The sequence below is a fragment of the Collimonas sp. OK242 genome, from assembly GCF_900107095.1.
Taxonomy (GTDB): Bacteria; Pseudomonadota; Gammaproteobacteria; order Burkholderiales; family Burkholderiaceae_D; genus Collimonas.
This window is the reverse complement of the sequence record NZ_FNOR01000004.1, coordinates 229,570-286,760: the sequence shown is the minus strand read 5'-3', so window position 1 is coordinate 286,760 and position 57,191 is coordinate 229,570. Positions and strand designations below refer to the sequence as shown.

The following is a 57,191-nucleotide window of genomic DNA, read 5'->3' as shown; positions in this document are numbered from 1 at the left end:
TTGAAAGCGGCGGAGGCCTTGGTCAAGGATGGTTTCGACGTCATGGTGTACTGCAGCGACGATCCGATCCAGGCGCGCATACTGGAAGAGATCGGCTGCGTGGCGGTGATGCCGCTGGCGTCGCTGATCGGTTCCGGCATGGGCATTTTGAATCCATGGAATCTGTCGCTGATCATCGAACAGGCCAAAGTGCCGGTGCTGGTCGATGCCGGCGTCGGTACCGCGTCCGATGCGGCGATTGCGATGGAGCTGGGCTGCGACGGTGTATTGATGAATACCGCGATTGCCGGCGCACAGGATCCGATCCGCATGGCCCGGGCGATGCGGCTGGCGATCGAAGCCGGACGCGAAGCCTTTCTCGCCGGCCGGATTCCGAAGCGCTTTGCGGCTTCGCCATCGTCTCCCATGGCGGGACGAGTCAAGTGAGCAGTTCGGTAAACATCGACACGGCCGGTGCAGCAGCGCCGGCCTGCGTGCTGGTGTTTTCCGGTTCGGACCCGAGCGGCGGCGCCGGCATGCAAGCCGACATCACCGCGATTGCAGCGCTCGGTGCGCATCCGCTGTCGGTAGTGACAGTGCTGACGGTACAGGACAACGAGCGGGTGTTCGGCGTCTTCCCGGTCGCTGCGGATCTGGTGCGGCAGCAGGCGCAGGTGCTGGTCGACCGTATCGATATTTCCGCGCTCAAGCTGGGCATCGTCGGCAATCGCGCCAATGCTGAAGCGATTGCCGCAATCATCCGCGACCTGCGTTCACGGCAACCGGATTTGCCGGTGGTGTTTGATCCGGTGCTGGCGACTGGCCATGGCGACAGTCTGGCTAGTGAAGATCCGATAGTGGCGCTCGAACCCCTGTTTCAACTTGCCACGGTGATTACGCCGAACCGGGTCGAAGCTGATCGCCTGTGCGGCGCCCAGGCAAGTCCGGAGCGACAAGCGGCGATGCTGCTTGAGCGTGGTTGCCGACATGTGCTGCTGAAGGGCGGCCATGGTCCGGAACGGCATGAAGTGCTGAATCGCTGGATCAGCAGGACGCAGCAGCGCAACTGGAGCTGGCCGCGCTTGCCGGGCGAGTTTCATGGCAGCGGCTGCACGCTGGCGGCGGCACTTGCAGCGCTGCTGGCGCAAGGCCGGGATATCGAACAGGCGATCGATGCCGCGCAAATATATTGCCAGCAGACTTTGGCCGCATCCTATGCGATTGCTGCCGGCCAGCGCATGCCGAGCCGGACTCTGCCATTTCTAAAATTACGAGGATAAAGCGATGAAGGGCCTATACATCGTCACACCCGATTGGGATGACACCGAGCAGCTGCTGCGCGTAACCGAGCAAGCCTTGCAAGGCGGGGCGGCGCTGCTGCAGTATCGCCACAAAACCGCCGACGCAGCCTTGCGGCAGCAACAGGCAGCAGCGTTGCTGAGCCTGTGCCGTCGTTACCAGCGGCCGTTCATCATCAACGATTATGTCGACCTGTGCCTGGCGCTGGATGCGGATGGCATTCATGTCGGCGGCACCGATGCCAGCGTGGCGGAGGTGCGGGCTATGCTTGGCGCAGACAAGATCGTCGGCGCTTCCTGCTATGGCGACCTGGAACTGGCGCATGCCGCGTATCGTGCCGGCGCCAGCTATGTGGCGTTCGGCGGATTCTATCCATCGCGGGTCAAGAAATATCCGGTAACCACGTCGCCCGATATCGTCACGCGGGCCAAGGCGGAAATCGCTGTGCCGAACGTGGTCATCGGCGGCATGACGCAAGAGAATGCGGCGCCTTTGATTGCCGCCGGCGCTGATATGGTGGCCGCCATCAGCAGTGTTTACCTGGCTGACGATCCGACCGCCGCAGCGCGCAGCTTCGTTGCCTTGTTTGAAAACAGATAGTCGCTCAGGATCGCGGTCACAAGCTGGTCGTAACCGCGACCAATCGTTTTTTGGAGCCAGTCAGGTTTCCAGCAAACTACGCAGCATCCAGGCATTTTTTTCATGCAGCTGCATGCGCTGCGTCAGCAAGTCTGCAGTCGGTTCATCCGCTGCAGCATCTACCACCGGGAAAATCGAACGCGCGGTGCGGGTCACCGATTCCTGTCCCTGCACCAGTTGCTGGATCATGGCAGTCGCGGTCGGTACGCCTTCTTCCTCCGAAATCGAAGTCAGCTTGGCAAAGGCCTTGTAGGTAGCCGGCGCGGGATAGCCGAGCGCGCGTATCCGTTCCGCAATCAAATCCACCGCCAGCCAGAGTTCGTTGTACTGGGTTTCGAACATCAGGTGCAATGTATTGAACATCGGCCCGGTCACGTTCCAGTGGAAATTATGGGTTTTCAGATACAGGGTGTAGGTATCGGCCAGCAGCTTGCTGAGTCCGTCGGCGATCTTCTTGCGGTCCTTGTCGCTGATGCCGATATCGATGACTGCCACGTTTTTCTTTACCATTGCGTTACTCCTTCTTCTAACAGTGATGGTTGAAGACTTGCAGTTCAATTCTATGTCAATTTGCCAGAGGCAAAGGAATGCATGTGTTTGAGCATCGCAGCAATATGCGTTTGTGGCACAGTTCCTGGCGCACTACACCAGCTGCGAGCGGCGATACATGCTGACTGTCAACGCCACCGCCGCCAGCGACGCGAGTGCGGCAAACAGGAATACCTCGGCATAGCCGAACTCGCTCACGATCAATCCCGCCAGCGGACCGGTGACGCCCAGGGCCAGATCGAGGAACACCGAGTAGGCGCCCAAGGCGCTGCCGCGGTTATTGGCCGGCACCAGGTTCACCGCTTCCACCCCGAGCGCAGGGAAGATCAAGGCAAAACCGAAGCCGGTGAGCGCCGCGCCAACCAGCGCCAGCGACGGCGAACCGGCTTGCCACAGCAATAGCAGGCCGAGCGCTTCCACCGAAAAACAGATGATCGCGACCCGGAAGCCGCCAAAGCGCGAGATGGTGTGGGCAAACAGCAGGCGCGCGCCGACAAAAGAGGTGCCGAACATGGTCAGTGCAAATGCCGCATTCGGCCACTGGTGGCTGGCATAAAACAAGGTGATGAAAGTGGCGATGGAACCGAAACCGACCGAGCCCAATGCAAGGCCCATGCCGTGTGGAAATACTTTGCGCAATACGTGTTGAAACGGCAAGTGCTCGCCGCGCACCACGGCTGTCGCGGCTTTCAGGCGCGCCAGGAAGAAGCCGCCTAGCGACAATACCGTTACTGTAATGCCCACTGCCGCCAGGCCCCAGTGATGAGCGATCACGACACCCAGCGGCGCGCCTATCGCCAGCGCGCCATAGGTGGCGATGCCGTTCCAGGAAATCATGCGCGCCGTGTGCCGGGCGCCAACCCGGCCTATGCCCCAGGTAATCGCACCGGTGCCCACCATGCTCTCGCCGCAGCCAAGCACCAGGCGGCCGGTCAGCAGGAGAGCCAGGCTAAGCGCCGGTATGTGCGTAAACATTGCGGCGGCCAGCAGGAAGGCGCCGCTGATGCTGCAAGCGATCAAACCGCGTAATACGGCGGTTTTGGGGCCGACCGAATCGGCCATGCGGCCAGCCAGCGGGCGGCTCAGCAAAGTCGCCAGGTATTGCATGCTGATCGCCAGGCCGGCCAGCACCGAGCTGTAGCCGAGGTCGGTGTGGACATAGCCGGGCAGTACTGCCAGCGGAATGCCGATGGCCAGATAGCAAATGAAAGTAAAAAATGCAGTGGAGACAATATGGAAAGTAACTGCAGTTTCGGCGCTTGCGGTGATCTCGACGGCCTCGGATGGCGGCTGGACGGCGCGGTCGAGACGAACTTCTTCTGACATGATGGACGACTTGGTAGGTGGGGGTTGATTGTTGCGAAGGTGTGGACAATGATGCAATGCGGTATTTTACGCTTCTAGCCCGGAGATTGCTGGCGTCGGCCATTCCGGCCATAAGCTTGTACTGAGTTCAGCCGGGTTAAACCAAGATCAATCATGATCTGGTCGTCAGGCAAGTGCACCCGCAGCTTATAATGTGGGGATGCAAAATCTTCTTCATAACCTCAATCCAGAACAACTCGCGGCGGTTACCTTGCCTGCGCAATCGGCGCTTATCCTGGCCGGCGCCGGCTCCGGCAAGACGCGCGTGCTGACTACCCGCATCGCCTGGCTGATCCAGACCGGCCAGGTATCGCCGGCCGGCGTGCTGGCGGTGACGTTTACCAATAAAGCCTCGAAAGAAATGATGACGCGCTTGTCGGCGATGTTGCCGATCAACACGCGCGGTATGTGGATCGGCACTTTCCACGGCTTGTGCAATCGACTGCTGCGCGCCCACTATCGCGATGCCGGATTGCCGCAGACTTTCCAGATCCTGGATTCGCAGGACCAGTTATCGGCGATCAAGCGCCTGCTGAAAGCGATGAATGTCGATGATGAAAAATATCCGCCGCGCAATCTGATGTACTTCATCAACGGCGCCAAGGACCAAGGTTTGCGCGCCAACGAAGTCGAAGCTAACGACGATTACAACCGCAAGTTCGTCGAACTGTACGATTTGTACGACCAGCAATGCCAGCGCGAGGGCGTGGTCGATTTTGCCGAGCTGTTGTTGCGCACCTATGAACTGCTGAGCCGCAACCAACCCTTGCGTGAACACTATCAGTCGCGGTTCCAGCACATCCTGGTGGACGAGTTCCAGGATACCAACGATCTGCAATACAAATGGCTCAAGCTGATGGCCGGCCAGCGTGGCGCGGTGTTTGCTGTCGGCGATGACGACCAGAGCATCTACGCCTTCCGCGGCGCGAATGTCGGCAACATGGCCGCGTTCGAGCGCGAATTCCGGGTCGAAAACGTGATCAAGCTGGAGCAGAATTATCGTTCGCACGGCCATATCCTGGATAGCGCCAATACCCTCATTGCCAACAATACCAAACGTCTCGGCAAGAATTTGCGCACCGATGCCGGTCATGGCGAACAGGTCAGAATCTACGAAGCTACCAGCGATTTGCAGGAAGCGCAGTGGATTATCGAAGAAACCAAGAGCCTGATCAATGAAGGCGCCACACGCAGCGAAATCGCCGTGCTGTACCGCTCCAATGCGCAGTCGCGGGTGATTGAACATGCGTTGGTGGCGTCCGGCATTCCTTATCGCGTCTACGGCGGCCAGCGTTATTTCGAACGTGCGGAAGTCAAGCATGCGGTCGCCTATTTGCAGCTGATGGATAATCCGCACAACGATTCGGCGTTCTTGCGCGTGGTGAATTTCCCCGCACGCGGGATAGGCGCGCGCTCCCTGGAACAACTGCAGGATGCCGCCAAACAATACGGCATTTCCCTCTACGCAGCGGTGCCGTACGTGGCCGGCAAGGCCGGCGCCACCTTGGGCTCCTTCCTGAAACTGGTCGAAGGCGGGCGCTTTGAAACCCAGCATCTGCCGCTGCCGGAAATGGTGCAGATCGTGCTCGACATGAGCGGCTTGATGCAGCACTACCGTAACGAAAGGGAAGGCGCAGACCGTATCGAGAATCTGGAGCAGCTAGTCAATGCTGCCGCCTTGTTTGTCTCGGAGGAAGGATTTGGCGCCGATGCGCCGGCTTTGCTCGGACCCAAGGCGCAAGCGGTGGCAGGCGCCGCGATCACGACGGCCGACGGCATTGAAATTTTCGATGCCGATGCGCCGCTGGCGGCGGTGATGTCGCCGTTGTCGGCCTTCCTCTCGCATGCTTCGCTGGAGGCTGGAAACAATCAGGCCCAGGCCGGCGAGGACGCCTTGCAACTGATGACAGTGCACTCAGCCAAAGGCCTGGAGTTCGACGCGGTGTTCATCACCGGTCTGGAAGAGGGCTTGTTCCCGCACGAGAATTCGCAGAAAGAAGATGCCGGCGTAGAAGAAGAGCGGCGCCTGATGTACGTCGCCATCACGCGCGCCAAGAAGCGTCTTTACATGAGTTTTTCGCAAACCCGGATGCTGCATGGCCAGACCCGTTACAACATGCGTTCACGCTTTTTTGACGAGTTGCCGGAAGACGCCTTGAAATGGCTGTCGCCGAAAGTGCAGCAGCATAGCTGGTTCGCGCATTCGAAATCGGCTTGGGACGAGGCGCCGGAGAAGGCGGCCAACAGCATCGCCAAGAATTTCGGCAAGCGCGATATCGGCTGGCGCATAGGCGAAAATGTGGAGCACCTGAAATTCGGTGAAGGCGTGATCGTCAATATCGAAGGCAGCGGCGGCAACGCCCGTGCCCATATCAATTTCGGCAAGCACGGCATGAAGTTGCTGGATCTGAGCGTGGCGAAGCTGGAAAAGATCGCGTAGGAAGGTGGGCAGCTATGCCCACCCTGCGCCTACTCTTGCGCAGGAGCTTCCTGCGACGGCGGTGAATCGGCCTCCGGCTTGCCGAAGATGTGGGTGTACGTCGGGTAGAAAGAGCAATACATCACCACTGTCAGCGCAATCGATAGCGGCAACAGGATCATGAGCGTGACAGCCTGATTGCCGACCAGCACCGCAATCAATACGCTGATGATCGCCGGCAGCACAACGCCGATGGCGGCCCACGCCAAGCCATAGACGGTAAAGGCTTTCATCTCGCGCGATACCGCGAAGAAGCTGTAGAAAATGGCTTTCGATACCCCCATTTTTTGCCACATGATGAGCGGCGCCGCATACCAGAATGCCATTGCCGCCGGGACGTAGACCGCGGCAGAAAACAGCATCGCCAGCGACATGTTGGACTGTTGAATCTCTTTGGCGTCGAGCGCGGTCTGGCCGGTTATCGCGGCCCAGAACACGCCGCCGTCAATCAGGGTCGAGGCGGCAAGTGCAATGACCGCCGCCACCAGGTAGAGGGCGCCCAATGTCAGCAGGTTCTTCAAGGCCGGCGAGCGAAAGCCGATCAGCAACAGATTGGGATAGACGCGTTTGCCTTGTTCAATATTCACGCAAGCCTGCATGAAGGACATGGCAAATACCGGGACCAGAACCAGCGGTAGCACCTGCCCTAATAGCGGGACGATATTCAGCGCCAGCATCAAGAACATATAAGCCAGGAATAGCGTGGAGATTTCGGCCGGTTGTTTGCGGAACAGCGCAAACCCTTCCTTTATCCATATCCATCCGGTTTTTGCAGGCAATTTTTCCATTATTTCAATCAAGAATTTCGCTTAATAATTTAGCTTAATACAGGGCCGGGGCCGGGTGGGCCACACGTTGTCGCAAAATCCGTTCGAAGTGGCCTGGATCGTGCGGGGTCAACATTTCTGCAGCGCGCGGTAAATAAAAGTCATAGAGGCGCGATAACCAGAAGCGCAGGGCGCCGGCGCGCAACATGGCCTGCCAGGCGTCTCGCTCCGCGGCGCTGAACGGGCGCACTGCATGGTAGGCATCCAGCATCGCTCTTACCCTGGCAATGTCAAGCTGGCCGTCAGCCAGGTCGATGCACCAGTCATTCACCGTCACTGCCAGGTCGAACAGCCAGGTATCGCAACCCGCAAAGTAGAAATCAAAAAATCCTGTCAGCCGGTCGCCGTCGAACATCACGTTGTTGCGGAACAGGTCGGCGTGCACCGGGCCGTTCGGCAGTTGGCGATAAGTCTCGGAGGCGGCGAATGTCTCCTGGAACGCCATCTCGCTGCGCAATAGCTGTTGCCGGTCTTCTGGCAGATACGGCAATACCACCGGAGTGGTTTCGCGCCACCAGGGCAGGCCGCGCAAATTGGGTTGGCGAATTGGAAAGTCTTGTGCCGCCAGATGCATTTTTGCCAGCATCGCGCCCACTTCAGCGCAATGTACCGCTGCCGGCGCCAGTTGGCAATCGCCCTCCAGCTTGGTGACGATGGCAGCCGGCTTGCCGTGCAGGGGATTGAGGATCTGGCCCTGCAGGTTGGCGATAGGCTCGGGCACCAGTACGCCGCGCTGCGCCAGATGGCGCATCAATTCCAGGTAAAACGGCAATTGTTCGAAACTCAGCTTCTCAAACACCGTCAGCACATATTCTCCGCGCTCGGTATTGATGAAAAAATTACTGTTTTCGATGCCGGAGGAGATCCCCCGGATCGCCAGTGCCTTGCCTAAGGAAAAGGGAGGGATCCACTGTGTGAGATCGTCTAGCGTGACGGGGGTAAATACTGCCATGGGAAAAATCGGGGAAAGGACAAGGGCGATGCCATGTCGGAATAATGTCGGGATAAATACGCGGCGTACACGCGGTGGTTACCGCGCGCGCCGCGTGGCTACGGTTGTTTTTGCTTGCTTAGTTCTTGGGTGTCGCCGCGGCCGGGGGCGGCAAGCCTGCGTCGGCGTCAGCCTGTGCCGCTTCGCCTTCCTTACGCTGCTTGTGGCCCATGTCGAACTCCTTGATCTGCCATTGCGCCCCGCGTACAGGCCCGTCGCCTGGCTGCAAAGTGCCCGCGGTCGACTGCGGCTTCACGTAGTAGGTGCTGCCGCCGCTATTGACCTTGATTTCGGTGACACGGCCTTGTTCAGTTTTTTGCGTGATATCGCCTGGCGTTTCACCCGGCTTGCGAACGGTAACGGCCGGCGCTTCGCCCTCTTCCAGTTTTTGCAGCTCAGGTGGCGGCGGCGCGACGGTCTTGGGCGGTTGGGGCGCTTGTTGTGCGCTAACGAGCATAGGTGTTGCCAATGAGGCAATGCATACAGTCAACAACTGCCAGACTTTAGATTTATTCATGAGAATTTGGCTACCTTGAGTAAAGCAAGATGGAAGTCTTCATTGTAACAAACCGCCGGCCCCGATAGGCGATAAGGAGGCCGGCAATCTGTCTGGCGCTGCTGTTTTTGCGGTTTTGCCGCCAGCTACAGCAACACGCTCGCATGACGGTCCGATTCCGCCATGACGGTTTCGCCCGCCTCGTAGAATTCCACCACGGCGGCGAGAATCTCGGCCGGGTCATCCAGCACCTGGATCAGGTCCATGTCCTTGGCCGCGATCATGCCGTCACCGACCAGCTGGGTGCGGAACCAGTCCAGCAAACCGCGCCAGAAGCTGCTGCCGACCAGGATGATAGGGATGTGGCGGCATTTGCCAGTCTGGATCAGTGTCAATACCTCGCTCAGCTCATCGAGCGTCCCAAAACCGCCCGGCAACACGATGTAGGCATCGGCGTAACGGACGAAGGCGACCTTGCGGGCAAAGAAATGACGGAAACTGAGCGAGATGTCCTGCCATTTATTTCCGCTTTGTTCATGCGGCAATTCGATATTCAAGCCGACCGAAGGTGATTTACCTTCGAACGCGCCTTTGTTTGCCGCTTCCATCAAGCCCGGACCGCCGCCTGAAATCACGGCAAAACCTTCATCGGAAAAGCGTCGTGCGATATCCATGCACAAGGGGTAATAAGGATTGTCTGCCTTGATCCGCGCCGAGCCGAAGATCGATACCGCGGGATGCAACTCGGAAAGCCGTTCGGTCGACTCGATAAATTCTGCCATAATCGTGAACATATGCCACGATTCGCGCGCCTTCTTGGAAGTTGCGCGTTCGATGTCCGTCACTTGCCGCAAACGCGGCACATTTTTTCCGTTCAATTCCATATGCAAAAAACCCTGCTGTTAGTTGATGGTTCCAGTTATCTCTATCGCGCCTTTCATGCATTGCCCGATATGCGCAATGCTGCCAATGAGCCGACCGGCGCGCTGTATGGAATCATAAATATGTTACGCCGCTTGCGTACCGATTACCCTTCAGCTTACCTCGCCTGCGTGTTCGATGCAAAAGGTAAAACATTTCGCGACGACATGTACGCCGACTATAAGGCCACCCGGGCATCGATGCCGGAAGACCTGGTTAAACAGATTACGCCGATTCACGCCGCCGTGCGCGCCATGGGCTGGCCGATCCTGATGGTCGACGGAGTGGAAGCCGACGATGTGATCGGCACGCTCACGGTGCAAGCGGTGAGCCATGGCATGCAAGCGGTGGTCTCGACCGGCGATAAGGATTTGGCGCAGCTGGTCAACGAGCATGTGACGCTGATCAACACCATGAGCAACGAGACTTTGGATCGGGCCGGCGTGATCGCAAAATTCGGCGTGCCGCCGGAGCGCATCGTCGATTACCTGACATTGATCGGCGACACCGTCGACAACATCCCCGGCGTCGCCAAAGTCGGGCCGAAGACTGCGGTTAAATGGCTGGCACAATATGACACTGTCGATCAGGTGATTGCGAATGCCGCCAACATCGGCGGCGCGGTCGGCGAGAATCTGCGCAAAGTGCTGGACTGGCTGCCCAAGGCCAAGGAACTGGTGACGGTAAAAACCGATTGCGATCTGAGCGCGCACATGGTGTCGATTCCGGAATCCCTGAAGGCGCCGGAGCAAGACAAGGAGACGCTGATCGAGTTGTACACGCGCTATAACTTCAAGACCTGGCTGCGCGATCTGAGCGGCGCCGGCAACCCTGCCGGCGCAGTGGACGGCGCAGGAAAAGCCGCGCCGGCCGAGATCGCCGCCGACCACAAGGCCGGCGCCGGCGAGCCGGCTCAGAGCAGCCTGTTCGCTGCGGCAGAACGGCATTATGAAACTGTGCTGACCGCAGCTCAGCTGGACGTATGGCTGCAACGTATCGACAATGCGACCTTGACCGCGGTCGATACCGAGACTACCTCGCTTGAGCCGATGACTGCCCAGCTGGTCGGGATCTCGCTGTGCTGCGAGGTCGGCGTTGCCGCCTATATTCCAGTCGCCCATCGTTACCAGGATGTGCCGGCGCAATTGTCGCGTGAATTCGTATTGGAAAGAATGCGGTCTTGGCTGGAAGACGACAGCAAGCCCAAGGTCGGCCAGAACCTGAAATACGACAGCCATATTTTCGCCAACCAGGGCGTCGGCCTGCGTGGCATCGTGCACGACACTTTGCTCGAATCCTATGTGTTTGAATCGCATCGCAGCCACGACATGGACAGCCTGGCCTTGCGCCACCTGAATCACCAGACCATCACGTTCCAGGAAGTGTGCGGCAAAGGGGCTGCGCAGATCGGTTTCGACGAGGTCGAGATCGGCCGCGCTACCGAATACGCAGCCGAGGACGCCGACATCACCCTGCAGTTGCATCTGACCATGTGGCCGCATATCGCCGACGACGCCAAGCTCAGGTTCATCTACGAAAAAATCGAAGTCCCGACTTCGGTCGTGCTGCAAAAAATCGAACGCAACGGCGTACTGATCGATGCCAGCCGTTTGGCGGCCCAGTCGAATGAATTGGGCAAGCGCATGCTGGAGATCGAACAGCAAGCCTATGAACTGGCCGGCCAGCCTTTCAACCTGAGTTCACCCAAACAGCTGGGCGAAATCCTGTTCGATAAACTCAAGCTGCCGGTGGTCAAGAAAACGCCATCCGGATCGCCGTCGACCGATGAAGAAGTGCTGCAGAAACTGGCGGAAGATTATCCGCTGCCGAAGGTGCTGCTCGATTACCGCAGTCTGTCCAAGCTGAAATCGACCTACACCGACAAACTGCCGAAGATGGTCAATCAGGAAACCGGCCGGGTGCATACCAATTATGCACAGGCGGTCGCCGTGACCGGACGGCTGGCGTCTAACGATCCGAACTTGCAAAACATCCCGATTCGCACTGCCGAGGGCCGGCGTATCCGTGAAGCGTTTGTAGCGCCCGAAGGCAGCGTGATTGTTTCGGCCGACTATTCGCAAATCGAATTGCGCATCATGGCCCACATCTCTGGCGATGAAAACATGCTGCGCGCATTTGCCGAAGGCGTGGATATCCATCGCGCCACTGCAGCCGAAATTTTCGGCACGACGGCGGCGGAAGTCACCAGCGAGCAGCGCCGTTATGCGAAGGTGATCAATTTCGGCCTGATTTACGGCATGAGCGCGTTCGGCCTGGCCGGCAACCTCGGCATCGAGCGCGCCGCCGCGCAAATGTATATTGAAAAATATTTCATGCGCTTCGCCGGCGTCAAGCAATTCATGGACATGACGCGGGTGCAAGCCAAGGCGCAGGGCTACGTCGAGACCGTGTTCGGGCGCCGTTTGTGGCTGCCGGAAATCAATTCGCCCAACGGCCAGCGCCGCCAGGGTGCGGAGCGGGCGGCGATCAATGCGCCGATGCAGGGCACCGCCGCCGACTTGATCAAATTATCGATGATTGCGGTGCAAAACTGGATTGAAACAGAACAGCTAACATCCAAGATGGTGATGCAGGTGCACGATGAACTGGTGCTGGAAGTGCCGCAAGGAGAATTGGCGCTGGTGCGGGAAAAACTGCCGCAGCTGATGGCTGGCGTGGCTGAACTAAAAGTGCCGCTGATTGCCGAAGTCGGAGTGGGCAAGAATTGGGACGAGGCGCATTGAGCGTAACGACGGCGGCTGCTTTGTTACGGTCAATGCAAATGGATAGTTGAAGATCAACCTTGGAGGAGAACTTTGATGTCGAATTTTAAACAGGATTTCGATAGCCTGGCGGGAAAAACCAGCTTGTCAGATGATGTTGACCGCCGCACCTTTTTGAAGGCGGCCCTGGGCACCGGGTTTGCCGCCGCAGTGATGCCGGTCACGGCGCAAACCGTGATCAAGACCGATACTGCGGGACTCACTGCCGGTTCGCTTGAAATCCAGGCGAACGGCTTGAGCGTGCCAGCCTACCGTTCCCAGCCTGAGGGCAAAACCAATTTGCCGGTAGTGCTGGTAGTTTCAGAAATTTTCGGCGTGCACGAACACATCGCCGATATCACACGGCGCTTCGCCAAGCTCGGCTACCTGGCGATTGCGCCGGACCTTTTCGTTCGCGAAGGCAATCCGGCCGCTTTCGCATCGATTCCCGAGCTGTACAAAAACGTGATTTCGAAAGTGCCGGATGACCAGGTGCTGGGCGATCTCGATGCCTGCGTCGTCTGGGCCAAGGAAAACGGCGGCAACGTCGACAAACTGGCGATCACCGGCTTTTGCTGGGGCGGGCGCATTACCTGGCTGTATGCCAGCCATAATCCCAAGGTGAAGGCCGCCGCCGCCTGGTATGGCAGCCTGGTAGGGGAGAAGAGCGAGCTGATGCCGAAGCAGGCGGTCGAGATTGCGCCGAGCTTGAAAGTGCCGGTGCTGGGTTTGTATGGCGCCAAGGACCAGGGTATTACCCAGGATCACGTGGCGCAGATGAAGGCGGCGCTGGCCAAAGGCAACAGCAAATCGGAAATCGTGGTGTACCCGAACTCCGGCCATGCGTTTAATGCCGATTATCGCCCTAGTTATGTGGAGGCGGATGCCAAGGATGGTTGGAAACGTACCCTGGCCTGGTTTAAAGCGCATGGGGTGAGTTGATGGAAAGTCAGGTCAGTTCTTGAAATTTATATTGAAAGCAGATCTGAAAGCCGCCTAAAAGCTGTTCAAGTCATTTGACACTTTTTATCTAATCAGTTGGGGACAGAGTAATTCGTCGCGCTACGGCGACTCTTAAACTCTGTCCCACAATTTGCACAATTGCAGCAGCTGTGTTCTAATTTGCAACCATGTTGCATTTAACCTCTGATTGCCGGAGCAGAAAATTAATTCCACACTAGTTTCAATTCTCCTGGCGACCACGATCGCCGGGCTTTTCAGCATAACTGCCGCTGCAATTTTTTCTTTCGCGCTGCTGTCGAAGATGGTCGAGCGCATGGTCAGCCTGTCGGTCGGCATCATGCTGGCGACTTCCTTGCTGCACGCGCTGCCGGAGGCTTTCGAATCGCAGGCCGACAGCCACACGCTGTTTGCGGTATTGCTAGGCGGGCTGCTGGCATTTTTCGTGCTGGAAAAATTCGCCATCCTGCGCCATTCGCACCATCACGAAGGCGACGGCCACAGGCATCATCACGGACATGACAAGAAAGAGGCGGGCAAAGCCGGCTGGATGATCCTGGTAGGCGACGGCTTGCACAACTTTACCGACGGCATTTTGATCGCCGCCGCTTTCCTGGCGGATCCGCATCTCGGCCTGATCACCGGCCTGGCCATCATCGTGCATGAGATTCCGCAGGAAATCGGCGATTTCATAGTGCTGCTCAACGCCGGCTTTTCGCGGACCCGCGCTTATGTGTATAACCTGATCTGCAGCCTGATGGCGGTGCTTGGCGGTTTGCTGGGTTACTTTACCCTCGAGCGCGGCATGGAATGGATTCCTTACGTGCTGGTATTTGCTTCTTCGGGGTTTATCTATATCGCCGTCAGCGACCTGATGCCGCAAATGCAGCGCCGGGCCACTCTGCGCGAAACGATTCCGCAGATTCTGTTGATCGGAACGGGCGTGGCCATAGTCCTGTTCCTGACCCGCCACGGCCACCAGCATTAAAAACCGTAGGGTGGGCACCTATGCCCACCTCATAGCGACAGCTTATGCGCCCTTGGCCATAGGCCGTGTCGAATCCGAACACCACTCGCTCCACGATCCCGGATACAAGGCCGCGCCGTGCAAACCGGCGATTTCCAGCGCCAGCAGGTTATGGCAGGCGGTAACGCCTGAGCCGCACTGCATCACGGCAGTCTTCGGTTCGCTGATCAGGGCGCCGAATTCCTCATGCAATTGATGGCCGGGCTTGAAACGGCCGTCGGCCTGCAGATTGTCCTTGAAGAAACGATTCTTGGCGCCGGGAATATGGCCGCCGACCGGGTCTATCGTTTCATTTTCTCCGCGAAAGCGATCCGGTGCGCGCGCATCGACGATGGTGCGTCTCTGGTTGGTCAGGTTGATCAGTACGTCATGGGCGTTGACGCTGCTGGTCAATGGCGGCTTGGCGCTGATATTGCCGCTGGCCGGCACCGGCTCCGCAGCCGACAAGCCGGCTCCTGCCGCTTGCCAGGCTGCCAGGCCGCCGTCCAGCACCGCCACCGAGTTATGGCCGATGGAGCGCAACAGCCACCACAGGCGGGCGGCATACATGCCGCCTTGGGCATCGTAAGCGACGACCTGGGTATCGTCATTGATGCCCCAGCTTCGCAGCGTGGCGAGCAAGGCATCTTTTTCGGGCAGGGGATGGCGGCCTTTGAAGCTGCCGTCGGCTGCCTGTTTGGCGCCGGAAAGGTCGCGGTCCAGATTGGCGAAGCGGGCTTCAGGAATGTGACCGGCATCGTAAGCCGCCTTGCCGGCAGCGGCATCCATCAAATCGTGGCGGCAGTCGACAATGACCCAGTTGGGATTTTGCGCATTCTGCAACAGATTAGAGGCAGAAATCAGCGTCGTATAAGGATGGGCGTGAGACATGGCATTCCTTCTATCTAAGTGTGTATCAGGTGATGCGGGGCAACCTCACAAGCTGCGGATCTCGCTAGTATCGGTCGCCTGGTTAATCTGCTTATCCAGCGGTTTTTCCGACTGCAAGGGCCTGAGCGGACGCGCCTTCTTTTGATTATAAAACGTTGCCAGCAAACCGCCGATAAGGATAACCGCGGTACCAAGCCAGCCGCGCCAGCCAAGCCGGTCGTGCCAGATCAGAATGCCCAGGATGCTGGAAAAGACGATGCCCGTGTATTGCAGATTTGCAGTCAGCAGCGGATTGCCAAGACGGTAGGCGCGCGTCATGGCCATCTGGGCGACGGTAGCCGATAGGCTCAGTGTAATCAATAAGGCCACGCCTTGCACACTATGCGCATGCCAGAACGGCATGCCGCCGCCTGGCAGCAAGCTGCTGCCGGCCAGGCCGGCGATGGCGCTGGTCGTCGAAAAATAAAATACCACGCGATATTCCGGTTCGCCCATCCTGCCCAGGCGCCGTACCTGCAGGTAAGCCACAGCCGAGATCAGGCCGGATGCCAGGGCGATCATGCCGCCCATCGTCTGCTTGGTATCGAACGACGGTTTCAGCAGCAGCATCACGCCGATGAAGCTGAGCATGATGGTGGCTGCCATGCCCCACTCAAAGCGCGTATTGCCGCGCCACCACGCGCTGCCGAACAAGATCGCGGCAAGCCAAATCGAGGAGGTGTAGTTGAGGGTGGTGGCGGTGGCGACCGGCAGCAGGCTGAAGGAATAGAACCACATCGACAAGGCAATCACGCCGATCACGCCGCGCCATAGGTGCTGGCGCGGCATGGGCGTCTTCAGGGTGCCGCCCTTCAGCAGAATCAGGACGACGATGAATAGCATGCCGATCAAGCCGCGGCTCAACATGATTTCAGCGATGGAGTAATGATCGGCAGCAAGCTTGACGCAGACTCCCATGATCGAAAACATGAGGCTAGCGAACAACATCCAGAGTGATTGCATGGGGAGGAGGCGAAGGAAGCGAAAGGAATGTGTAGCGCTATTTTGACTGATTCTGGCGGCAATGCATGCTTACTGCGCTAAATAATGACGAAGGGCCGGAGTTTGTGCGTTTGCGCAAACTCCGGCCCTTGTTTTCAAATGCGGGATTGTCCGGGCCAATCCGCTCAGGTCACGCCGTTCTGATTCCGGTACCACTCGTGGAAATGCTGCATGCCGTCTTCCATCGGCGACTGGTACGGGCCGACCTCGCTGACGCCGCGCTCCATCAGGATGCGCCGTCCGGCATCCATGCGCAATGCGATTTCGTCATCTTCGACGCAGGTTTCCATGTATGCGGCACGTTCCGCCTCGACCATTTCGCGTTCAAACAGCGCAATTTCTTCGGGGTAATAAAACTCGACCACATTGGTGGTTTTTTGCGGGCCGCGCGGCCACAGCGTCGACACCACCAGGACATGGGGATACCACTCCACCATGATGTTCGGATACAAGGTCAGCCAGATTGCGCCGAACTTCGGCGCTTCGCCGTTGCTGAACCTGAGAACCTGTTCCTGCCATTTCTTGTAGGCAGGCGAGCCGGATTTCGCCAGTCCGTGATTGACACCCACGGTCTGTACGCTGTAATCCTTGCCAAATTGCCACTCCAGGTCGTCGCAGCTGACAAAACTGCCCAGGCCGGGATGAAACGGCTCGACGTGATAATCCTCCAGGTAGACCTCGATAAAGGTTTTCCAGTTGTAGTCGCACTCGTGGACTTCGACGTGATCGAACAGGTAGCCGCTGAAATCGAGATCCTTGGCGACGCCTAGCTGCGCCAGTTTTTCACCGACATGGAAGGCATTTTGCTCGAATAGCAAGCCGTTCCAGTTTTGCAGCGGCGTTTTGGACAAGTTCATGCATGGCGTTTCACCGAAGTGCGGTGCGCCAATCAGTTCGCCCTTGAGGTCGTAAGTCCAGCGATGCAGCGGGCAGACGATGTTGCGCGCATTGCCGCGACCGTCGAGCATTTTTGCCTGCCGATGGCGGCAGACGTTGGAAATCAGCTCAATCCCCTGGGGATTGCGCACCAGCATGCGGCCTTCGTTTTCAGAAGCCAGCGTGGCGTAATCGCCTACATTGGGCACCATCAGCTCATGGCCGACGTAACGCGGGCCATTCTGAAACAGTTGCTGGATTTCACGCTTTAACAGCGCTTCGTCAAAATAGACGTTGACCGGAAGTTGCGCATCGGAGCGCGCGAGCTTGGAAATAGAAGCCAGATCGGACATCCCTCCACCCCCAAATGTGTTGTATCAACCTAAGAGAGAAAGAATCCGCAAAAACCTGTGTTCAAATAATATGAAACGGAAATTTTGGACAGAACCAAGGATTATCCCATAAAAAGCTGGAATTGGGCTGTTTTACGCTGTTTATCCAGCCCCATTTTCTAAATCAACTCCTCGAAATACAACGAGTTATGGATGTTTGCTCTAAAATAGCGGACTAAACTATTTATCGCCACTATGCCAAAAAATCCGATTTCCACCAGCAGCCCGGCCTCGTTTGAACAAGCAATGGCCGAGCTGGAGCAACTGGTAGCCCAAATGGAAGCTGGCGAGTTGCCGCTGGAAGCATCAGTCGCCGCCTATAAACGAGGTTCGGAGCTGGTCAAGTTTTGCGCTTTGCAACTCGAAAAAGTCGACAGCCAGGTCAAGGTGCTGGAAGGCGACCTGCTCAAGCCCTTTGCCGGCGAAGCGCTCAACGATCACAGCGGCGGAGCTGAAGAATGACGGCTGTCGCGCAACTGTTGAGCCCGGTCGAGCCGCCGGCATCCGATTTCAATACGTGGATGCGGCAGGTACAGGCCGACATGGAATCCGCTCTCGGGCAGTTCCTGCCGTCCGCAACCGGCATTCCGGCCAAACTTCATCAGGCCATGCGCTATGCCGTGTTGGATGGCGGCAAGCGGGTGCGGCCCTTGTTGGTATTTGCCGCAGGGGAATTATTTTCAACGCCGGCCGCCGTAGCACAACGCGCAGCGGCGGCAGTCGAAATGATTCATGCGTATTCTCTGGTGCATGACGATATGCCGTGCATGGATGACGATGCCTTGCGCCGCGGCAAACCGACCGTGCATGTGAAATACGATGAAGTGACCGCCTTGCTGGTGGGCGACGCCTTGCAGGCCCAGGCTTTCGTCGTGCTGGCGGAGATTGACGCCGCCGCCCTGGATCCGGCGCGCCAGATCGCCATGCTGCGCTTGCTGGCCCAGGCTTCCGGTTCGCTGGGCATGTGCGGCGGCCAGGCAATCGATCTGGCGAGCGTCGGCGTGAGTCTGTCGCTGCTTGAACTGGAGCAGATGCACAAGCTGAAAACCGGCGCCCTGTTGCGCGCTTCGGTATTGCTGGGCGCATGGGGCGGCAAAGCGCTGGCGCAGAATGAAATCGAGGCGCTGGAAGCCTACGGGACAGCGATAGGCCTGGCGTTCCAGGTGGTTGACGATATTCTGGATGCGACCGCCGATTCCGCCACGCTGGGTAAAACCGCCGGCAAGGATGCCGCAGACAACAAGCCGACTTACGTCTCGATTCTGGGTTTGTCCGAATCGCAGGCGTTGGCGGAAAAATTACGCAACGACGCCCATCAGGCGCTTGCGGTCTTTGGGGATAAGGCACGCCGCCTGCGCGAGCTGGCGGATTTGATCGTGCAACGGAAAGCTTAGGGTTTAGCGCATATGGAAATACTCAACACAATCGACAGTCCGGCAGACCTGCGCAAATTGACGCGGGCGCAGCTCAAGCCGCTGGCCGATGAACTGCGCGAATTCGTCATCGAGTCGGTGGCGCAGACCGGCGGCCATCTGTCGTCCAACCTGGGCACGGTCGAATTGACGATCGCCCTGCATTACGTCTTCAATACGCCAGAGGACCGGATCGTCTGGGACGTCGGCCATCAGACTTATCCGCACAAGATACTCACCGGCCGCCGCGAGCGCATGCACACGCTGCGCCAGCTCAACGGCATCTCGGGATTCCCGCGCCGCTGCGAAAGCGAGTACGACACTTTCGGCACCGCCCATTCCTCGACCTCGATTTCGGCCGCGCTGGGGATGGCTTTGGCCGCCAAGACCAAAGGCGAGACCGATCGCCACGCGATTGCCGTGATCGGCGATGGCGCCATGACCGCCGGCATGGTTTTCGAAGCGATGAATAACGCCGGCGTCTATGAAGACATCAACATGCTGGTGATCCTGAACGACAACGACATGTCGATCTCGCCGCCGGTAGGCGCCTTGAACCGCTATCTGGCACGCCTGATGTCGGGCCAGTTCTATGCGCAAGCCAAGAACGTCGGCAAGTCGATCCTGCCGGCGCCGATGCGGCAACTGGCCAAGCGTCTTGAAGAACATGCCAAAGGCATGGTAGTGCCGGCCACCATGTTTGAAGAATTCGGTTTCAACTATATCGGTCCGATCGACGGCCACGACCTGGAATCGCTGATCCCGACCCTGCAAAACCTGAAACACCTGAAGGGGCCGCAGTTCCTGCACGTGGTGACCAAGAAGGGCCAGGGCTACAAGCTGGCGGAAGCTGACCCGGTGCTGTATCACGGCCCGGGCAAGTTCAATCCGGCTGAAGGCATCAAGCCGGCTGCGGTCAGCAAGATGACCTACACCCAGGTTTTCGGCGACTGGCTGTGCGACATGGCGGCGCAAGACGACAAGCTGATCGGCATCACCCCGGCCATGTCCGGCGGCTCCGGTTTGGACGCCTTCGCCAAGCGTTTTCCGCAGCGTTTCTACGACGTCGGCATCGCCGAGCAGCATGCAGTCACTTTTGCCGCCGGCCTCGCCTGCGAAGGCTTGAAGCCGGTAGTGGCGATCTATTCGACTTTCCTGCAGCGCGCCTACGATCAATTGATACACGATGTGGCTTTGCAAAACCTCGACGTGACCTTCGCGCTCGATCGTTCCGGCCTGGTCGGCGCCGATGGCGCGACCCACGCCGGCAATTACGATATGGCGTATCTGCGCTGCATTCCCAACATGGTGGTGATGGCCGCATCGGATGAAAACGAATGCCGCCAGATGCTGTCCACCGCGTATCACTATAACGGCCCGGCGGCGGTGCGCTATCCGCGCGGCGCCGGCATTGGCGCTGCGATAGCACCGGCGCTGACTACTTTGCCTTTGGGCAAAGGTGAAATCAAGCGTCAAGGCAAGAGCGTGGCGATCCTCGCATTCGGCTCGATGCTGGCGCCAAGCGTGGCCGCCGGTGAGTTGCTGGACGCCACAGTCGCCAATATGCGTTTCATCAAACCGCTGGACGTGGAGCTGGTGCTGGAACTGGCAAAAACGCACGATGCGCTGGTCACCGTGGAGGAGGGCTCCATCATGGGTGGCGCCGGCTCTGCAGTGGCAGAAGCGCTGGCAGCGGCAGGCTGCGTCAAGCCGCTCTTGAACCTGGGCTTGCCGGATCGATTTATAGACCATGGCGATGTGACTCAGCTGTTGGCGCAATGCGGATTGAACGCGGAAGGTATTGCGGCTTCGATACGGCAGCGTTATGGCAAGGATCAGCCGCGCCTGGTGGTCAATCAAAATTAATAGAGTAGGGTGGGCACAACGTGCCCGCGCGGTAGCAGCGCAATCGGCATCCGCGTGGGCGCGTTGTGCCCGCCCTACGTTCTTCAAAGGTACATATCAATGAACACTCGTGACCACAATCTGACTATCCCAGACGTGCAAAGCAGCGTCGACACCCGCCATCTGTCGATACAGCGCGTGGGTGTGAAAGGCGTGCGTTATCCGCTGACGGTGCGTACCGCCGCCGGCGCGCAAGCGACCATCGGCAACTGGAATATGTATGTGCATCTGCCGGAGCAGCAGAAGGGCACCCACATGTCGCGTTTCATCGCGCTGCTGGAAGGATTGGAAGGGCCGCTCGACGTCGCCTCGTTTGGCGCTCTGATGCGCAAGATGGTCAGCCTGCTGGATGCCGGGCGCGGCCGCATCGAACTGACTTTCCCGTATTTCATCAACAAGACGGCGCCGGTTTCGGGTGTGCAAAGCTTGATGGATTACGAAGTGGGCCTGACCGGCGAGATCAATCAGGGTGCGCTGGAAGTGAGCTTGAAAGTCCTGGTGCCGGTGACCAGCCTGTGCCCTTGCTCGAAGCAGATATCAGCCTACGGTGCACACAACCAGCGCTCGCACATAACCGTCAATGCAGTGCTGGACGGCGAAATCCTGGTGGACGAACTGATTGCCCGTATCGAGGCGCAAGCATCGTGCGAACTGTTCGGCTTGCTGAAACGGCCGGATGAAAAATACGTTACCGAGCGTGCTTACGAAAATCCGAAATTTGTCGAAGACCTGGTACGCGACGTGGCGGTAGCCTTGAACAATGAACCGCGGGTGCTGGCCTATGTGCTGGAAGCGGAAAACTTCGAGTCTATCCACAATCACTCGGCCTACGCATTGATCGAACACGATAAACGCAGCAAATAAGACGCAGAAAATAGGCCCAAGCAGTTCAAGCAGGCCGGATGATGTTGCGTCATCCGGCCTGTTTTGTTCAGGCATCCCGCATGCGATCCTTCTGCCACAGCACATCGTTGCCGCCATCTGCCCGGTTCAGCACGCGTGACAACACGAACAGCAAATCCGACAAGCGATTCACATACTGCCGCAAAGCTTCACTCACCGTTTCGCTCTTGCCCAAGCTGACTATACTGCGTTCCGCACGCCGGCAAACGGTGCGGCAGACGTGCGCCAGCGCCGCGGCATGGCTGCCGCCGGGCAGGATGAAATCCTTCAGCGGCGGTAAATCGGCATTGTATTTTTCCAGCAGGCGATCGAGCCGCGCCACCTGTGCGTCGCTGATCAAGGTATAGCCTGGAATGCACAGCTCGCCGCCGAGATCGAACAAGTCGTGTTGTATCGACAGCAATGTTTCGCGCAGCGCCAGATCCAGTTTGTCGCATAACAAAAGGCCAAGCTGCGAATTGAGTTCATCTATATCGCCGATGGCCTGGATCCTCAAGCTGTCCTTCTCCGTGCGGCTGCCGTCGCCGAGGCCGGTACTGCCGTTGTCGCCGGTGCGCGTGGCGATCTTTGAGAGTCGATTACCCATGGTTTTATGCTTTTTCCTGTCGGTTTTGGGTGGAATAGGAGTGCTTGTACTTTACACCAGCAGATAGCAGTTCTGCAGAGTAAAATCGATGGGAAAAGGAGACTTTCGAATGAATCACATAAGCGACCTCGCGGCCTTGAAGAAACCGCTGCCGGATGCCTTGCGCGCCACCCTTGGCGCCCTGTTTGGCGAACGTTTCTCGACCACCATGGCGATGCGCGAGCATCATGGCCGCGATGCATCTTCCTATGACCCGATGCTGCCGGACGCGGTCGTATTCGTCGAATCGACCGAAGAAGTCGCGGCGCTGGTCAAGCTGTGCGGCGAATACCAGATCCCGGTAATTCCGTTCGGCAGCGGCACCTCGCTGGAAGGCCATGTGCTGGCGTTGCAGGGCGGGATTTCGATCGACTTGTCGCGCATGAACCGGCTGCTGGCGATTCATGCCGAGGATCTGACGGCAACGGTGCAAACCGGCGTCACCCGCAAGCAGCTGAACCACGAGATCAAGGATAGCGGCCTGTTCTTTCCCATCGATCCCGGCGCCGATGCCTCGATCGGCGGCATGGCGGCAACCCGTGCTTCCGGCACCAACGCCGTGCGTTACGGCAGCATGCGCGAGAACACATTGGCGCTGACCGTGGTGACCGCCGACGGCCGTATCATCAAGACCGGCACGCGCGCCAAGAAGTCGGCGGCCGGTTACGACTTGACGCGTATTTTTGTCGGCAGCGAAGGCACGTTGGGTGTGATTACCGAAGTGACCGTCAAGCTCTATCCGCAACCGGAAGCCATCTCGGCAGCGGTATGTTCGTTTCAAGATATCGCCGATGCGGTCAATGCCGTGATCCAGACGATTCAGCTCGGCGTGCCGGTGGCAAGGGTAGAGCTGCTGGATGAAAACGGCGTCAAAGCCATCAATGCGCATTCGAAACTGGCGTTGCCGGAACAAGCGCTGCTGCTGTTTGAATTCCATGGCAGCGAGAACGGCGTCAAGGAACAGGCGGAGATCGTGCAGGCAGTAGTGGCCGACCATCACGCCACCGGTTTCGAATGGGCGACGCGGCCGGAAGATCGTTCGCGCCTATGGACCGCGCGCCACAATGCCTATTTCGCCTTGCTGCAAATGCGCCCGGGCAGCCGCGCGATTTCAACCGATTGCTGCGTGCCGATCTCGCGCCTGGCGGAATGCATTCTCGAAACCAAGGCCGATTGCGAAGCGAACGGCATGGTGTATTCGATCATCGGCCACGTCGGCGACGGCAATTTCCATGTGCAGATGCTGGTCGATCCCGACGATGCCGCCGACATCGCGCGCGCCGAGGGCGTCAATGCGCGCATGGTCAGCCGCGCCATCGGCATGGACGGCACTTGCACCGGCGAGCATGGCGTCGGACTGCACAAGATCGATTTCCTGATTGAAGAACATGGGGTCGAAGCGATAGCCACCATGCGTGCGCTGAAGCATGCCTTCGATCCCAAGAACATCATGAATCCGGGAAAGATACTCCGTTGGTGAGCCCGCTGCATTTTCTCCATTTACCCGCCAGCCATGTCGAATAAAACGCTCCTGGTCAACCGGCTGCCGCCGGTGCATGCCTTGTCTGCATTTGAAGCCGCCGCGCGCCATCATTCATTCGCGCTGGCGGCGGATGAGCTATGCATCACGCCGTCCGCACTGTCGCACCGCATCCGCCTGCTGGAAGATTTCGTCGGCGAGCGCCTGTTTTCGCGTGAAGGGCGCACCGTCGCCTTGTCGGAATTCGGCCATCGTTACCTGGAGGTGGTGCGCAGCGCCTTGCGTACCTTGACCGAATTTCCGCTGCCGCAGCGTAACGCCCAGGTGCAGCCAAGGGTAAAGATCACCGCGCCGCCGACTTTTGCACGCCATTTGCTGATTCCGCATTTGCACGGGTTTGCCAGCCAGCACCCGGAGATTGTGGTCGAGATATTCTTGTCGGTGCCGCTGTATGACCTGAGTTTGACCGAGAGCGATCTCGAAGTGCGTTTCGGCGCCGGCAAGTACCCCAACACTACCACCGAGAAACTGTTCGAAGAGCCGACCTTTGCCGTCGCCAGTCCCGCGTATCTGAAACAGATCGGCCCGCTCAGGCAACCCGCCGATTTGCGCAAGGCCAGCCTGCTGCGTTCGGCGCTTGAGCCTTGGCAGCCGTGGTTCCAGGCAGCCGGGCTGGACTGGCCCGAACCTGCCGCCGGCTTGCGCGCCGATGATCTGGGTTTGTTGCTGGAACTGGTGCGCCATGGCCATGGCGTCGGCCTGACCCGCAAGCATTTTGCCCAGCAAATGATGGCGCAAGGAGAAGTGGTGCAATTGTTCGACATCAGCCTGACCTCGCCGCCCCATGCCTATTATCTGGTCTACCAGCAAAAGCCGCAGGAGAGGCCGGAAGTGACGACCTTTATCGAATGGATGAAACAGACTTTCAGCCGCATCTGAGCGAGATGGCAGAATGGTGTCTGGGGTGGCGCCTGGCAGCCTGAAAACATTTCATCGGCCCGGTGCAAGCTTTTCAGCAGGAAATCATCCTGCAAAAAACACATTATCGTTATACTCGACAACAGAAATCATTCAGTTAGATAGCCAGTCCATTAATAGGGAAATAGCATGAATCTGCCCGCTTCAGCCGCCGCTGGATCTGCCTTTAGCCCGGCTCGTCAGCAGCAGGTCGTCAGCGCATTGCGGGCGCTGTTGCCGGAACACGCATTGTTATCCAACCTGGAAGATACCCGGCCCTACGAATGCGACGGCCTGGCCGCCTATCGGCAGACGCCGATGGTGGTCGCGCTGCCGGAGAACGAGGCGCAGGTGGTCGCCATCCTCAAGACTTGCCGCGATCTCAAGGTGCCTATCGTGCCACGCGGCGCCGGTACCGGTTTGTCCGGCGGCGCCATGCCGATCGCTGACGGCGTGGTCTTGTCCACCGCTAAATTTACCCGCATCGTCAAGCTCGATCCCTATGCCCGGACGGCCGTGGTGCAGCCGGGCGTGCGCAACCTGGCCATTTCGGAGGCGGCAGCTGCGCATGACCTGTACTACGCACCGGATCCGTCATCGCAGATCGCGTGCACCATCGGCGGCAACGTGGCCGAGAATTCGGGCGGCGTGCACTGCCTGAAATACGGCCTGACCGTGCACAACGTGCTGCGGGTGCGGATGGTCACCATCGACGGCGAGGTGGTCGAACTCGGCAACGGCGCGCTGGATGCGCCGGGTCTCGATTTGCTTGCGGTCTTTGTCGGCTCGGAAGGCATGCTGGGGGTGGTCACTGAAGTGACGGTCAAGCTGATTCCCAAGCCGCAGGCGGCTAGAGTCATCATGGCTTCGTTCGACGATGTCGTCAAGAGCGGCAACGCGGTGGCCAATGTGATTGCCGCCGGCATCATCCCGGCCGGCCTGGAGATGATGGACCGCACCAGCTCACGCATGGTCGAGCCCTTCGTCAAAGCCGGCTACGACACCGACGCGGCCGCCATCCTGCTATGCGAATCGGATGGCACCATCGACGAAGTGGAAGAAGAAATCGAGCGCATGAGTGCGGTATTGAATGCCAGCGGCGCAAGCCGTATCGAAGTATCCAGCTCGGAAGCGGAGCGCCTGCGCTTCTGGTCGGGGCGCAAGAATGCCTTCCCCGCCGCCGGCCGCATTTCTCCCGATTATTACTGCATGGACGGCACCATTCCACGCAAGAACCTGGCCCAGGTATTGCTCGGGATCGAGCAGATGGAAAAAAAATACGGCCTGCGTTGCGCCAACGTGTTCCATGCCGGCGACGGCAATCTGCACCCTTTGATTTTGTTCGATGCCAATGTGGCGGACGAATTTCATCGGGCGGAAGAATTCGGCGCCGAGATTCTTGAACTGTGCGTGGCTGTCGGCGGCACCATTACCGGCGAACACGGTGTCGGCATCGAAAAAATCAACTCGATGTGCGTGCAATTTTCAGCGCTGGAGCGCGAGGCCTTCTTCAACGTCAAGCGCGCTTTCGATACCGCATTCCTGTTGAATCCGGACAAGGCGATTCCGACTTTGCAACGCTGCGCCGAGTACGGCAAGATGCACGTTCAGCGTGGACAGCTGAAGTTTGCAGATCTGCCTCGCTTCTAATCGAAAGACCCAGGAAAACATGGACGCAGAGTTATTCAAACAACAGGCCAAGGCGCAAATACTCGCTGCCGGCGCGGCGCGTCGCCCGCTGGAAATTCGTGGCGGCGGCAGCAAGAGCTGGTATGGCCAGCAAGTGCAGGGCGAGCTGCTGGATACGCGCGCTTACTGCGGCGTCATCGATTACGAGCCGACCGAACTGGTGATTACCGCGCGCTGCGGCACGCCGCTGGCCGAGATCGAGGCGCTGCTGGCGCAGCACAATCAAATGCTGGCGTTTGAGCCGCCGCATTTCGGCAGCGCTGCCACGCTTGGCGGCATGGTCGCCAGCGGCTTGTCCGGGCCGGCGCGGCAAGCGGTCGGCGCCTTGCGCGACTTCGTACTGGGTGCGGTGCTGATGGATGGCAAGGGCGATGTCTTGCATTTCGGCGGCCAGGTCATGAAGAACGTGGCGGGATACGATGTGTCGCGTTTGCTGGCCGGTTCGCTCGGCACGCTCGGTCTGATTCTCGAAGTTTCGTTGAAAGTATTGCCGCTCCCTGTCGCCAGCAGCAGCCGTCGTTTTGCCATGACCGAAGCCGAGGCGATTCGCAGCCTGAATCAATGGGGCGGTTTGCCCCTGCCGATTTCCGCCAGTTGCTGGCAGGACGGCATGCTGACGCTGCGCCTGTCCGGCGCACAGGCGGCGGTGAGTGCTGCAGAAAAGAATCTTGGCGGCGAAGCGCTTGCCGACGCCGGAAATTTTTGGCAAGCAATCCGTGAGCAGACGCATGGTTTTTTTGCTGCGGCAACGGCACAGAAGGCATTGTGGCGACTGTCGCTGCCATCGACGACTACAGCACTGGCATTGCCTGGCGCGACATTGATCGAATGGGGCGGGGCGCAACGCTGGCTGATAACGGATGCCGATACCGACCTGCAGCTGATCCGTGCAGCCGCCGCAGACGCCGGCGGCCACGCAACGCTATATCGCAGCGCGGACAAGAGCGCAGGCGTGTTTCATCCGCTGGCGCCTGCGGTGGCGCAAATTCATCGGCGTTTGAAAGCCAGCTTCGATCCGTCGGCGATCTTCAATATCGGCCGCATGTATCCGGACTTCTAATCAATTACTAACGAAGCAAGCCATGCAAACCAATCTAGCCGATTTCATCAAGAATACACGCGCCGGCAAGGAGGCCGATGCGATTTTGCGCGCCTGCGTGCATTGCGGATTTTGCACGGCGACCTGCCCCACTTATCAATTGCTGGGAGACGAACTGGACGGTCCGCGCGGACGCATCTATCTGATCAAGCAGGTGCTCGAAGGTAAGCCGGCAAGCGCCAAGACGCAGTCCCATCTGGATCGCTGCCTGACTTGCCGCAATTGTGAATCGACCTGTCCTTCCGGCGTCGAATACGGCCGCCTGCTCGATATCGGCCGCAAGGTAGTCGAAGATCAGGTGCCGCGCCCGGTCGCGCAGCAATTGACGCGCAAGCTGCTAAAGGAATTCTTGCCGCGTCCGTGGCTGTTCAAGCCAGCCATGGCGGCGGGACAGTTACTGCGGCCTTTGCTGCCGCGCAAATTGAAAAACAAGATTCCGGAAAAGCAGGATGCCGGCCTGCTTCCGCGACGCGAACATAGCCGCAAGATGCTGTTGCTGGACGGCTGCGTGCAGCCAGCGATGTCGCCCAATATCAATCGCGCTGCGGCACGGGTTTTCGATGCGCTCGAGGTGCAATTGCTGGTGGCGCCCAAGGCCGGCTGCTGCGGCGCGATTCGCTATCACCTGAACGACCAGGCTGGCGGCCTCGATGACATGCGGCGCAATATCGATGCATGGTGGCCGTACGTAATCGGCAGCAATGGGAACGGCGTCGAAGCGATCGTCATGACCGCCTCCGGCTGCGGTGTCACGGTCAAGGAGTACGGGCATCTGCTGGCTGCGGATGCTCTCTATGCAGTGAAGGCAAAGGCCATTTCTGCCTTGACCAAGGATTTGAGCGAAATCCTGCCTGAATTTGAAATTGAACTGCAGCAAAAACTACGCGGAAAATTTCCTCAGCGGGTGGTTTACCATCCGCCCTGCACCTTGCAGCACGGCCAGCAAATCCGCGGCAAGGTGGAAGGTCTGCTGCGCGGCATAGGTGTCGATGTGCAGTTGTGCGCCGACAGCCACTTGTGCTGCGGTTCGGCAGGTACTTATTCGGTATTGCAGTCGGAACTGTCTTACCGCTTGCGCGATAACAAGCTGGAAAAATTGCAGGCAAGCCAGCCGGACATGATCGTCTCTGCCAACATCGGTTGCCTGACGCATCTGCAATCGGGTACACAGACCCCTGTAAGGCATTGGATAGAACTGCTGGATCAAGTGCTTTCTTCCTGATTGCCGGGACTGTTCCTGAGCGTTGACTTTGCGCCAATCCGGCATCGCTTGCCGGATTGGCTACTCCATCAATTAAAACTGATGGCGAATTCCGACCACACCGACAAATTGTTTGCCATTGGAAGATGGGCTACCATTTTGCGAGTCGCCTACGACGGCGACAGCGGCGACCGGGGTCACGCCATTTGCGCCCAAGGTTTGGCCACGCGCCTTTTGATAAGCCTGCAAGAAATAAATTGCCGTACGTTTGGAAAAATCATATGTTTGCTCAAGCGAGAACTGTTGATAGCGTGCCGGATCGCTGATGCCATTCGCTACCGATTCACGCGTATAACTATAGCCGGCTGCCAGCGTTGTTGCCGGCGTCAACTTATAGGTCGAAATCAGGCCCGCTGTATTGAAGGTGGCCTGATGCGAGAATAGCGAAGCCACTCCGGGCGTCATCTGGACATTTGAAAAATTAAAACCCAGCATCAGCTTTCCCGATACGTTATAGCGCGCTGCGGCGGCAATCATTTGCACCGATTTGGCGGAGGCATAACCGGCATTGACCGGAGATTGGGCGTAGCTGCCCGAAGTGACGTTCGGATCCCACGGCGCAAAGCCCTTGAGATTGTTGTTGGTCAGTTTTACATATCCCAGGGCCAGGCCCAGCGCGTTGTAGTCATAGCGCAACGCCGCACTGGAGGAATTGCCGGAACTGATGGCGCCGGCGTTTTCTCCAAAACCATACAAGGCGCTGGCCTGGAAGCCGGAGATCACGGGCGTGGCGTACACGAGGGAGTTGTTGATCCGTATCGTCGTGTCGAGGCCGTCAAGGTCGCCTGGATGGGCGCCAGTCGCACCAGTCAGTACGCCTGTCGGTCCCAGTCCGCCGACGTAACGCCAGTACGGCGTGTACTGGCGACCCAGGGTAAACGTACCGTACCTGGCATCGCTCAAGCCAACAAAAGCCTGGCGGTTAAAGGCTTTGCTGGCATCGCTTTGCGCGCCGGTGTCTATGTTGAATCCCTGCTCCAGCGTGAAAATGGCCTTGCTGCCGCCACCCAGATCTTCGCTGCCGGTAAAGCCCAGCTTACTGGCATTCAGATTGCCACTGTTCACGTAAATGTTTGAATTTCCGCGTTGATTGCTTGAGTAAACAATCGCCGCGTCGGCCGTGCCGTAAATGGTAACGCCGCTTTGTGCCTGTGCATAGCTGGCGCCGGTCAATGAAGCTGTTGCCAGCAATAATTTCAATGTTGTATTTTTCATGTCTTCTCCTTGGTTTTATTTATTACGCCGCTTCAGAATGTTGACGGCTTTTGTGTGATGGATAATTACAGGCCGGACAGGCCCTTGATTTTCAATTGAATTTCACGGCGTTGATTGACGATGGCATCTCCTGACATGGTGGCGCCGCTCAGCACAACCTGACGTGTTTCGTGCTGAGGTAACAACAAGGTAACCAGGTCGGATGCGGGTTGAATCCCTGCGCATTCAAGATCTATTTCCAGCGTCTCTGCATTGCTTTGCACGCTGATTTTCCACTGGCTGCTCTTGCCGTTGGCATACGCGTTGCTGTCACCGTCATCGTCAAAAAATTCGGTTTCAAAATTGCCGTCCAGTTGATGTGGGAAGACCATGAAACCTTGCTGATGGGCGGGACGATTGAAGTGCTGTTCGGCGACGTTGACGGCAATTGCGCTGCCAGCGCGCGCTAGCAGCGGCGGCTGTTCTCCTGCCGCAAGTAATACAATCTCTTGTCCGCCTCGGTGATGTACGCCGCTCCAGAAATCGTACCAGTCGGCGCCTGCGGGAAGGTAGACGGTGCGGCTTTCCTGGGCAGGTTCGACTACCGCAGCCAGCAGTAAATTGGCGCCGATCAGCATGTCGTCGTTTTCTGCAAAGCATTTTGAATCGTCTGGAAACGCCAGGAACGTCGGTTTGATCATCGGCTCGTAGTGCTGGTGATAGCGCCACAGCAGATCGTAAAAATACGGCGTCAGGCAGGCGCGCAGCTTTAGCAGGTTGCGGATGGCGCCGGTGATTTCTGGATACATCCAGGCTTCGTTGACGGTCTTGTCATCGTTCCAGGAGTGGATCGAAAAGCGTGGCATGAAAATTCCGAACTGCACCCAGCGCAGCAACAGTTCCGGACTTGGCGCCGGACCGCTGAAACCGCCCACGTCATGGCCGGTGTTGGAGATGCCGGACATGGCCAGGCCAAGCCCCATCTTGATGTTGTACTTGAGCGTCTGCCACGAAGTATAATTATCGCCGGACCAAGTCTGGACGTAACGCTGCATGCCGGCGACGCCTGAGCGCGACACCAGGTATGGCCGTTTTTCGGGAGCGAATTCGGTTTGTGCCGCTTGCGAGGCCGCCATCATCAGCAGCGTGTGCAATCCCTTGGCTTCGACCGCCTTGAAGCGCCGGCCGAAGCCGTTGACGGTAGCTTGCGGATTCAGCACCTGGAATTCATTGTTGTCGTTCCAGGTGGCGGCGATGCCATATTCCAGCAAGGAAGTCGTCACCGCCCGTTTCCACCAGCTGATGGTGTCGGGGTTGGTGAAATCAAGATAGGCGCCGACCTCATCCCAGAATTGCACCATTTCCGGTTTGCCATGCTGGTTCTTGATGAAGAGATTAAGACTCTCGGCCTCCCTGAAGTGTGGATGGTCTTGCAGCAGGCAAGGCTTGATGTTGGCGCACAGGCGCACGCCATGTTCCAGGTAGTGTTGGGCAAAAGCCTTGGGATCGGGGAATTTGCTACGATTCCAGTTGAACACGTAGCGCTTGTTGCCGATGGATGTGTAACCCGACGACAAGTGAAACGAATCGCATAGCATGTCGTGCTGTTCGCAGTTCGCCAGGAATTCATTCATCTTTTCTTGCGCGTCCGGCTCGTCAGTGTAAGTCATGGTCGAACCGGAATAGCCCAGGCCCCATTTCGGCGTAAACGCCGGCTTGCCGGTCATCCAGGTATAGCGTCGCACCACTTGTTCCATGTTGTCGCCGGCGATGAAGTAATAATCCAGGTCGCCATGCTCAGCTACGAAGTAACGGTAGTGGCCGTGATAATTGTCCAGTTCGCAACCCATGTCCAGCTTGCCTTCGGACAGGGTGTCGTAGAACAGGCCGAAGGCAGCTTGCTGGCGCTTGCTCCAGGTGATGTAGAAAGGAATGTGCTTGTACAGGGCATCGGTGCTGCTGGCGTTGTAACCCATTGCATCAATGGTTTTCAGCGAGTAGCTGCGGCCATGGCGATTAGTCTCGCCGCTACGTTCGCCGAGGCCGAAATACATCTCATCCTGGGCGTCGCGTTTCAGGTAGTGGTAAACCTTGTCGTCCCAGTAGCCGAAGTTGACGGCTTGCGTGCTGCGATCCCGGGCCAGCTCTTTCCAATCTCCGGCAGGATGGGTTTCCCAACTGCAGTACAGACCTCGCAACTGTATCGTCAGGCGGATTTTCTCGGTTTGTATCTGCAAGACGCCATCAAGGGTTCTGAGGGCATAGTCGGGCTGCGCAAAACCTGCGAGCGAGAACCGGTCGCGCCCTTTCAGTGGCAACTGTTGCGTGCCAGGGGCGATCGCCCAGGTGCGGGGGAAATTCGGCGTCGCGTCCGGCAATACCATGACGCGGATGATGTCTTGTTCCAGCACAAAGATATGTGCAACATGGCCATCCAGGCTTTTCAGCGTCAGCGTCGCGCCGTTTTTTTCTGCCAGCTGAAATTCAGGAATGTAGTTAACCGACATGCATATCTCCTATGTTCTTCGTTCAGTTTTTCGACGACGCGATGCTGTTGTCCTTGTAACCGCGGTACAGCAGGAACAGGATGGTGGCTCCCACCACGTCAAACATGCCCAATGCAGCGAACAGCGGGGTATAGCCGATTGATTCGGCCAGTTGCCCTATCAGCAGTGAAAACGAGAGGCCGCCAATCCAGCTGATCATGCCGGTCAAGCCGTTTGCCGTACCGACTTCCCGGGTGTTGAAGACGTCCGTTGTCATGGTGTTGATCAAGCCGGAAATCATTTGGTGCGCGAAGCCGCCGATGCAAAACAAGGCGATTGCCGTATAAGGACTTGCTACATAGCCGACAAAGCCGACGCTTGTCATTAACAGCGCACCGGTGGCGATACCGGCGATGCGCGAATTGACCAGCTTGAACTTGAAATGTTTCATCAGGAACGGTGACAGATACCCGCCCAGAATACCGCCCATGTCGGCCGCAAAAAAAGGCATCCAGCCGAAGATGGCAAACTCTTTCAGATTCATGCCGCGTACGGAAATGAAGTACAGCGGAATCCAGAAATTGAAGGTTTGCCAAGCCGGTTCTGCCAGGAAACGCGTGATCGCGATACCCCAGAAGCGGCGCGTGCTGACGATAGCCTTGACCGACGGTTTCGCGTGTGACTGGCTCTCGGCAATGCTCTCCTGGCCGGAGAGAATGTAATCGCGCTCAGTATCGGACAGGTTGGGATGGTCTTTAGGGGCGAGGTAAAAGAAGAACCACAAGCCGGCAAAGATGAAACCCAACACGCCGGTCACGATAAACGCCGCTTGCCAGCCATGCTCATATAACAGCCACGCCACTAGCACCGGTGCGATCACCGCGCCCATTGAGGTTCCCGCGTTGAAATAGCCCACAGCCACCGATCGTTCCTGTTTTGGAAACCATTCCGATACCGCTTTTATGCCTGCCGGGATCGCCGCAGCTTCGGTCAGGCCAAGCAGGCCGCGGAAGAACGCCAGCGAGATCCAGCCCGTGGCAAAACCATGCAGCATGCCCGCTACCGACCAGGCGGCGGCAAACAGGGCAAAGCCGATTTTAAGGCCGAGAAAATCAATGAGGTAGCCGCATACCGGTTGCATGACGGTGTAGGCGATCTGGAATGCCGCCACCACATAGGAATATTCCTTGGTGGTGAAGTCCAGATCGTGTTTCAGCGTATCTGCCAGCACGCCCAGAGAATTGCGCGAGATGTAATTAAGGATGGTGCCAAAACATACGAGGGCGATAATCCACCAGCGTAGACCTTTGATGCGTTTCATATGGGTTGTCTCGGTTAGTTTTTATAAGAGATGCCTGAGTGGCGTCATGGTGATTCTGGAACTGCAGTTACCTCAAGAAAATCTAGCCGGATATCGCAGCTGAGTGTGTGGCCGCAGGGAAGGCGCTGCAGGCCGGTGCTGGAAAATCCGGCATGCGCCAGGTTGACGGCGTCGGCGACGTGGGTCGCCGGCTCGATGCAAAAATAATCGCGCGCGGCGGGTGCATGCAATATCAGGTGCGACAATAGCGGCGATGCCGATATCACGATGCGGTTGCCTAGGTTGTCACCGATGCTGGCTCGCCCCTTCCAGCCGCCGTAGTAGTGCGTCAGTTCATCGTCTGAAGCGATCGCGCGCGCTGAACGATAGTCGTGTCGCGCAGGTATCTCGCCAACCCCGGTTGCAACATGCTCGGCATCGGCGTGCCACAGTTGCTGAGCATCAAAGGCAACATGCTGTGCGAAGCGGCGCGGAAAATAAGGATGAAAGCCAGCACCGAGCGGCATTGGCGGCAGCGAACCGTTGTCGAGGTTGCTGATGTCCAGCCTCATGCTAAGTGCGCCGGCATCCAGTACGATTTTTTGTCTTACCTGGAATGACCACGGCCAGCCGTGGTCGCCAGGTGCATGGCTGTACATTATCTCTGCGCTGTTGTCGTCGCAATCCAGCAAATCCCATTTGGCGGTGTGGGCAAAGCCGTGCATGGCGTGTCGCTCGCCCGGATGCAGCGGCAAGGACAGTTGCAGGCCTTCCCAGCAAAATCTTCCGTTCCGTATACGGTTGGAAAACGGCAACAAGGGATAGATACCGGCTTTGGGCCATGCGGTTGCGGGGAAGCCATGCTGGCGGTTTTGTTCTAGCATCGGCACGATCCAGTCAATCGCCTGGCCGGCGTGCGATGAGCTCAGCGACGTGACTCGGCCGCCGGCAGAAGGCGAGAGCGTTAGCCGCCATCTGTCCTTGATCAGCTTGATCTCTGGCGACAGTAGGAGCGTAGTCATTTCTTTTGGGAATAATCCGTTGCAGCAAAACCACCGCCCTGGAACTGCTCAGCCAGCGGGCCGCCTCGGCTCGGAATATCTGCGATCCGTGCAGCAAAGTCTTCTGCGTTGCTTTGCGGTTGATAGCCGATTGGATTGTCGCTCTGCTGCCACCAGCAGCGCGTATTGGCCGACACGCCATACATGATTTGAAATCCGGTGTGGGGAGCTTCAATACAGCATTCAGCCAGGTGTTGCATATCGGAGTGCGACAGCCAGGTATGCAAGTGACGCCGCTCGAACGGTTCAGCTTCGAACGAGCCGATGCGCAGGCAAACCGACTCGACGCCATGCTTGTCGTAATACAGCCGGGCGACGGCTTCGCCCCAGACCTTGCTGACGCCGTAGAGGCTGTCCGGCCTAACCGCAGCGTATTCGTCGATCTCGGTTGCTACCGGGTACATGCCGATAGCGTGATTGGAACTGGCATAGATGACGCGTACTGCATGGCTACGGGCAGCCTGATACACGCTGAGCAAGGCTTTCAGGTTGTGCTCGATCAGCAGATCAAGTTCAAGATCGGTGCCGATGCCGGCCATGTGCACCACAGCATCCGCGCCTGCCAGTAGCTCTGAGCAAAACGCGGCATCGCGCAGGTCGCCGATATGCTGCGTTTCATGGGCGGCCATCGGGCCGAGCGGATTGATATCGTTGAGCCGAAGCTGATAACGACCATCCGACCATTGCTGCCTGAGAACCTTGCCGATATTGCCGGCTGCGCCGGTAAGCACGATGGTTTTCATATGCCGAACTCCGCGACAGGTGTGCCGGCCACCGACATGCTGACCGCAAACAGCGCGCCGGCCAATGGCTCCTGCGCCAGTTCATCGGCGCTCATGTTTTCGGTGAGTGAAGTGACGTACAGCGTTTTCAGATCGCTGCCACCGAAGGCGCACATGGTCGGGCGCGATACCGGCAGCGGCAAGTAACCCAGCAATTGACCTTGCGGCGAGAATTTATTGATGCGTCCCGCGGTAATGCCGCAACCCCAGTAGCAGCCATCGGCATCGACCGCGCCGCCGTCGGGGCGGCCCCATTCCGGCTGCATTTGCACAAATACCTGGCGCGGGCCGAGCGTACCGCTGGCGGCGTCGAAATCATAGCGATAGATTACCGCCCGGCGCGAATCGGAGTGATACATGGTGCGACCGTCGGGGCTCCATGCCAGACCATTCGAGACCACCAGCCCGTTGCCGTGGACGCGGATGCTACCGTCCGGCGCCAGTCGGTACAGCGAGGCGCAAGCCTGCTTGTCGGCGCGGTCATCCATGGTGCCGGCCCAGAACGCGCCGTCCGGTCCGGTCTTGCCGTCGTTGAGGCGATTGTGCGGAATATGCGGTTCCGGATGTGCAATCAGGGTCCAGCTGGCGTCGGCCGGATCAAACCAGTGAAAGCCGCTGCGCAATGCGGCGACAATCTTGCCGTTCTTTGCCAGGCCGATCGAGCCGATGGCGGCGGGCGCTTCCCAGCTGCTGTGCTGCCCCGTCAGGGTGGCAAAGCGATACAGCGCGGGTTTCAGGATATCCACCCAGTACAAAGCCTGTTCACGTTGCGACCACACTGGCGACTCGCCGACGATCGCGCCTTCGGCGCAGATCGCGCGGACAGGATAATCAAATTGCTGAATCATGGTGCTTCCTCATTGCTGGTCATGCGATGAATGGGCATGCAGGCTGGCATGATGCGTCTGTTGTGGATTCATTGACGCCACCGGTTGCCGCGCTAACGCAGCAGGCAAGGTTTTTTGTTGTCGAATTTCCAGCCGGGGATCAGGTATTGCATGGCGATGGCGTCATCGCGCGCACCCAGTCCCATGTTGCGATACAGCTGATGCGCTGCCTCCAGCTCTGCCAGGTCGAGCTCGATGCCGAGACCGGGTTTTTTCGGCACGTTTATCATGCCGCCGACGATTTGCAGCGGCTCCTTGGTCAGGCGCTGGCCGTCCTGCCAGATCCAATGGGTATCGATGGCAGTGATGTTGCCAGGCGCGGCTGCAGCCACGTGCGTGAACATCGCCAGCGAGATATCAAAATGGTTGTTGGAATGCGAACCCCAGGTCAGGCCCCATTCATGGCACATCTGCGCCACCCGGACCGAACCCTGCATGGTCCAGAAATGCGGATCGGCCAGTGGAATGTCGACTGATTGCAGCTGGATCGCATGGCCCATTTCGCGCCAGTCGGTAGCGATCATGTTGGTGGCAGTCTGCAAGCCGGTCGCGCGGCGGAACTCGGCCATGACTTCGCGTCCGGAAAAACCGTTCTCGGCGCCGCATGGATCTTCGGCATAAGCCAGCACGGCATGCTGGTCGCGGCACAGGCGGATTGCATCCTTGAGCAGCCAGCCACCGTTCGGATCGAGCGTGATGCGCGCTTGCGGGAAGCGCTCCGCCAGCGCCGTCACGGCTTCCATTTCATCTTCGCCGCGCAGCACGCCGCCCTTCAGCTTGAAATCGTTGAAGCCGTAACGTTGATAGGCCGCTTCCGCCAGTGCCACCACCGCTTGCGCGGCAAGTGCCGGCTGATGGCGCAGGCGCAGCCAATCGTCGTCGGCATCCGGCTCGCTGGCGTAAGGCAGGTCGGTGACTGTGCGATCGCCAATGTAAAACAGGTAGCCCAGCATCTTCACCGCCTCGCGTTGCTGGCCTTCGCCCAGTAAGGCCGCTACCGGTACGCCGAGGAATTTTCCCAGCAGGTCGAGCAGGGCGGCTTCAAGCGCCGTCACCGCATGGATCGCGATGCGCAGATCGAAAGTCTGCAAGCCGCGGCCGCCGGCATCGCGATCGCTGAATGCGCTGCGGGCACTGTTCAGGACAGCTTGATAGTTGCCGATGGCCTTGCCTAGCAGCAGCGGGCGTGCATCTTCGAGCGTTTGCCGGATGCGCTCGCCGCCCGGCACTTCACCGACACCGGTATTGCCAGCGTTGTCGGTGAGGATCACGATGTTGCGCGTGAAATAGGGGCCGTGCGCGCCGCTCAGATTGAGCAGCATGCTGTCGCGCCCGGCGACCGGCACCACGCGCATGTCGACGATGAGGGGAGTGCTCGGTACCGGAAGCTGCGTGCTCGATGATGTCATGTAAGGCTGCCTGTGGCTAAGTGGATATCGACTAGGGTTATGCTGCCGGCGTTCGCGTCGCATTGCCGTGAACCGGTTGCGCTCGCCATGGTTTTGGATGCAAATTTTTACAAAATGGGACCGCTACCAATTCAAATGGTAGCGGTCCCATTTTTGGCTGTCAACGCTTATTTTTGAGATGATGGGGGGTTAAACGCTGGCGCGCTCTATGATGGTGAAGCCGATGTCGCAGATCGGTTCGGCGACGCTTTTGCCTTCGGAGCGGGCGATAATGAAGCGCGCAGCAGTGCTGCCGATTACCGTGCCGTCGATGCGCACCGTGGTCAGGGGCGGCTGTAGATCGCGTGAAAAACCGAGGTCGCCCAGGCCTATCACCGCCAGCTTTTCAGGAATGGCGATGCCGCTGGCTTGGGCTTCAATCATGACGCCAAGCGCCAGCATGTCAGAGCTGCAAAACACAGCGTCGATATCAGGTGTGTGCGACAGCAATTCTTTCAGCCCGCTGCGACCGTTGCCTAGTGTGGTGGGCGCGGCCACTTCGCAGGAGGGAATGTCGCTTACTTGCGCCGACGCCATGCCGAGCCGGATTGCTTCTTTGGAAAAAGCGCTGATGCGGCGTCGGCTGCGGTCGTCGTTGGCGCCGATGGCGGCAACCCGGCGGCGGCCGGCGGCATGGAGGTATTGCGCCACTGCGGTGCCGATTTTTTCATGGGAAAAGCCGACCAGCATGTCGACCGGGGTGGGCGTCAGATCCCAGGTTTCAACCACCGGAATGCCGCTCGCCAGCAAGCGCCGGCGTGCTTGCGCCGAACGGTTGATGCCGGTCAGCACGATGCCGTCGGGCCTGCGACCGATGATGGCGTCGAGCAGGGCGTCCTCGCGCGAATTTTCATAACCGCTTTGACCCAGCATGACCTGATAGCCGGCTGCGGCCAGGGTGTCGGTCAGCGATTCCACGGTTTCCAGGAACATCGGTCCGGACAGAGTGGGAACCACCGCCGCGACCAGGCGGCTTTTCTGTGACGCCAGCGCACCCGCGAGCAGGTTTGGCACATAGCCGGTTTGCTGTACCGCGGCCTGGACTTTCTGCAGCACCTTGGAGGAAACTACATCCGGCGTGTTCAGCGCGCGCGAAGCTGTGATCGGCGCCACGCCGGCCAGCTTGGCCACGTCGCGCAAGGTAAAGCCACCGGTTTTGCGGCTTCCTTTGCGGCGGGCCGTGACATCGGCAACGACTGAACTTAACAGGGATTCTTTTTCCATTGTGAAATTTTAACACCAATGAAAATGACACCGTTACCATTTTACGAGTTGCCATGCAAATCTGTCGCGTCGGGTGGAATTAGTCCGCTACAATCCGGACTGGATTATCCCCATGCTGCGGAATTCCAATCATAATAAAAAAACTTTGAAAAATATGCACGGGACAGGGTTCATGCCAGAGATATCAACGCTAAAGCTAAATGCACGTCAGCAGGAGTTGTTGAGTTATGTGCAACGTGACGGTTTCGTCACGGTAGAGCATCTGGCCACACGGTTCCAGATCACGCAGCAGACGATCCGGCGCGACATCAATTTGCTGGCGGAGATGAACCTGTTGCAGCGTTATCACGGCGGCGTCGGACTGCCTTCCAGCGCCGAGAATATCGCCTACGGTGCAAGACAGGGTTTGTATTCGGAAGAAAAGCGCCGTATCGCCGCTTTAGTGGTGGAACATATTCCAGACCAGGCGACGCTCTTCATCAACCTCGGCACCACCAATGAAGAAGTCGCCAAAGCCCTGAGCCGGCGCCGTAATCTGCGCGTGATCACCAACAACCTGAACGTGGCGGCGATCATGAGCGGCTATCCGGGCTGCGAGGTGATCATCACAGGCGGCGTAGTCCGTGCCCGCGACCTGGGGATTACCGGCGAAGAAACCATCGATTTCATCCGCCGCTTCAAGGTCGATTTCGGCATCATCGGCATCTCCAGCATCGAAGCCGACGGCACCTTGCGCGATTTCGACTATCGCGAAGTGCGGGTTTCCGAAGCGATCATCGAGCATTCGCGCACCGTATTCCTGGTCGCCGATCATTCGAAATTCTGGCGGCCTGCGCTGGTGCGGCTTGGCGATATTTCTAAGGTGAATGCACTGTTTACCGACCGGCCGGTGCCGGAAGAAATGGCTGGCATTTTCGCGGAAGCGAAAATCGATGTGTTTGTCGCAGAGAGCGGTTCAGCAGCAACTTAGCCTGCATGTGCCCCAACTGAAAAAATGTAAAACGCGCCTGCCTTAAGGTTCGCTGGCCTACTCGTTGGCGTACTCATTGACGTATTTACTCATCCGCAGCGCCATTCGTGCGCCGCCCGGCACTGCCTGCGCCCATTTCCCTTGCCCAAAGTACATGGTTTGCGCTGCTTCCAGCCTGGATGGTCATTTTCCGATTATCTGGTGGGATGCTGGCATAGAAATTGTCTATAAGAAATTAAGTTTATTGCTATCGAATAATTTCTTTTGATAAATATAAACGATTATCAATGTTCGAATTCGAACAATATACTTTCGAATATAAATATTCTATGATGTGCGGTGACATTGCAGGCATACCATTTTGCCAATTGGCAATAATTGATTTTGTCCGATTAGCGCGTTACCGACACAAGGAGATAGCTGTGGCATCAAGTGAAATTGTTGATTTGCTGGTGGTGGGCGGCGGCGTTAACGGCGCCGGGATTGCGCGCGACGCCGCAGGACGCGGGCTGAGCGTGTTGCTTTGCGAACAGGACGATCTGGCGTCGCATACCTCATCGGCCAGCACCAAACTGATCCACGGCGGCCTGCGCTACCTGGAACACTACGAATTCAGCCTGGTTCGCAAGGCGCTGCAGGAGCGCGAGCGCTTACTGCGCCTGGCGCCGCATATCATCGCGCCGTTGCGTTTCGTGATGCCGCATGTATCGAGCTTGCGGCCGGCCTGGATGATACGCGCCGGCATGTTCTTGTACGATAACCTGGCCAAGCGTGAATTGCTGGCCGGCTCGCGCGCTATCGATTTTCGCAAGCATGTCGCCGGCGCGCCGCTGAAAAAAACCTTGACCAAAGGTTTTGTCTATTCCGACGCAGCGGTGCAAGATGCGCGTCTGGTGGTTCTCAATGCGATGGACGCCAAGGAACGCGGCGCCACCATCCTGACTAAAACCCGCCTGATCGAAGCCAAACGGGGCAAGCAATACTGGGATACCACCTTACAGTCGAGCTTGACCGGCGAGACCACGGAAATCAAGGCGCGTTGCATCGTCAACGCCGCCGGCCCCTGGGTCGCCAGTTTGTTGAGCGGCGCCTTGCATACTTCTGCGCAGCACCAAATCCGCCTGGTCAAAGGCAGTCATATCGTCACCAAACGCTTGTTCGATCACGATCACGCTTACATCTTCCAGAATCCCGACAAGCGCATCGTCTTTGCAATTCCTTATGAGACCGATTTCACTCTGATCGGCACCACCGATGTCGAGTACAGCGGCGATCCGAGCAAGGTTGAGATTTCCGCTGAAGAGACGGCTTACCTGTGTGAATCGGTCAGCCGCTATTTCGAGGCGGCGGTAACGCCATCGCAGGTGGTCTGGTCCTATGCCGGCGTGCGGCCCTTGCTGGAAGAGGAAATCGCCAACCCGTCTGCGGTCACGCGCGATTACCGACTGGAGCTGAAAGCCGAGGAAGGGCAGGCGCCGGTGCTGTCGGTATTCGGCGGAAAAATAACCACTTACCGGCGTCTGGCGGAAGAAGCCATGGAGCACTTGCAACCGTTGTTCGGCTATATGAAAGCGCATTGGACAGCCGACGAAGCGCTGCCTGGCGGCGATATCGCCAATGCCGATTTTGCAGAATTCCGGCGTATTTTCCAACAACGCCACGCATGGCTACCGACCGTCCTGGGGGCGCGTTACGCGCGTGCCTACGGCACCCGCGCCGCGCGCCTGCTGGCCGGGATTCACGACATGGCGGGATTGGGCGAATTGTTCGGCGCGGATCTATATGAGGCGGAAGTCCGCTATCTGATGCGCAACGAATGGGCGCTGACCGCGGACGATATCCTGTGGCGCCGTTCCAAGCTGGGATTGCGGTTTGACGCGGTTGCTGTCGATCGTTTGAATCGCTGGCTGGAGCGGCAGCAAGCGCCGGCGCCGGCCGTCATGCCCGCATGAAGTTTTGCCCGATGGGGCGGTAGTGCCGTTGTTCAGTAGCCACGTTCAGTAGTTACGTCGGAAGATAAAAAAGGCGGATCCGGAACCATCTCCGGGTCAAAGTCACCCCGGTCCGCGTAAGCGGATTCACTAACCTTGGAGTAGACAAGTTGAAAGACAAATACATTTTAGCCCTGGATCAAGGGACTACCAGCTCGCGCGCCATCCTGTTCGACCGTCAAGGCAACATCGTTTCTTCAGCACAGAAAGAATTCCGCCAGATCTATCCGCAGCCTGGCTGGGTTGAACATGACCCGCAGGAAATCTGGTCGACCCAGGTCGGGGTTGCGGCCGAGGCCTCGACCAACGTCGGTTTGAACGGTACTTCGATTGCCGCCATCGGCATTACCAACCAGCGTGAAACGACCGTAGTCTGGGACCGCGAAACCGGCAAGGCTGTCTATAACGCCATCGTCTGGCAAGACCGTCGCACAGCCGCATTCTGCGATCAGCTGAAAGCCGACGGCCTGGGAGAAACCATCCGCGCCAAGACCGGCTTGCTGGTGGATTCCTATTTTTCCGCGACCAAGATCCGCTGGATACTGAAGAACGTCGAAGGCGCGCAAAAGCTGGCCGATCAAGGGCGTCTGGCGTTCGGCACCATCGATACCTGGCTGGTATGGAATATGACGCGCGGCAAACTGCATCTGACCGACGTATCGAATGCTTCGCGCACCATGCTGTTCAATATCCACACCATGCAGTGGGATGACGAGCTGCTCGAGATCATGGGCGTACCGCGCAGCATGCTGCCGGAAGTACGCTCCTCCAGCGAAGTCTACGGTCACACCGAAATTTCCGGTTTCGGTTCTGAAATTCCTCTGGCCGGGATTGCGGGCGACCAGCAGGCCGCCTTGTTCGGCCAGATGTGCACTCAGCCTGGCATGGTCAAGAATACCTACGGCACCGGTTGCTTCATGGTGATGAACACAGGCACCAGGCCGATCATCTCGAAAAACAATCTGCTGACCACGGTGGCCTGGAAAATCGGCAACGAAGTCAACTACGCGCTGGAAGGCAGCATCTTCATCGGCGGCGCAGTGGTGCAATGGTTGCGCGATGGTCTCGGCATCATCAAGACTTCCACCGAAATCGAAGCGCTGGCGCGCAGCGTCAAGAGCAGTGACGGCGTGTACCTGGTGCCGGCTTTTGCCGGCCTCGGCGCACCGCATTGGAATCCGCATGCACGCGGCACCATCTTCGGCATTACCCGCGGCACCACGTCTGCGCACTATGCGCGGGCGGCGCTCGATAGCATCGCCTATCAGACCATGGATGTGTTGAAGGCGATGGAAGCCGACGCCGGCATCGTGATTCCGGAACTGCGGGTCGACGGCGGCGCCACTGCCAACAATCTGCTGATGCAATTCCAGGCCGACATCCTGGGCGTGGATGTGGTGCGGCCGAAAGTGACGGAAACCACCGCACTGGGCGCGGCCTATCTGGCCGGTTTGGCGGTCGGCTACTGGAGCAGCACCGGCGATGTGCAAGGTCAGTGGCAGCTCGACCAGCGCTTCAAGCCGTCGCTGCCGGCGGCAGAAGTGCAGGCCAGCATCAAAGGCTGGCAGCGGGCGATTGCAGCGGCGACGGTCTGGGCAGATTCCTGAGAGCCAGCCGTAGCCCACGCGGTTAGATAAAAAACCGAACAGAAAAGAACAGAGCGCAGACCAGAATCTGCGTTCTTCTCACTTCCTATTTCCGAAAGAGTTTGTCATGACTCCTTTTTTAGCTGAATTCGTGGGCACCGCCCTGATTGTCTTGCTTGGCAACGGCGTGGTTGCCAACGTTCTCTTGAGTAAAACTCACGGCAACGGTAGCGGCCTGATTGTGATCACCGTCGGTTGGGCGATGGCGGTGTTTGTCGGGGTTTTCGTCGCTGCCTCATCCAGTGGCGCGCATCTTAACCCGGCGGTAACGCTGGCGCTGGCGGTGGCCGGCAAGTTTGCCTGGGCCAGCGTACCGGGCTACATCCTGTCGCAGATGTTGGGCGGGATGATGGGGGCTTTCCTGGTGTGGCTGGTGTATCGCAACCACTTTGCAGCGACCTCGGACGGTAATCTCAAGCTGGCGGCGTTTTGCACAGCCCCCGCGATCCGCAATACCTTCGGCAATGTGGTTTCCGAAGTGGTGGGTACTTTCGTGCTGGTCTATTGCGTATTGAATATCGCTTCGCCGAAGATGGGACTGGGCGCACTGGATGCCTTGCCGGTCGCCTTGCTGGTGATGAGTATCGGCGTCTCTTTAGGAGGCACCACCGGCTATGCGATCAATCCGGCCCGCGACCTGGGGCCACGCTTGATGCACGCACTGCTGCCGATCCCGGGCAAACGCGATAGCGACTGGGGTTATGCATTGGTACCGGTGGTAGGTTCGATAACCGGCGGCGTGCTGGCAGCGCTGGTGTATGGCCTGCAAATGGCGCACTGACGAGGTCTTCGATGCCGCCTGCAGGCGGCATCGATATGTTGCATCCGGATCCCGGTTGGCTGGAAGGCCAGGGCCCGATCCGGAAGGTTTCTGCCTTATGTTCCTGCTTTACTTCGCCAGCAATTTCTCGATATCCGCAACCAGGCCTTCCGGCTTGGTCTGAGGTGCAAAGCGGTCGACCACAGCGCCGTCCTTATTCACCAGGAATTTGGTGAAATTCCATTTGATGCCTTCGCTGCCAAGCAAGCCTGGCGCTGCGTTTTTCAGGTATTGGTAAAGCGGCGCTGCGTGATCGCCGTTGACGTCGATCTTTTCGAACAAAGGAAACGTGACGCCATAGTTTTTCTCGCAGAAAGCGCCGATTTCCTCAGCGCTTCCCGGTTCCTGGGCGCCGAACTGATTGCACGGAAAGCCCAGCACTTCGAAACCCTGGTCATGGTACTTCTGGTAAATCTCTTCCAGCCCCTTGTACTGCGGTGTGAAACCGCAATTGCTGGCAGTATTGACGATCAGCAACACCTTGCCGCGGAAGGCTGCCAGCGAGCTGGGGGCACCGTTCAGTTGATTGACGGTGAAATCATAAATGCTGGTGTCGGTGGTAGTCATACAATCCCCAGATGTTCAGTGCCGGCAGCCAGGTCGCGGTCTTTTGAATTCTTGCTGCGCAGCTTGATGGAAAGTCGCAAATCGTTGATCGAATCGGCGTTACGCAAAGCGTCTTCGTAACTGATTTTATCCTCTTCATACAAATCGAACAGCGCCTGGTCGAAAGTCTGCATGCCGAGCTCGCGCGACTTCTTCATGATTTCCTTGATTTCATGGACATCGCCCTTGAAAATCAGGTCGGAAATGAGCGGTGAATTCAGCAGGATTTCCACCGCCACGCAGCGTCCCTTGACGGTTTTCAGCGGAACCAGCCGTTGCGAGATAATGCCCTTCAGATTCAGCGACAGATCCATCAGCAACTGCGGCCGGCGTTCTTCCGGGAAGAAGTTGATGATGCGGTCCAGCGCCTGGTTGGCGCTGTTGGCATGCAAGGTAGCCAGGCACAGGTGGCCGGTCTCGGCAAAGGCGATGGCGTAATCCATGGTTTCACGATCGCGGATTTCGCCGATCAGGATCACGTCGGGGGCCTGGCGCAGAGTGTTTTTCAAGGCCACGCCCCAGTTGTCGGTATCGACTCCGACTTCACGCTGGGTGACGATGCAATTCTTGTGCGGGTGGATGTATTCGACCGGATCTTCGATGGTGATGATATGGCCGTAGCTGTTTTCATTGCGATAGCCGACCATCGCCGCCAGCGTGGTCGATTTGCCGGAGCCGGTAGCGCCAACCATGATCACCAGGCCGCGTTTGGTCATGACGACATCTTTTAACGTAGGCGGCAAGCCAAGGTCTTCGAATTTCGGGATATCGGTGGTGATGGTGCGCAATACCATGCCGACCCGGCCTTGCTGGATAAAGGCCGAAGCGCGGAAGCGCCCCAGTCCGGCCGGACTGATGGCGAAATTGCATTCCTTGGTTTCTTCGAAATCGGCCGCCTGCTTGTCGCTCATGATGGCGCGCGCGAGTTCCAAAGTATGGACGGATGTCAGCGCCTGGTTCGACACCGGCGTGATTTTGCCGTCGATCTTGAACGCTGGCGGGAAGTCTGCGGTAATGAACAGATCGGAGCCACGCTTGCTGACCATCAGGCGCAGCAAGTCGTGCATGAATTTGGTCGCTTGATCTCTTTCCATGATTCTTATCCTAATGTATTTGCAGATTAAGCTTAGCCTGGGAAATTATCCGGTGTCTTCGCCGCGGCACGTGCGCTAGCCAGCGAGATCACATTGCGCTTGACCAGTTCGGTCAGGTTGCTGTCGAGGGTTTGCATGCCCATGTTACTGCCGGTCTGGATCGCCGAATACATCTGCGCAATCTTGCTTTCGCGGATCAGGTTGCGGATCGCCGGCGTGCCCAGCATGATTTCATGGGCGGCTACGCGGCCGGAGCCGTCCTTGGTTTTCAGCAGGCTTTGCGAGATCACCGCTTGCAGCGATTCCGACAACATGGCGCGCACCATTTCCTTTTCCTCGCCCGGGAACACGTCAACGATACGGTCGATGGTTTTGGCGGCGGAAGAGGTGTGCAGCGTGCCGAATACCAGATGGCCGGTTTCGGCCGCTGTCAGCGCCAGCCGGATGGTTTCCAGGTCGCGTAATTCGCCGACCAGGATGACGTCCGGATCTTCCCGCAATGCCGAGCGCAGGGCATTACTGAACGAATGGGTGTGCGGTCCGACTTCGCGCTGGTTGATCAGGCATTTGTTCGATTGATGGACGAATTCGATCGGGTCTTCAATGGTCAGGATATGGGCGTATTCATTTTCGTTGACGTGATTGACCATGGCTGCCAGCGTGGTCGATTTGCCGGAACCGGTCGGGCCGGTGACCAGCACCAGGCCGCGCGGTTTCAGCGCCAACTCGGCAAAGATGCGCGGCGCGTTAAGCTGTTCCAGTGTCAGGACTGTCGACGGAATGGTCCGCAACACGGCGGCCGCGCCGCGATCCTGGTTGAAGGCATTCACGCGGAACCGCGCCAGGCCGGGGATTTCAAACGAAAAATCGCATTCCAGGTGTTCTTCGTAGGCCTTGCGCTGACCATCATTCATGATGTCATAGATCATTGAATGCACATCTTTGTGTTCCAATGGCGGCAGGTTGATACGACGCACATCGCCATGAACCCGGATCATCGGCGGCAAGCCTGCGGATAGATGCAAATCGGATGCCTTATTCTTCACCGAAAAAGCCAGAAGTTCGGAAATGTCCATTTATAATCCCTGTGCTGTAATTTGTTTGTTGAAAGGCATTTTTGCCCAAGTACCGCCCTGTTGCGCTAGTTCCTTGCGGCAATTTTCAAAGTCTCCGATTATGTCCTTAATGTCCCACAAGTTGCAAGCCGTCCATAGCAGTATTCAGGCTGCGGCTGCTGCGGTGTCGCGCCGGCCTGACAGTGTCGCGTTGCTGGCGGTGTCCAAAACCTTCGGCGCCGAGATGGTGCTGGAAGCGATTGCCGCCGGCCAGCGCGCATTCGGTGAAAACTACCTGCAGGAGGCGCTGGCGAAAATGGCGGCGGTCGACCAGGCGCTCAAGTCCGGACCGGATGCACGAAAGGATGTCTTGCTGGAATGGCATTTTATCGGGCCGATTCAAAGCAACAAGACGCGCGCCATCGCCGAGCATTTCGACTGGGTGCATACGGTCGACCGTGAAAAAATCGCCCAGCGCCTGTCGCAGCAGCGGCCGCCGCAGCTGGCGCCGCTGAATATCTGCCTGCAGGTGAATATCAGCGGCGAGGCCAGCAAGAGCGGCATGGCGCCGTCGGAAGTGCTGGATGTGGCGCGCGCCGTCGTAGGATTGCCCGGGCTGAGCTTGCGCGGCCTGATGGCGATACCGGAGCCGACCGACGATCAACAGAAGCAACATGCGGCATTTCGCCAGACCAGGGAATTGCTGACGCAGCTGCAACAGGAATTAGCGGCGCCGCAACTGGATACCCTGTCGATGGGAATGTCGGCAGACATGGCGGCGGCGATTGAAGAAGGCGCTACTATCGTGCGCGTGGGCAGTGCAATTTTTGGGCAACGGGAAAGAAATCATGAACAGTAAACTAAAAATCAGTTTCATCGGCGGCGGCAATATGGCGGCGGCCTTGATCGGCGGCCTGGCCGGCAAGGTCACCGAGGGCGCCAACCTCCATGTGATCGACCTGAACCCGGAAGCCTTGCAGAATCTGGCGCAACGGTTTGGCGTCAGCACGGCAAGCGAAATCGATGCGGCGGTAAGCGCCAGCGAAGTGATCGTGCTGGCCGTCAAGCCTCAGCAAATGAAGGACGTGGTGGCCAAATTGCGGCCGCACGTCACAACGCAGCTGGTGTTGTCGATTGCAGCCGGGATTCGCGCCGTCGATCTGGCGCGCTGGCTGGGCGGCCACGATGCGATCGTACGCTGCATGCCGAATACGCCGGCGCTGATCGGCCAGGGAATTACCGGTATGGTCGCCACCGCCGGCGTATCGGAAGACCAACGCGAAACCGCCGATCTTATCTTGCGCGCGGTGGGCGGCACGGTGTGGCTGGACGACGAAGCGAAGATTGATGCGGTAACGGCGGTATCCGGCAGCGGCCCGGCGTATGTATTTTATTTTATCGAAGCGATGCAGCAGGCGGCGCAGGAACTGGGCTTGACTGCGCAACAGGGCATAGAACTGGCCAAGGCCACCTTCGTCGGCGCAGCGCAACTTGCGGCGCAGTCGTCGGAGCCGGTTTCTTTATTGCGCGAGCGCGTCACCTCCAAAGGAGGCACCACTTATGCGGCGTTGACCAGCATGGAGGCGGCTGATGTGAAGGGGGCGATCATCACGGCTATCAAGTCAGCGGCAACGCGCGGACAGGAATTGGGCGACGAGTTCGGGCGCGACTAATTGCAGGGTGGGCAAAAAAACAGCGGCAATCGCATCGCGACTGCCGCTGTTTTTTTTCGCCTACAAGCCGCATTCCGGCTTTCGTCAGACTTTCAGATTTTATTTGCCGCGGCCAATCACCAGGCCCGCCAGCAAACCGATGGCGGCTGCCACGCCGACGGCTTTCCATGGATTGTCGCCGACATATTCATCGGTAACATGCGCTGCATGTTTGGTGTGTGCAACCGCTTTTTTGGTGGCTTTCGGCAGCTCTGTTTTAGCAGTTTCCAGCGCCGCTTGCAGTTTTTCTCGCGCCGAGTTGTATTTTTTCTCAGCATGATCATGGGCGTCGTCGAGCAGGGTTTCTGCTTCCTTGATCACTGATTTGAGTTCGCCTGCCAGATTGTCGCGCATCTCTTTTACGTTGTCGGTAGTAGTAGCCATGTTTACCTCTTCAATGTGGATTGCGGGGAAAATGTTGCTTAATATACCATGGGAAATCGCCTTGTTTTTGTTACCGTAGCGCATAGTCCAGTGCGATTCCGCCGAATACCGCCGCCCCTAGCCAGTTATTGTGGCGAAAAGCGGCAAAGCAGCCAGCGCGCTCGCGCGTGCGGATCAAACGGTAGTGATAAACGGCGCAAGCGGCCGCCAGCAGCATGCCGGCGCTAAACCAGCCGCGTAAGCCGAATTGCCAGCCTACAGCAAATATTAATCCCAAACTGAGCGCATAACAAAGCATGATCGCCAGTACATCGTAGCGGCCGAAGGTGATCGCCGAAGTCCGGATGCCGATCTTGAGGTCGTCGTCACGGTCGACCATGGCGTATTCGGTGTCGTAAGCGACGGCCCAGAATACGTTGGCCAGCAATAGCAGCCAGGCGGCGGCCGGCACCGTTCCTTGTATCGCGGCGAAACCCATCGGTATGCCGAAACCGAAGGCTATGCCGAGATAAGCCTGCGGAATTGCGAAGAAACGCTTGAAGTAGGGGTAGCTGCCGGCCACGATCACCGCGATCACCGACAGCTCCTTGGTCAGTGTGTTCAGCGGCAGTATCAATAGCAGGGACAGCAGCGTCAGCACCAGCGCAACCATCACCGCTTCCCAGGCGGCGATTTTGCCGCTGGTTAGCGGACGGTCGGCGGTACGCTTGACGTGTCTGTCAAAATCCCTGTCGGCGAAATCGTTGATGGCGCAACCGGCGGAACGCATCAACGCCGTGCCAACGCAGAAAATCGCGACCAGGGTCCAGGCCGGTTTGCCGCCGGCAGCCAGCCACAAGGCGGCCAGAGTCGGCCAAAGCAGCAGCAGGATGCCGATCGGTTTGTTCGCGCGGATCAGCAGAAAATAGAGTTTGAGACGATTCATTGCAGTGTGTGCGATTAGCATTGCCGCCAGGCGGCGGGTAAAGACGTAAGTCCGGGGAGAAACGGTCGTATTGAAGAATGCCTCGGGCGGAAACCTTGTTCCGCCCGAGGCGTCAGGTGCTTATCTAGCCCTCGACAGCAAGCGCGTCACGCAGCAAGGTCACGCCTTTCAGGCCGCAATCCAGCACTGCCTTTTGCACCGCTTCGATGGCGGCATGGCGGGTGAAGCTTTTACGCCAGACAATCACCACCCGGCGCGACGGCCCCGGCGCGGTAAATGGTACGTAACGCAGCATGCCGTCCTTGGCGCCGATATCGGGTACCGAAGCCTGCGGCAGCACCGTAATGCCGATACCGGAAGCCACCATATGACGGATGGTTTCCAGCGACGAACCTTCGAAGGTGCGGGCGATGCCATCGCCAGCAGTCGAAAAACGCGACATTTCAGGACATACTTCCAGCACCTGGTCACGGAAACAATGGCCGTTGCCGAGCAACAGCATGGTTTCCGATTTGAGATCCTGGGCGCTGATGCTGGCGCGCTCGGCCCAGGCATGATGCTTGGGCAGCGCTACCACGAACGGTTCGTCGTACAGCGGTTGCACCATCAGGCCATGCTCGGGGAACGGCAGGGCGATGATGGCCGCATCCAGTTCGCCTTGCCGCAGCAGTTCCAGCAGGCGCACGGTGAAATTTTCCTGCAATACCAGCGGCATCTGCGGCACTTGCTCGATCATGGTCTTCACCAGCGGCGGCAGCAGGTAGGGGCCGACGGTATAGATGATGCCCAGCCGCAGAGGGCCGGCCAGGGGATCCTTGTTCTGGTTGGCGATTTCGCGGATGGTGGCGGTTTGCTCCAGCACCCGTTCGGCCTGAGCCACAATCTGCGAACCCAGCGGGGTCACCGAAATTTCCGTGCCGCCTCTTTCGAAAATCACAACGCCTAGCTCATCTTCCAGTTTCTTGATCGCTACTGAGAGAGTGGGTTGCGCTACGAAACACGCTTCTGCAGCATGGCCAAAATGCTTGACGCGGGCTACCGCGACGATATATTTGAGTTCGGTCAGTGTCATGTTGTTATCTTCGCATATTTTTTCGCAGGGTGGGCAGCTCCGCCCACGCGTGAATCCCGATTCCCCTACAGCGCCGATTCCGGCAAAACGTGGGCAAAACAGCTTACCCCCTTACCGTGCTCCTTAAACTTTCAAAAAATCTTCCCGCCCGCCCAGCCAGCGCGCCAGATGAGCGCTGACGGTGGCCTGGTTGGCCGCTGTCGGATCTTGCAGCAGCGTCTGCGCCAGATCGCGGGCGCGATCAACCAGCCACTGGTCGGTGCTCAGGTCGGCGAAGCGCAACATGGCCTGGCCGGACTGGCGCGCTCCCAGGAACTCGCCGGGCCCGCGGATTTCCAGGTCGCGCCGGGCAATTTCAAAGCCATCCGTGGTTTCGCGCATGGTCATCAGGCGCTGCTTGGCGATATAGCCGAGCGGGCTTTGGTATAACAGCAAGCATACGCTGGCTGCAGAACCGCGTCCAACTCGCCCGCGCAGCTGATGCAGCTGCGATAGTCCGAAGCGTTCAGCATGCTCGATCACCATCAGCGAAGCGTTGGGAACGTCGACCCCGACTTCAATCACGGTGGTGGCCACCAGCACATGGCAGGCGCCGGCGCTGAAGGCATCCATCACTTCCTGCTTCTCGGCCTGCTTGAGGCGGCCGTGGACCAGGCCGACCCGCAAGTCGGGCAAGGCCTCCACCAGCATCGCATAGGTTTCGGTCGCGGTTTGCAGTTGCAAGGCTTCCGATTCTTCGATCAGCGGACAGACCCAGTAAGCCTGGCGGCCGTCCTGCACTGCCGCATGCACCCGTTCGATCACTTCGTCGCGCCGTATCTGGTCGACTGCGCGGGTGACGATCGGAGTACGGCCGGGCGGCAGTTCGTCGATCACCGAGATTTCCAGGTCGGCGTAATAAGTCATCGCCAGGGTCCGTGGGATGGGCGTGGCGCTCATCATCAATTGATGCGGCACGACGGCAGCCGCGCTTGTTTCAGCGGCCTCATTGCCGCCATTCTCGGAAGTGGTTTTATTGCGCAGCGCCAGCCGCTGGCCAACGCCAAAGCGATGCTGTTCGTCGACGATCACCAGGCCTAGCCGGGCGAATTGCACGCTGTCCTGTATCAAGGCATGGGTGCCGATCACCAGCTGTGCCGCGCCCGATTCGATCATGGCCAGGGAGGCCAGCTTTTCTTTCTTTTTCAGGCTGCCGGTGAGCCACGCCACGCGCACGCCAAGCGGCTCCATCCAGGCCGCAATCTTGCGGAAATGCTGGTCCGCCAGGATTTCCGTGGGCGCCATCAGCACCGCTTGATAACCGCTGTCGATGGCTTGCGCAGCGGCCAGGGCGGCAACCACGGTTTTACCGCTGCCGACGTCGCCTTGCAGCAGGCGCTGCATGGGAAATGAGGCGCGCAGGTCGACGCTGATTTCGGCCACTACCCGTTGTTGCGCCTTAGTCAGGCTGAACGGCAGCTTGCCTAGAAACGCGGCAGACAATGGCCCGATCACCGGCAGCGCGCGGGCATTCTTGGCGCGGCGTGCGACCTGGGCCCGCTTCAATGACAGTTGCTGGGCCAGCAATTCGTCGAATTTCATGCGCACCCAGGCCGGATGGGAGCGATCTTCCAGCGCATGCTCGTCGACTTCCGGCGGCGGGTTGTGCAACAGGCGCACCGCCGTTTCGAAAGGCATCAATTGCTGCGCTGCCAGTTGCGCCGGCGACAAGGTGTCGCGCCATTCGATGTGTTGCATGGCGTCGGCGATGGCTTTGCGCAGAAAAACCTGCGACAAACCTTCACCGGCAGGGTAGACCGGGGTCAGGACGTCCGGCAGCGGAGCGCCTTCCAGCACCACCTTATAATTGGGATGGACCACCTCGGCGCCGAAAAAGCCGTGACGGATTTCGCCGCGTGCGCGGACCCGGGTGCCGGCCGCCAGCTGCTTGGTCTGGCTGCCGTAGAAGTTCAGGAAACGCATCACCAGCTGGCCGCTGTCGTCGGCGATGGTGACTATCAGTTGCCGTCGCGGCCGGTATTGGATATCGCAGGCGGTGACGACGCCTTCAACTTGCGCTACGCTAGTACCCATCATGCCGGCTTGCCGGATGGCGACCACCTCGGTTTCATCTTCATAGCGCAATGGCAGATGCAAAACCAGGTCCATGTCCGAGCGCAGCCCCAGCTTTTCCAGCTTGCCGGCACGGGTATTGGCAACCGGTGCGGAAGGGGCAGGTGTGGCAGGTTTTCGCTTCGGAGCGGGCATATCAGACTGTGAATGGGTGGCAGAGGGCTACAGGGCGTAAAATAGCGGGTTTGCTTATCAAAACAAAAGGCAGCAACTCAGGCATCAAGCCGTTGTATCTCCACTTTGTGTCCGCTTCGTGCCGATTTCAGCGTTTGCCATTGTAAAGCCAATAGCCGTATTGGCAACCAGATAGCCCCGACTGTTATTTCATTATTTATTCGAGCATGCATTCTCTTTCCGATTACGATTTCGACCTGCCGCCAGAACTGATCGCGCAAACGCCGCTAGCCGAGCGCAGCGCCTCGCGCCTGCTGCATATAGACGGCGAACAACTTATTGACCGTCAGTTTGCCGACATCGTCGAACTATTGAATTGCGGCGACCTGCTGGTGTTTAACGACACCCGGGTGCTCAAGGCGCGCTTCTTCGGCGTCAAGGAAACCGGCGGCAAGGTCGAAGTACTGGTCGAGCGCGTAGTCGATAATCGTACCGTGCATGCCCAGGTGCGCGCTTCGAAATCGCCGCCGGCCGGCACCAGGATCTGCCTGGCCGAGGCGTTTGAGGTGGTCGTCGGCGAGCGCGTCGGCGAGTTTTATACATTGGTGTTCCCGGCCGATGTGTTCGAACTGATCGACGCCCATGGTCGTCTACCTTTGCCGCCATATATCGAGCACGATGCCGACGCCTTCGACGAAACCCGTTATCAAACCGTCTATGCCAAACATGCCGGTGCGGTAGCGGCGCCCACTGCCGGCCTGCATTTCGACCAGGCTTTGCTGGAACGCTTGCAGCACAAGGGCATCGGGTTTGCCTATGTCACGCTGCATGTCGGCGCCGGCACTTTCCAGCCGGTGCGCAGCGAGAATCTGGCAGAACACAAGATGCATAGCGAGTGGTATACGATCACCGCAGCCACGGTTGACGCCGTGCGTGCGACCAAGGGCGCCGGCGGCAAAGTGGTCGCGGTAGGCACCACCAGCTTGCGCGCGCTGGAATCGGCCTCGCAATCCGGCGCTTTGCAGGCCGGCAGCGCGGATACCGCCTTGTTCATCACGCCTGGCTATACCTTTAAGACGGTTGATCGTCTGATCACCAATTTCCATTTACCGAAATCGACCTTGCTGATGCTGGTATCCGCCTTTGCCGGTTACGACTGCATCCGCTCTGCCTACGCCCATGCCATCGCGCAGCGCTATCGCTTCTTCAGTTATGGCGATGCGATGTTGCTTACTAATAACGTTTGATATTGATTACCGAAGATTGCCACCTCTACCCATGCTTGAATTCACGCTGCTAAAAACCGAAGGAAAGGCCCGTCGCGGCCGTCTCAAACTCAACCACGGCGTTGTCGAAACGCCGATTTTCATGCCGGTCGGCACCTATGGCTCGGTGAAGGCGATGTCGCCGCTGGAACTGGTCGAGATCGAGGCCCAGATCATTCTCGGCAATACCTTCCATCTATGGCTGCGGCCTGGCATGGACGTCATCGGGAAATTCGGCGGCTTGCATAAGTTCATGGGCTGGGACCAGCCGATCCTGACCGATTCCGGCGGTTTCCAGGTGTTTTCGCTGGGCGCCATGCGCAAGATTACCGAAGAAGGCGTCAAGTTCTCCTCGCCGATCAATGGCGACAAACTTTTCCTCTCGCCTGAAGTATCAATGCAGATCCAGAAGGCCTTGAATTCCGATATCGTGATGCAGTTCGACGAGTGCACGCCGTACGAAATCGACGGCCGGCCGGCCACCAGCGACGAGGCGGCGCAATCGATGCGGATGTCGCTGCGCTGGGCCAAGCGCTCCAAGAACGAGTTCGACCAGCTGGAAAATCCGAATGCGCTGTTTGGCATCGTCCAGGGCGGCATGTACGAGCATTTGCGCGATGAGTCGCTGGCGGGTTTGCAGGATGTCGGCTTTAACGGCATCGCCATCGGCGGCCTGTCGGTGGGCGAGCCGAAAGAAGAAATGATGCGCGTGCTGGCGCACATCGGGCCGCAACTGCCGGCGGATAAGCCGCACTATCTGATGGGCGTCGGCACGCCGGAAGATCTGGTGGCCGGGGTCGAGAACGGCGTTGACATGTTCGACTGCGTGATGCCTACCCGCAACGCCCGCAACGGCTGGCTGTTCACCCGCTTCGGCGATCTGAAGATCAAGAATGCCCGCTACAAGGAAGATGAAAAGCCGCTGGACGAGACCTGCGGCTGCTACGCCTGCCGCAATTTCTCGCGCGCTTACTTGCATCATTTGCATCGCACCGGCGAAATACTTGGCGCGCGCTTGAATACGATCCACAATCTTCATTATTACCTGGATCTGATGAAAAATATCAGGAATGCCCTGGATGTCGGCCAATTCAGCGTGTTTGTGAAGCAATTTCATGTGGAGCGGGCGCGCGGCGTATAAGGTGGTCGGTGCGGGCTGCCAGTAAGTTGCTGGTAAAACATCTTGAAAATATGTATTTTTGCAACTGTTTTTAGGTAAAACGGTCTATGACAGTTGGTTGCGGCTGCCGAGGTACGTATCCCGCGGCAGGCTGAACTGATTTTCCCGGCAATAAATGGCAAGGGGCGGCACACAGGCGGTTGTATGCCGCTACCCAATGCTAGAATGCTGGGCTATTTTCAAACTACTACTTGGAGCAACTCGTGTTCATTATTTCCAATGCATATGCGCAAGCTGCGCCAGCGGCTAACACCGCTACCGGTCTATTCGGACTGAATCCCAATAGTCTGGGCACCGTTATTCCGTTTGTCTTAATGTTCGCGGTCCTGTACTTCTTGATGATTCGCCCACAAATGAAGCGTCAGAAAGAGCAAAAGGCCATGATGGAAGCACTCGGCAAGGGCGATGAAGTCGTCACCGCCGGTGGCATACTGGGCAAGATCACTAAAGTTACCGACAGCTACATCACCCTGGAAATCGCCAGCGGTACTGAAGTTGTGGTGCAAAAGGGTTCGGTCACCACCTTGCTGCCAAAGGGCACAATCAAGACGGCGCTGTAAATTTGCCCTGCTTGATGGAATGAGAGCATCCGGATCGGGTGCTCTCGGTACTTGTCATGTACAGAAAAGAGCCCCGCAGCGGAAACCGCCCAGGGCATCGGCAGCCTCACACACAAGCAAGAGACTCATCTGATCTTGAGACTCGCACTGAACGCTGAATCACTATGAATCGCTATCCTCTCTGGAAATATATTCTGATCGTCTTCGCGCTGCTGTTCGGCGTGCTGTACACCATGCCGAATCTCTTTGGCGAATCGCCTGCGGTACAGGTGAGCAGCGGCAAATCGACCTTGAAGATCGACAGCTCGCTGGCTGACCGGGTTTCGCAAGTGCTGCAGCAAGGCAATTTGCTGTCCGACAGCGTCACTTTTGAGAACGCCGGCGCCCAAGGCACGGTGCGCGCCCGTTTCCACGATACCGATACCCAGTTCAAGGCCAAGGCTTTGCTGGAACAAAACCTGAATACCGACCCCACCGATCCGGTCTACGTGGTCGCCTT

52 protein-coding genes (2 of these 52 only partly in view) are annotated in these 57,191 nt (G+C 58.3%); 26 read left to right on the top strand and 26 right to left on the bottom strand.

The genetic code is table 11. The annotated features are described in order from the left end of the window. The 3 genes in view from BLV81_RS05945 to thiE are tightly spaced (at most 14 nt apart) and all read left to right on the top strand, a layout consistent with a single transcriptional unit that may run on beyond the window. Positions 1–426 carry the 3' portion of a thiazole synthase gene (locus BLV81_RS05945; protein WP_092353374.1) on the top strand. It extends 387 nt beyond the left edge of the window, so 426 of the gene's 813 nt are visible here — the last part of the coding sequence; its start codon lies off the left edge, out of view; its stop codon occupies positions 424–426. 14 nt (positions 427–440) lie between these two features. Beyond that, entirely contained in the window at positions 441–1,259 is an 819-nt protein-coding gene (locus tag BLV81_RS05940; protein ID WP_092353434.1) for a bifunctional hydroxymethylpyrimidine kinase/phosphomethylpyrimidine kinase, read from the top strand. 4 nt (positions 1,260–1,263) lie between these two features. Beyond that, positions 1,264–1,878: a thiamine phosphate synthase gene (gene thiE / locus BLV81_RS05935; protein ID WP_092353372.1), complete on the top strand. Its 615-nt coding sequence runs from the start codon at positions 1,264–1,266 to the stop codon at positions 1,876–1,878. Between the two features lie 60 nt (positions 1,879–1,938). Here the strand turns inward: thiE and BLV81_RS05930 are convergent, their stop codons facing one another. Together BLV81_RS05930 and BLV81_RS05925 are read right to left on the bottom strand one after the other, a co-directional pair. Further along, complete coding sequence (locus BLV81_RS05930) at positions 1,939–2,427, bottom strand: Dps family protein (protein WP_092353370.1); 489 nt, start codon at positions 2,425–2,427, stop codon at positions 1,939–1,941. 132 nt (positions 2,428–2,559) lie between these two features. Then, on the bottom strand, positions 2,560–3,792 hold the full coding sequence (locus BLV81_RS05925) for an MFS transporter (RefSeq protein ID WP_255364989.1): 1,233 nt from the start codon (positions 3,790–3,792) through the stop codon (positions 2,560–2,562). A gap of 199 nt (positions 3,793–3,991) precedes the next feature. On the opposite strand from BLV81_RS05925, the gene BLV81_RS05920 reads away from it, so the two are divergent. Next, the gene (locus tag BLV81_RS05920) at positions 3,992–6,271 is read left to right on the top strand and encodes a UvrD-helicase domain-containing protein (RefSeq protein ID WP_092353368.1); all 2,280 of its coding nucleotides are present in this window, start codon (positions 3,992–3,994) and stop codon (positions 6,269–6,271) included. Between the two features lie 29 nt (positions 6,272–6,300). On the opposite strand, the gene BLV81_RS05915 is transcribed toward BLV81_RS05920, so the two are convergent. From BLV81_RS05915 to BLV81_RS05900, 4 genes are all read right to left on the bottom strand, one after another. Then, entirely contained in the window at positions 6,301–7,098 is a 798-nt protein-coding gene (locus tag BLV81_RS05915) for a BPSS1780 family membrane protein (RefSeq protein ID WP_092353366.1), read from the bottom strand. Positions 7,099–7,132: 34 nt separating this feature from the next. Next, positions 7,133–8,089, bottom strand: coding sequence for a homoserine kinase (locus BLV81_RS05910; RefSeq protein WP_092353364.1), 957 nt, complete (start codon positions 8,087–8,089; stop codon positions 7,133–7,135). 118 nt (positions 8,090–8,207) lie between these two features. Then, positions 8,208–8,645 carry a hypothetical protein gene (locus BLV81_RS05905; protein WP_176992760.1) on the bottom strand — a complete coding sequence of 146 codons (438 nt, stop codon included), beginning with the start codon at positions 8,643–8,645 and terminating at the stop codon, positions 8,208–8,210. 125 nt (positions 8,646–8,770) lie between these two features. Then, positions 8,771–9,508, bottom strand: coding sequence for an LOG family protein (locus BLV81_RS05900; protein WP_092353362.1), 738 nt, complete (start codon positions 9,506–9,508; stop codon positions 8,771–8,773). Here BLV81_RS05900 and polA point away from each other — a divergent pair, their 5' ends adjacent. Beyond that, entirely contained in the window at positions 9,509–12,289 is a 2,781-nt protein-coding gene (gene polA / locus BLV81_RS05895) for a DNA polymerase I (protein ID WP_092353360.1), read from the top strand. A gap of 75 nt (positions 12,290–12,364) precedes the next feature. Continuing rightward, complete coding sequence (locus BLV81_RS05890; RefSeq protein WP_092353358.1) at positions 12,365–13,249, top strand: dienelactone hydrolase family protein; 885 nt, start codon at positions 12,365–12,367, stop codon at positions 13,247–13,249. A gap of 132 nt (positions 13,250–13,381) precedes the next feature. Here the strand turns inward: BLV81_RS05890 and BLV81_RS24160 are convergent, their stop codons facing one another. Continuing rightward, positions 13,382–13,585: a hypothetical protein gene (locus BLV81_RS24160; RefSeq protein ID WP_255364993.1), complete on the bottom strand. Its 204-nt coding sequence runs from the start codon at positions 13,583–13,585 to the stop codon at positions 13,382–13,384. Here BLV81_RS24160 and BLV81_RS05885 point away from each other — a divergent pair. Next, positions 13,512–14,255, top strand: coding sequence for a ZIP family metal transporter (locus BLV81_RS05885; protein WP_255364992.1), 744 nt, complete (start codon positions 13,512–13,514; stop codon positions 14,253–14,255). The two genes, BLV81_RS24160 and BLV81_RS05885, sit on opposite strands and share 74 nt — an antisense overlap. Positions 14,256–14,297: 42 nt before the next feature. Here BLV81_RS05885 and BLV81_RS05880 read toward each other — a convergent pair whose 3' ends face one another. From BLV81_RS05880 to BLV81_RS05870, 3 genes are all read right to left on the bottom strand, one after another. Continuing rightward, positions 14,298–15,164, bottom strand: a complete 867-nt coding sequence (locus BLV81_RS05880) for a sulfurtransferase (protein WP_092353356.1) — start codon at positions 15,162–15,164, stop codon at positions 14,298–14,300. A gap of 45 nt (positions 15,165–15,209) precedes the next feature. After that, a complete protein-coding gene (locus BLV81_RS05875) occupies positions 15,210–16,166 on the bottom strand; it encodes a DMT family transporter (RefSeq protein ID WP_255364988.1) in 957 nt (318 codons plus the stop codon). Positions 16,167–16,330: 164 nt separating this feature from the next. Next, the gene (locus tag BLV81_RS05870; RefSeq protein WP_092353354.1) at positions 16,331–17,434 is read right to left on the bottom strand and encodes an aromatic ring-hydroxylating oxygenase subunit alpha; all 1,104 of its coding nucleotides are present in this window, start codon (positions 17,432–17,434) and stop codon (positions 16,331–16,333) included. 234 nt (positions 17,435–17,668) lie between these two features. On the opposite strand from BLV81_RS05870, the gene BLV81_RS05865 reads away from it, so the two are divergent. The 4 genes from BLV81_RS05865 (at position 17,669) to folE2 (ending at position 21,654) form a co-directional block, all read left to right on the top strand. Beyond that, positions 17,669–17,935 (top strand): exodeoxyribonuclease VII small subunit, encoded by a 267-nt coding sequence (locus tag BLV81_RS05865; protein WP_092353352.1) that lies wholly within the window; start codon positions 17,669–17,671, stop codon positions 17,933–17,935. Continuing rightward, complete coding sequence (locus tag BLV81_RS05860; protein WP_176992759.1) at positions 17,932–18,867, top strand: polyprenyl synthetase family protein; 936 nt, start codon at positions 17,932–17,934, stop codon at positions 18,865–18,867. Before BLV81_RS05865 ends, BLV81_RS05860 begins: the two co-directional genes overlap by 4 nt. A gap of 12 nt (positions 18,868–18,879) precedes the next feature. Next, a complete protein-coding gene (gene dxs / locus BLV81_RS05855; RefSeq protein ID WP_092353350.1) occupies positions 18,880–20,751 on the top strand; it encodes a 1-deoxy-D-xylulose-5-phosphate synthase in 1,872 nt (623 codons plus the stop codon). Positions 20,752–20,850: 99 nt separating this feature from the next. Then, positions 20,851–21,654 carry a GTP cyclohydrolase FolE2 gene (gene folE2 / locus BLV81_RS05850; RefSeq protein ID WP_092353348.1) on the top strand — a complete coding sequence of 268 codons (804 nt, stop codon included), beginning with the start codon at positions 20,851–20,853 and terminating at the stop codon, positions 21,652–21,654. 67 nt (positions 21,655–21,721) lie between these two features. Here folE2 and BLV81_RS05845 read toward each other — a convergent pair whose 3' ends face one another. After that, positions 21,722–22,279, bottom strand: coding sequence for a cob(I)yrinic acid a,c-diamide adenosyltransferase (locus tag BLV81_RS05845; protein ID WP_092353346.1), 558 nt, complete (start codon positions 22,277–22,279; stop codon positions 21,722–21,724). A 109-nt stretch (positions 22,280–22,388) separates the two neighbouring features. Here BLV81_RS05845 and BLV81_RS05840 point away from each other — a divergent pair, with 109 nt between their 5' ends. The 5 genes from BLV81_RS05840 (at position 22,389) to glcF (ending at position 28,765) form a co-directional block, all read left to right on the top strand. Next, positions 22,389–23,798, top strand: coding sequence for an FAD-binding oxidoreductase (locus BLV81_RS05840; RefSeq protein WP_092353344.1), 1,410 nt, complete (start codon positions 22,389–22,391; stop codon positions 23,796–23,798). Between the two features lie 51 nt (positions 23,799–23,849). Continuing rightward, positions 23,850–24,737, top strand: coding sequence for a LysR substrate-binding domain-containing protein (locus BLV81_RS05835; protein WP_092353426.1), 888 nt, complete (start codon positions 23,850–23,852; stop codon positions 24,735–24,737). Between the two features lie 168 nt (positions 24,738–24,905). After that, positions 24,906–26,405: an FAD-linked oxidase C-terminal domain-containing protein gene (locus BLV81_RS05830; protein ID WP_092353342.1), complete on the top strand. Its 1,500-nt coding sequence runs from the start codon at positions 24,906–24,908 to the stop codon at positions 26,403–26,405. 19 nt (positions 26,406–26,424) lie between these two features. Then, on the top strand, positions 26,425–27,504 hold the full coding sequence (glcE, locus tag BLV81_RS05825) for a glycolate oxidase subunit GlcE (protein ID WP_092353340.1): 1,080 nt from the start codon (positions 26,425–26,427) through the stop codon (positions 27,502–27,504). 22 nt (positions 27,505–27,526) lie between these two features. Continuing rightward, complete coding sequence (gene glcF / locus BLV81_RS05820; protein WP_092353338.1) at positions 27,527–28,765, top strand: glycolate oxidase subunit GlcF; 1,239 nt, start codon at positions 27,527–27,529, stop codon at positions 28,763–28,765. 72 nt (positions 28,766–28,837) lie between these two features. Here the strand turns inward: glcF and BLV81_RS05815 are convergent, their stop codons facing one another. The 8 genes from BLV81_RS05815 to BLV81_RS05780 all read right to left on the bottom strand — a co-directional run bounded on the left by BLV81_RS05815 (position 28,838) and on the right by BLV81_RS05780 (position 39,186). Next, a complete protein-coding gene (locus tag BLV81_RS05815; RefSeq protein WP_092353336.1) occupies positions 28,838–30,019 on the bottom strand; it encodes a porin in 1,182 nt (393 codons plus the stop codon). Between the two features lie 65 nt (positions 30,020–30,084). Further along, positions 30,085–32,505 (bottom strand): glycoside hydrolase family 31 protein, encoded by a 2,421-nt coding sequence (locus tag BLV81_RS05810; RefSeq protein WP_092353334.1) that lies wholly within the window; start codon positions 32,503–32,505, stop codon positions 30,085–30,087. 22 nt (positions 32,506–32,527) lie between these two features. Then, positions 32,528–33,805 carry an MFS transporter gene (locus BLV81_RS05805; RefSeq protein WP_092353332.1) on the bottom strand — a complete coding sequence of 426 codons (1,278 nt, stop codon included), beginning with the start codon at positions 33,803–33,805 and terminating at the stop codon, positions 32,528–32,530. Between the two features lie 44 nt (positions 33,806–33,849). Next, positions 33,850–34,806, bottom strand: coding sequence for an aldose epimerase family protein (locus BLV81_RS05800; RefSeq protein WP_092353330.1), 957 nt, complete (start codon positions 34,804–34,806; stop codon positions 33,850–33,852). Then, on the bottom strand, positions 34,803–35,588 hold the full coding sequence (locus BLV81_RS05795; protein WP_092353328.1) for an NAD-dependent epimerase/dehydratase family protein: 786 nt from the start codon (positions 35,586–35,588) through the stop codon (positions 34,803–34,805). The genes BLV81_RS05800 and BLV81_RS05795 overlap by 4 nt, the downstream gene beginning before the upstream one ends. After that, positions 35,585–36,475: an SMP-30/gluconolactonase/LRE family protein gene (locus BLV81_RS05790; RefSeq protein WP_092353326.1), complete on the bottom strand. Its 891-nt coding sequence runs from the start codon at positions 36,473–36,475 to the stop codon at positions 35,585–35,587. Before BLV81_RS05790 ends, BLV81_RS05795 begins: the two co-directional genes overlap by 4 nt. Positions 36,476–36,567: 92 nt before the next feature. Further along, positions 36,568–37,923 (bottom strand): glucarate dehydratase, encoded by a 1,356-nt coding sequence (gene gudD, locus BLV81_RS05785; RefSeq protein ID WP_092353324.1) that lies wholly within the window; start codon positions 37,921–37,923, stop codon positions 36,568–36,570. A 189-nt stretch (positions 37,924–38,112) separates the two neighbouring features. After that, positions 38,113–39,186, bottom strand: coding sequence for a LacI family DNA-binding transcriptional regulator (locus tag BLV81_RS05780; protein WP_092353322.1), 1,074 nt, complete (start codon positions 39,184–39,186; stop codon positions 38,113–38,115). Between the two features lie 172 nt (positions 39,187–39,358). Between BLV81_RS05780 and BLV81_RS05775 the strand changes: the two genes are divergently transcribed. The 4 genes from BLV81_RS05775 to BLV81_RS05760 all read left to right on the top strand — a co-directional run bounded on the left by BLV81_RS05775 (position 39,359) and on the right by BLV81_RS05760 (position 44,574). Beyond that, positions 39,359–40,156, top strand: coding sequence for a DeoR/GlpR family DNA-binding transcription regulator (locus tag BLV81_RS05775; protein WP_092353424.1), 798 nt, complete (start codon positions 39,359–39,361; stop codon positions 40,154–40,156). 422 nt (positions 40,157–40,578) lie between these two features. Beyond that, positions 40,579–42,108 (top strand): glycerol-3-phosphate dehydrogenase, encoded by a 1,530-nt coding sequence (gene glpD, locus BLV81_RS05770; protein WP_255364985.1) that lies wholly within the window; start codon positions 40,579–40,581, stop codon positions 42,106–42,108. A gap of 149 nt (positions 42,109–42,257) precedes the next feature. After that, positions 42,258–43,754, top strand: a complete 1,497-nt coding sequence (glpK, locus tag BLV81_RS05765) for a glycerol kinase GlpK (RefSeq protein ID WP_092353320.1) — start codon at positions 42,258–42,260, stop codon at positions 43,752–43,754. Between the two features lie 106 nt (positions 43,755–43,860). Next, complete coding sequence (locus BLV81_RS05760) at positions 43,861–44,574, top strand: MIP/aquaporin family protein (protein ID WP_092353318.1); 714 nt, start codon at positions 43,861–43,863, stop codon at positions 44,572–44,574. A 108-nt stretch (positions 44,575–44,682) separates the two neighbouring features. Here the strand turns inward: BLV81_RS05760 and BLV81_RS05755 are convergent, their stop codons facing one another. The 3 genes from BLV81_RS05755 to BLV81_RS05745 are packed head-to-tail and all read right to left on the bottom strand — an operon-like array spanning position 44,683 to position 47,389. Further along, entirely contained in the window at positions 44,683–45,180 is a 498-nt protein-coding gene (locus BLV81_RS05755; protein WP_092353316.1) for a glutathione peroxidase, read from the bottom strand. After that, entirely contained in the window at positions 45,177–46,313 is a 1,137-nt protein-coding gene (locus tag BLV81_RS05750; RefSeq protein WP_092353314.1) for a PilT/PilU family type 4a pilus ATPase, read from the bottom strand. Before BLV81_RS05750 ends, BLV81_RS05755 begins: the two co-directional genes overlap by 4 nt. Before the next feature lie 32 nt (positions 46,314–46,345). Next, entirely contained in the window at positions 46,346–47,389 is a 1,044-nt protein-coding gene (locus BLV81_RS05745; RefSeq protein WP_092353312.1) for a type IV pilus twitching motility protein PilT, read from the bottom strand. 100 nt (positions 47,390–47,489) lie between these two features. Here BLV81_RS05745 and BLV81_RS05740 point away from each other — a divergent pair, with 100 nt between their 5' ends. Beyond that, entirely contained in the window at positions 47,490–48,227 is a 738-nt protein-coding gene (locus tag BLV81_RS05740) for a YggS family pyridoxal phosphate-dependent enzyme (RefSeq protein ID WP_092353310.1), read from the top strand. Continuing rightward, positions 48,217–49,041 (top strand): pyrroline-5-carboxylate reductase, encoded by an 825-nt coding sequence (gene proC, locus BLV81_RS05735; RefSeq protein WP_092353308.1) that lies wholly within the window; start codon positions 48,217–48,219, stop codon positions 49,039–49,041. The genes BLV81_RS05740 and proC overlap by 11 nt, the downstream gene beginning before the upstream one ends. 99 nt (positions 49,042–49,140) lie before the next feature. Here the strand turns inward: proC and BLV81_RS05730 are convergent, their stop codons facing one another. The 4 genes from BLV81_RS05730 to recG form a co-directional block, all read right to left on the bottom strand. Then, positions 49,141–49,464: an ElaB/YgaM/YqjD family protein gene (locus tag BLV81_RS05730; protein WP_176992758.1), complete on the bottom strand. Its 324-nt coding sequence runs from the start codon at positions 49,462–49,464 to the stop codon at positions 49,141–49,143. Between the two features lie 70 nt (positions 49,465–49,534). After that, positions 49,535–50,389, bottom strand: coding sequence for a 4-hydroxybenzoate octaprenyltransferase (gene ubiA, locus BLV81_RS05725; protein ID WP_092353305.1), 855 nt, complete (start codon positions 50,387–50,389; stop codon positions 49,535–49,537). Positions 50,390–50,513: 124 nt separating this feature from the next. Beyond that, the gene (locus tag BLV81_RS05720) at positions 50,514–51,461 is read right to left on the bottom strand and encodes a LysR substrate-binding domain-containing protein (protein ID WP_092353303.1); all 948 of its coding nucleotides are present in this window, start codon (positions 51,459–51,461) and stop codon (positions 50,514–50,516) included. Positions 51,462–51,584: 123 nt separating this feature from the next. After that, a complete protein-coding gene (gene recG / locus BLV81_RS05715; RefSeq protein ID WP_092353301.1) occupies positions 51,585–53,708 on the bottom strand; it encodes an ATP-dependent DNA helicase RecG in 2,124 nt (707 codons plus the stop codon). 206 nt (positions 53,709–53,914) lie between these two features. Here recG and queA point away from each other — a divergent pair, with 206 nt between their 5' ends. The 4 genes from queA to secD form a co-directional block, all read left to right on the top strand. Next, positions 53,915–54,934, top strand: coding sequence for a tRNA preQ1(34) S-adenosylmethionine ribosyltransferase-isomerase QueA (gene queA, locus BLV81_RS05710; protein ID WP_092353299.1), 1,020 nt, complete (start codon positions 53,915–53,917; stop codon positions 54,932–54,934). 31 nt (positions 54,935–54,965) lie between these two features. Beyond that, positions 54,966–56,093: a tRNA guanosine(34) transglycosylase Tgt gene (gene tgt / locus BLV81_RS05705; RefSeq protein ID WP_092353297.1), complete on the top strand. Its 1,128-nt coding sequence runs from the start codon at positions 54,966–54,968 to the stop codon at positions 56,091–56,093. 242 nt (positions 56,094–56,335) lie between these two features. Next, a complete protein-coding gene (yajC, locus tag BLV81_RS05700; protein ID WP_092353295.1) occupies positions 56,336–56,692 on the top strand; it encodes a preprotein translocase subunit YajC in 357 nt (118 codons plus the stop codon). Between the two features lie 164 nt (positions 56,693–56,856). Next, positions 56,857–57,191 carry the 5' end (the start) of a protein translocase subunit SecD gene (gene secD / locus BLV81_RS05695; protein WP_092353293.1) on the top strand. It continues 1,531 nt past the right edge of the window, so the window shows 335 of its 1,866 coding nt (coding positions 1–335); it begins with the start codon at positions 56,857–56,859; its stop codon lies beyond the right edge, outside the window.

What these genes read in the sequence shown, in the direction of transcription:
- thiE (WP_092353372.1), top strand. Translation starts at nt 1,264, where the DNA reads ATGAAGGGCCTATACATCGTCACACCCGATTGGGATGACACCGAGCAG.
- BLV81_RS05930 (WP_092353370.1), bottom strand. Translation starts at nt 2,427, where the DNA reads ATGGTAAAGAAAAACGTGGCAGTCATCGATATCGGCATCAGCGACAAG.
- BLV81_RS05925 (WP_255364989.1), bottom strand. Translation starts at nt 3,792, where the DNA reads ATGTCAGAAGAAGTTCGTCTCGACCGCGCCGTCCAGCCGCCATCCGAG.
- BLV81_RS05920 (WP_092353368.1), top strand. Translation starts at nt 3,992, where the DNA reads ATGCAAAATCTTCTTCATAACCTCAATCCAGAACAACTCGCGGCGGTT.
- BLV81_RS05915 (WP_092353366.1), bottom strand. Translation starts at nt 7,098, where the DNA reads ATGGAAAAATTGCCTGCAAAAACCGGATGGATATGGATAAAGGAAGGG.
- BLV81_RS05910 (WP_092353364.1), bottom strand. Translation starts at nt 8,089, where the DNA reads ATGGCAGTATTTACCCCCGTCACGCTAGACGATCTCACACAGTGGATC.
- BLV81_RS05905 (WP_176992760.1), bottom strand. Translation starts at nt 8,645, where the DNA reads ATGAATAAATCTAAAGTCTGGCAGTTGTTGACTGTATGCATTGCCTCA.
- BLV81_RS05900 (WP_092353362.1), bottom strand. Translation starts at nt 9,508, where the DNA reads ATGGAATTGAACGGAAAAAATGTGCCGCGTTTGCGGCAAGTGACGGAC.
- polA (WP_092353360.1), top strand. Translation starts at nt 9,509, where the DNA reads ATGCAAAAAACCCTGCTGTTAGTTGATGGTTCCAGTTATCTCTATCGC.
- BLV81_RS05890 (WP_092353358.1), top strand. Translation starts at nt 12,365, where the DNA reads ATGTCGAATTTTAAACAGGATTTCGATAGCCTGGCGGGAAAAACCAGC.
- BLV81_RS24160 (WP_255364993.1), bottom strand. Translation starts at nt 13,585, where the DNA reads ATGCGCTCGACCATCTTCGACAGCAGCGCGAAAGAAAAAATTGCAGCG.
- BLV81_RS05880 (WP_092353356.1), bottom strand. Translation starts at nt 15,164, where the DNA reads ATGTCTCACGCCCATCCTTATACGACGCTGATTTCTGCCTCTAATCTG.
- BLV81_RS05875 (WP_255364988.1), bottom strand. Translation starts at nt 16,166, where the DNA reads ATGCAATCACTCTGGATGTTGTTCGCTAGCCTCATGTTTTCGATCATG.
- BLV81_RS05870 (WP_092353354.1), bottom strand. Translation starts at nt 17,434, where the DNA reads ATGTCCGATCTGGCTTCTATTTCCAAGCTCGCGCGCTCCGATGCGCAA.
- BLV81_RS05865 (WP_092353352.1), top strand. Translation starts at nt 17,669, where the DNA reads ATGCCAAAAAATCCGATTTCCACCAGCAGCCCGGCCTCGTTTGAACAA.
- BLV81_RS05860 (WP_176992759.1), top strand. Translation starts at nt 17,932, where the DNA reads ATGACGGCTGTCGCGCAACTGTTGAGCCCGGTCGAGCCGCCGGCATCC.
- dxs (WP_092353350.1), top strand. Translation starts at nt 18,880, where the DNA reads ATGGAAATACTCAACACAATCGACAGTCCGGCAGACCTGCGCAAATTG.
- folE2 (WP_092353348.1), top strand. Translation starts at nt 20,851, where the DNA reads ATGAACACTCGTGACCACAATCTGACTATCCCAGACGTGCAAAGCAGC.
- BLV81_RS05845 (WP_092353346.1), bottom strand. Translation starts at nt 22,279, where the DNA reads ATGGGTAATCGACTCTCAAAGATCGCCACGCGCACCGGCGACAACGGC.
- BLV81_RS05840 (WP_092353344.1), top strand. Translation starts at nt 22,389, where the DNA reads ATGAATCACATAAGCGACCTCGCGGCCTTGAAGAAACCGCTGCCGGAT.
- BLV81_RS05830 (WP_092353342.1), top strand. Translation starts at nt 24,906, where the DNA reads ATGAATCTGCCCGCTTCAGCCGCCGCTGGATCTGCCTTTAGCCCGGCT.
- glcE (WP_092353340.1), top strand. Translation starts at nt 26,425, where the DNA reads ATGGACGCAGAGTTATTCAAACAACAGGCCAAGGCGCAAATACTCGCT.
- glcF (WP_092353338.1), top strand. Translation starts at nt 27,527, where the DNA reads ATGCAAACCAATCTAGCCGATTTCATCAAGAATACACGCGCCGGCAAG.
- BLV81_RS05815 (WP_092353336.1), bottom strand. Translation starts at nt 30,019, where the DNA reads ATGAAAAATACAACATTGAAATTATTGCTGGCAACAGCTTCATTGACC.
- BLV81_RS05810 (WP_092353334.1), bottom strand. Translation starts at nt 32,505, where the DNA reads ATGTCGGTTAACTACATTCCTGAATTTCAGCTGGCAGAAAAAAACGGC.
- BLV81_RS05805 (WP_092353332.1), bottom strand. Translation starts at nt 33,805, where the DNA reads ATGAAACGCATCAAAGGTCTACGCTGGTGGATTATCGCCCTCGTATGT.
- BLV81_RS05800 (WP_092353330.1), bottom strand. Translation starts at nt 34,806, where the DNA reads ATGACTACGCTCCTACTGTCGCCAGAGATCAAGCTGATCAAGGACAGA.
- BLV81_RS05795 (WP_092353328.1), bottom strand. Translation starts at nt 35,588, where the DNA reads ATGAAAACCATCGTGCTTACCGGCGCAGCCGGCAATATCGGCAAGGTT.
- BLV81_RS05790 (WP_092353326.1), bottom strand. Translation starts at nt 36,475, where the DNA reads ATGATTCAGCAATTTGATTATCCTGTCCGCGCGATCTGCGCCGAAGGC.
- gudD (WP_092353324.1), bottom strand. Translation starts at nt 37,923, where the DNA reads ATGACATCATCGAGCACGCAGCTTCCGGTACCGAGCACTCCCCTCATC.
- BLV81_RS05780 (WP_092353322.1), bottom strand. Translation starts at nt 39,186, where the DNA reads ATGGAAAAAGAATCCCTGTTAAGTTCAGTCGTTGCCGATGTCACGGCC.
- BLV81_RS05775 (WP_092353424.1), top strand. Translation starts at nt 39,359, where the DNA reads ATGCCAGAGATATCAACGCTAAAGCTAAATGCACGTCAGCAGGAGTTG.
- BLV81_RS05760 (WP_092353318.1), top strand. Translation starts at nt 43,861, where the DNA reads ATGACTCCTTTTTTAGCTGAATTCGTGGGCACCGCCCTGATTGTCTTG.
- BLV81_RS05755 (WP_092353316.1), bottom strand. Translation starts at nt 45,180, where the DNA reads ATGACTACCACCGACACCAGCATTTATGATTTCACCGTCAATCAACTG.
- BLV81_RS05750 (WP_092353314.1), bottom strand. Translation starts at nt 46,313, where the DNA reads ATGGAAAGAGATCAAGCGACCAAATTCATGCACGACTTGCTGCGCCTG.
- BLV81_RS05745 (WP_092353312.1), bottom strand. Translation starts at nt 47,389, where the DNA reads ATGGACATTTCCGAACTTCTGGCTTTTTCGGTGAAGAATAAGGCATCC.
- BLV81_RS05740 (WP_092353310.1), top strand. Translation starts at nt 47,490, where the DNA reads ATGTCCTTAATGTCCCACAAGTTGCAAGCCGTCCATAGCAGTATTCAG.
- proC (WP_092353308.1), top strand. Translation starts at nt 48,217, where the DNA reads ATGAACAGTAAACTAAAAATCAGTTTCATCGGCGGCGGCAATATGGCG.
- BLV81_RS05730 (WP_176992758.1), bottom strand. Translation starts at nt 49,464, where the DNA reads ATGGCTACTACTACCGACAACGTAAAAGAGATGCGCGACAATCTGGCA.
- ubiA (WP_092353305.1), bottom strand. Translation starts at nt 50,389, where the DNA reads ATGAATCGTCTCAAACTCTATTTTCTGCTGATCCGCGCGAACAAACCG.
- BLV81_RS05720 (WP_092353303.1), bottom strand. Translation starts at nt 51,461, where the DNA reads ATGACACTGACCGAACTCAAATATATCGTCGCGGTAGCCCGCGTCAAG.
- recG (WP_092353301.1), bottom strand. Translation starts at nt 53,708, where the DNA reads ATGCCCGCTCCGAAGCGAAAACCTGCCACACCTGCCCCTTCCGCACCG.
- queA (WP_092353299.1), top strand. Translation starts at nt 53,915, where the DNA reads ATGCATTCTCTTTCCGATTACGATTTCGACCTGCCGCCAGAACTGATC.
- tgt (WP_092353297.1), top strand. Translation starts at nt 54,966, where the DNA reads ATGCTTGAATTCACGCTGCTAAAAACCGAAGGAAAGGCCCGTCGCGGC.